The sequence below is a fragment of the Paraburkholderia sp. SECH2 genome (assembly GCF_030464795.1).
In the GTDB taxonomy this organism is placed as follows: Bacteria; Pseudomonadota; Gammaproteobacteria; order Burkholderiales; family Burkholderiaceae; genus Paraburkholderia; species Paraburkholderia aspalathi.
Genome location: NZ_JALPRH010000023.1, coordinates 57,672 through 115,342 on the forward strand (window position 1 = coordinate 57,672; position 57,671 = coordinate 115,342).

Consider the following 57,671-nt stretch of genomic DNA (forward strand, 5'->3'; position numbering starts at 1 on the left):
TACTTCTGCTTGATCGGCCACAGCAGGCGGCGAGCTTTATCGAGGCTGACGTTGTCCGGCCAGCTATTGAGCGGCGCGAAACGCTGCTGGCCACGCCCGGCGCCACCGCGGCCGTCGCCGATGCGGTACGTGCCGGCACTGTGCCAGGCCATGCGGATGAAGAATGGACCATAGTGGCCGAAGTCTGCCGGCCACCATTCCTGCGAGTCGGTCATCAGTGCCGCAAGATCCTTCTTCACCGCGGCGAGATCGAGGCTCTTGAACGCCTCGGCATAGTTGAAGCCGCTGTCCAGCGGGTCCGACTTGCTGGAGTGTTGGCTAAGCAGATCCACCCGCAGCTGCTTTGGCCACCAGTCACGGTTGGTCGTGCCACCTCCGGCAGCATGATTGAACGGGCACTTTGCATCGTTAGACATGCACTATCTCCTTGGGGAATATACCCACTACCAGTTCTTCCACGGCGTCTGGCTTCTACGGTGCATCGCCGAACCAGTGCCGTCGGGCGGTCGGGGAATCACATGATGGACTCTTTTTGATGTACTGGCACTGTCACCCGACGCGCATAGTCTTCGTCCGATGATGGACGTCGTGGCGTGTATTGGACCAGGATGGGTCCGCGTCGGCAGGCCTACTGCACATAAAAATATATGTGAGAGCGGCCATCAACAGAATGCGATTTTTGCAATGCTATTGATAGATCGTAACTATAACGTGACAGATGCCTTACATATTTGCCGTCATGTGCGCCGTCCCGCGCCGTAGGAAGTGCAGGCTTATTTGTGCGCCGACATCTATCGACCCCATAGCGAGTAGTGGCTTCAAGCATATCGTCAAATTCCGATATATGATTCGTCTTGTAGCGATGCAGATGCATGGCCGCTAGCGTGTGCCACGCCTGCCTGTTGTTGACGATCTGAAGTTGATGCCCTGAAACCGACCCACATGACGCTCGATATCGACGCGATTCACAAAGCGCTCGCCAACCCTGTACGGCGGGAGATTCTCGGCTGGCTGCGCGAGCCGTATGCGCATTTCTCCGACCAGGAGCTCCCGCTCGACCACGGCGTGTGCGCGGGCAAGATCGACGCGCACTGCGGCCTGTCGCAGTCCACCGTGTCGGCGCACCTTGCCGCGTTGCAGCGCGCCGGTCTCGTTACGTCGAAGCGGGTCGGTCAATGGGTGTTTTTCAAACGCAATGAGGCAGTCATTCAAGCCTTTCTCGAGCACATGAACAGCCAGCTCTGAGCGCTTCATCCGCATCGCCGCGTTTTTTCGCTTATTTCATCATGCAGTTTTTTTAAGGCCGGGGCCACGCGCCCGCCACCTAAGGTGAACTCATATGCCGACTCTTTTTGACCCGCTCCAGATTGGCGACATCACGTTGTCGAACCGCATCATCATGGCGCCGCTCACGCGCCAACGCGCTGAAGAAATCCGCGTACCGAACGCGCTGATGGCGAAGTACTACTCCGAACGCGCCACGGCAGGCCTGATCATCAGCGAAGCCACGTCCGTTACGCCGCAAGGCGTCGGTTACGCCGACACCCCGGGTATCTGGTCGCAGGAGCAGGTGGAAGGCTGGAAGATCGTCACGAACGCCGTGCATGCAGCCGGCGGCAAGATTTTCCTGCAGTTGTGGCACGTCGGCCGTATTTCGGACCCGCTGTTCCTCAATGGCGAACTGCCGGTTGCGCCTAGCGCCATCCCGGCTCAAGGCCACGTGAGCCTGGTGCGTCCGGAGCGTCCGTATGTGACGCCGCGCGCACTCGAACTCGACGAAATCGCGGGTGTGGTCGAAGCGTTCCGCAAGGGCGCCGAAAACGCGAAGGCAGCAGGTTTCGACGGTGTGGAAGTGCACGGCGCGAACGGCTATCTGCTCGACCAGTTCCTGCAGGACAGCACCAACAAGCGTACCGACACCTACGGCGGCCCGGTCGAAAACCGCGCCCGCCTGCTGCTCGAAATCACTGACGCCTGTATCGACGTCTGGGGTGCGAACCGTGTCGGCGTGCACCTCGCACCGCGTCGCGACTCGCACAACATGGGCGATTCGGATCCGGCAGCCACATTCGGTTACGTGGCACGCGAACTCGGCAAGCGCAAGATCGCGTTCATCGCCGCCCGCGAAGCACTCGGCGACGACCGCCTCGGCCCGCAACTGAAGAAGGCATTCGGCGGCCCGTACGTCGCGAACGAAAAGTTCACCAAGGAAACCGCGCAGCACGTACTCGACGCGGGTGAAGCGGACGCGGTGGCGTGGGGTCAACTGTTCATCGCGAATCCGGATCTGGTGCGCCGCTTCGAGACGAATGCGCCGCTGAACAAGCCGAATCCGGCAACGTACTATGCACGTGGCGAAACTGGCTACGTGGATTATCCGACGCTGGAAGCAGTGGAATAAGGCGTTCGGTTCATGCGGCGTTACGCAAGGTCACGCCGCATGAACACGCGTTTCGATTCGTCGAGTCCGCGCGCGATGTGCGCATCGCGCCGCGCGATCAGTGCCGCATCCAGATCGGCCTCCTCGATATCGCGAAAGCCGAGCCGCCGATAGTACGGTGCGTTCCACGGCACCTCGCGAAACGTCGACAAAATGAGTTGCGTTATCTGTTGCGCACGCGCGAGTTGTGCGACCTGCTCGATCAGCGCCGCGCCGATGCGTTGCCCGGCATGCGAACTCAGCACATCAAGTTCCTGAACATAGAAGCGCGCGGGCTGCGGCTCGAACATCACAAACCCCACACACGTCTCATCAGCTTCCACGGCAACGATGATCTGCTGCGCGTCGATCTTGCGGCGAACAAGTTCCAGCTCCATCGGCGGTGCATCGGCGATACCCGTCATGCCGACGCTGACAAAGCGCTGGCCGGCCTCGAATTCGATCATACGGATAGCATCCGCATCGTGCGGCGCGGCAAAGCGGAACGTGAGGCTGGAAGTGTGTTGCATAGGGGTTTCTTAAATTTATTCGGGCGCGATTCTGGAAATCACACCCCGATATTGACATCCGCACCGAGAAATAAACAAGTGCCCATGCCGCGACGGGACTAAAATCCCGAACACCCAAATCCCTTTCTAACCACGATGGATCTCATGCATGTGCTGCAGGTCGCCCTGCACTTCGACCAGCACCTGAGCGGTTTGATCGTGCAATACGGCACAGCCGTCTACGCGATGCTGTTCCTCGTCGTGTTCGTCGAAATCGGTTTCCTGCCGCTATTCTTTTTGCCTGGCGATCCGCTGATCTTCATCTGCGGCGGTCTCGCCGCGACAGGCGCGCTGAACGTCTGGCTCGTGATCCCCGTGCTGTTCGCCGCAACGGTGGCCGGCAGCATCGTCGACTATGCGATCGGCCGCGCCATCGGCGAAAAAGTCTATACCGCCGACTACCGTTGGCTTGACAAGAACGCACTGCGTAAAGCGCACGCGTTTTACGAAGCACGCGGCGGCCTGACCTTTCTGCTGTCGCCGTTCATTGCCGTCGTGCGCACGTTCGCGCCGTTCGTCGCCGGTGTTTCGCGCATGACGTTTGCACGTTTCGTGTCGTTCGTCACCGCCGGCGCGGCGCTGTGGATCGTGTCGCTGGTGGCGGCCGGTTATCTGTTCGGCAACGTGCCACTGGTACGCGATCATATGAGTTCGATCGTGCTGCTGGGCGTCTCGCTCGGTGTCGGATCGCTGCTGGTGAGCGCCGTGTGGCGCTTCGTCAACCGAAGGTTGCGCGCTCATTAAACCGAAGGTTGCGCGCACACTGAGCCGATGGTTGCGCGCGCACTGAATTTCGTGGAGGGACACTATGTCGCTATCTGCTTTGCTCGTCTTCGCACTGGCGCTGATCATCGCGGCCGGCACGCCCGGTCCTAGCATCGCCGCGCTGGTCGCGCGCGTGCTGACCAACGGCTTTCGCGACGTCTTGCCGTTTCTCGCCGCGATGTGGCTCGGCGAAGCATTGTGGCTCACCTGCGCGGTGGCCGGCCTGGCCGTGATCGCGCGCAGCTTCGGCATGGTGTTTATCGTGCTGAAATTTGTCGGCGTCGCCTATCTGCTGTTCCTTGCCTGGAAGATGTGGCGCGCACCGGCCGACGTGCAAGGCAGCGACCTGCCGAGCGGCCAGTCGCCGTGGCGCATGTTCATCGCCGGCCTGCTGGTGACGCTCGGCAATCCGAAGATCATGATGTTCTACCTCGCGTTGCTGCCGACCATCATCGATCTGTCGCGCATCGGCACCGTCGCCTGGTTCGAACTCACGCTCACCATGCTGATCGTACTGATGGCCGTCGACTTCGGCTGGGCGCTGCTCGCCACACGTGCGCGCAAATTGCTGAACACGCGCCGCGCGGTGAAGTTCACCAACCGCGCCAGCGCTACGGTCATGGCCGGTGTTGCCGCCGCGATCGCCACGCGCTGACGAGAACGTACGACGCACGCGCAGCCATTCAGCCCGGCGGCGCAGCCGATTGCACTTCAGTCCGTAGCGAAGCCAGCAACACCTGCCACCATTCGCCATGCCGCAACAGAAACACGCGCTCGGGGAAATGGTGGCGTGCGACATGCTCCTGCGGCACCGTATCCCAGCCGCGATGCTCCACCGTCACGCGTGTTTCGTCGCCCACCGCTTCGAAACGCACTTCGACCTGAGTGTGCTGCGCGTCGGTGAAACTGGCCTGACGCCAGCCGAATGCCAAACGCTCGCCCGGCTCCCAGGCCGTCACGCGGCCGATCTCGAACACGCTGCCGTCCGGCTGCGTTTCGATCAGACGGCCGTGCTCTCCGGGCGTGTGAGGCGCCGCAGCCTGCTCGAACGACAACACACCCGCGCCTTGCGGCGTGAACTGAAACAGGCCATTCGGACGCCACCATCTGCCGATCTCACGCGTAAACACTTCGAACGCGCGCTTCGGCGTTGCCGCGACCCGTAGCGACACCTGCACGCGAGAACTCATTCCTGCTGCTCCAGATGCGCCTTGAACGACAGCAATTGCTCGGACCATAAGGCTTCGGTCTGTTCGAGCCATGCCTTCAACTCGTTCATTGGCGCCGACCTCAGCACGTAGAGACGCACGCGCGCATCGACGCCGTCGTGCGATTCCTCGATCAGTTCGCTCGAGCGCAGCACACGCAAATGCCGGCTCATTGCCTGCGGCGAGAGACCGGTTGCTTGCGCGAGTTCACCCGCGCGCATCGGTTGCTGGCTGAGCAGTTCGACCACCTGACGCCGATTCGGGTCGGCCAGTGCAGCCAGAGTGCGGTCGAGCGAGACGCTGGCAGGCAGTCCCATCGCTTATACCCACCCTTCGATTTTCAGGCCGCTCACACGCTCTGCTTCCTCGCGCGACACCTCGCGAACCGTCTGGCCGAAGCTCCAGACATGCCCTTCCGGATCGCGCGCTGCATAGACGCGGTCGCCATAGAACTGATCCGCCGGTTCGCGCGTGATCACAGCGCCTGCAGCACGCGCACGAGCGCAATGTTCATCGATCCCTTCGCGCAGTTGCACGTGTACCGACTGTGTATTCTTGCCGCCGATCGAAGCCGGGCTCGCAGCGTCTTCCGACCATTCGCGGCAGATCATCACGTAGCTGTCGCCGAAACGCATTTCCGAGTGGCCCAACTGGCCGTCGCTATCCGTGACCACCAGTTGACGCTCGAAGCCGAACGCATTCTCGAGCCAGTCGAGCGCGGCAAACGGGTCCTTGTAGTACACCGACGCACCCAGCGAAGGACGATGAAACGGTTCGTTCATGATTGCCTCCTTTTATAAACCTTTTGGTTGATATTTAACACTATAGTTAAACAAATCGAAAAGGCAAGGATGGCGTATTCGTACTGGTGACTCTTCCCAAATGAAATCTGGATCGCGGTGCCGCACGCAGCCTCTAACCCTTCGGCGTCGTGTCGTGAATCCTCGCCGCGCGCAAGAAATCGAAATCGACGCCTTGATCGGCCTGCAGCACCGTATCGAGGAACAGTTTCCGATACCCGCGTTCGGCCGTCGGTACCTCTACGGGTGCAGCGGCCGCACGGCGCGCCAGTTCGGAGTCCGACACCAGCAGAATGATTTCGCGCGCGGCTACGCTGAGCCGGATACGATCGCCGTTCTGAACATAGGCCAACGGCCCACCAACGGCCGCCTCAGGCGTCACGTGCAACACGATAGTGCCGAAAGCGGTGCCGCTCATACGCCCGTCGGAAATGCGCACCATGTCCTTGACGCCGGTACGCGCCAGTTTTTTCGGAATCGGAATATAACCGGCCTCGGGCATGCCCGGCGCGCCTTTCGGGCCGATATTCTTCAGCACCAGAATATCGTCGGCTGTAACGTCGAGATCGTCCGAGTCGATGCGTTCGGCCATGTCCTGGCCGTTCTCGAACACCACTGCGCGTCCCTCGTGCTCCATCAGTCTGGCATCGGCAGCGGATTGCTTGATGATCGCGCCGCCTGGCGCGAGGTTGCCATACAGGACGGCAATACCGCCTTGCGGATAGATCGGATCGGCGATTGTGCGTACCACGTCCTGTTCGAAGCCGGGACCGGCCAGTTCGATCTCTTCCCCCAAGCTACGCCCGGTGACAGTCATCGCGTCGAGCTTGAGCAGCGGCTTGAGTTCGCGCAGCAACGTCGCCATGCCGCCGGCGTGGTGGAAGTCTTCCATGTAATGCTGGCCGGACGGTTTCAGGTCCAGCAACACCGGCGTTTCTCGACCCATGCGATCCAGCGCCTTCAGATCGACATCCAGTCCCATGCGTCCCGCAATCGCGGTCAGATGCACGATGCCATTGGTCGAGCCACCAATCGCCAGCAACACGCGCATGGCATTCTCGAATGCATCGGCGGTCAGTATCTTGTCGATCGTCAGGCCACTGCGTGCCATTCGCACGGCCTGGGCGCCGGTCTCCTCCGCGATACGGATACGATCGGCCGTCACGGCCGGCGGCGACGCGCCGCCGGGCACGGTCATCCCCAGTGCTTCTGCCACACACGCCATGGTGCTGGCCGTGCCCATCACCGAACAGGTGCCGACGCTGGCCACCAGCTGGTTGTTCACAGCGGCAATTTCCGCGCTATCGATCTCGTCGGCGCGGAATTTGCCCCAGTAGCGGCGACAATCGGTGCACGCACCCACGCGCTCGCCGCGGTGCGAACCGGTCAGCATGGAGCCTGTGATCAACTGGATGGCGGGAATATTCGCCGATGCCGCGCCCATCAACTGCGCCGGCACAGTCTTGTCGCAGCCCCCGATCAGCACAACCGCGTCCATCGGCTGGGCGCGGATCATCTCCTCGGTATCCATCGACATCAGATTACGCAGGTACATGCTGGTCGGCTGCGAAAAACTCTCGTGGATGGAAATGGTCGGAAAGTCCATCGGCAAGCCGCCGGCCAGCATCACGCCGCGCTTGACTGCCTCGATCAGTTGCGGCGCGTTGCCGTGGCACGGGTTGTAAGCGCTGCCGGTGTTGCAGATGCCGACTACCGGTCGATCCAGTGCTTCGTCGGTATAGCCCGCCCCTTTGATGAAGGCTTTGCGCAAGAACAGGGAGAAGTCGCTGTCACCATAGTTGGTGAGACCTTTGCGGATCCCGGTGGCCGGTGCGTCGAGCGAGTCTTCTGGTTTGGTCTTGGACATTGAGAAACCCGGCGTAGGTTCAATGAAAAAGGAGCATGGCAAGTGCGGGAAGCGGTGCCGGGACGCTCAAGCAGATGCGCCCTTTGCGTTTTCCCTCGCCTCGGTGCGCGCTTCGATCGCACGCACAACGGCCGCCATATCGGCTTGACCATGACCCAACTCAACGGTCTCGGTGTACAGATCAAAGCAGACATCCAGCAGCGGCGACGCAAGATTCGCATGGCGCGCCGCCTCAGCCGCAAGCCGGTTGTTCTTCAGCACGTCGACAATCGAGGCCTGCACCGTGAAATCCTCGTTCACGAGCTTGTCGACCTTCACGCGCGAAACGTTGCTTGCCATCGGGCCGGCGTCGAGCACGGCCTGAAATTGCTTCATGTCGAGCCCGTAGCTTCGCGCAAGATGCGCCGCCTCGGCAAGCGCGGTCACCATCGGAATCAGGAACGTGTTGATCGACAGTTTCATCAGAATCCCCGCGGGCACCGCGCCGCAGATCACCGTCTCGTGGCACATCGGTTTGAGAAGTGGACGCACTTCTTCGACGGCCGCCAGTTCGCCCGCCAGCATCGCCACCAGTTGACCCGCTTCGGCCGGCTTGCGCGAGCCCGAGACGGGCGCCTCGACATACTGTCCGCCTGCCGCGCGGATGTCGGTTTCGAGACCACGCGAATAGTCGGCCGATGTCGTGCCCATGTGCACGATGATGTGCTGTGCGACGTTCGTTGCGAAATCCGCAGTGTGGCGGCCGAGCACCGCGTCGAGCGCCGTATCCGTCGCCATCATCAGGATGACGATGTGGGCTTGCCGGAAGACGTCGGCGGCGCTGTCCGCAATCTGCGCGCCTGCGTCGCGCAACGCGGCGCAACGGTCCGGTGTACGGTTCCACACGACCAGTGGGGTGCCAGCGCGCGCGAGGTTGAGCGCCATTGGCTGCCCCATCACGCCGAGACCGATGAATCCTGTTTTCATGGGAGTCTCCATTTCTTATCCGTTGCTTGTGGCCACGGTTCGGTGGATCGATCGAGCCGGGCGACGCCGCCCAGTCTATCCAAATTGCCGCGATCACGCCCGCACACCGAGGGGGGCGATTTTCATAAGAAAAACGCAGCAACGCCGCAACTATTTTCATTTTACTGTTTGCGGCGCGGCGCTCAGGATGAGGGCACAGCAAGGAGACGGAGCCGCCTATTTATGCGCGAACCGCGGCATGCCATGGGCGGAGCCGTCTGCCGTCCGCCCATTCACCTGAACACCCTATCTCCACCAGCGCAGCGGACGGCGCAGATGATGCCGCTCCAACCGCACCGCGGCGCCCGCCTGGAGAAACGCGGGCATGCTGTCCAGCGGCCGGCCTTCGAGCCGCTCGCGCTCCTCGTCGGCCTCGACGGTCCTCGCCGGATCGATGAAAAACGCCGCCACGATCCCCACCCCGAGCAAGCATGCCGAAATCGTGAACGGCACGTTATAACTGCCCGTCGTCTCAATCAGATAGCCGAACACGACGGGCGAGATCATGCCGGCGACGCCGAAGCCCGTATTCATCATTCCGCCCGCCGTGCCCGCGTAGCGACCGCCGATGTCAAGCGGCAAAGTCCACAACACCGGATTCGTGATCTCAAGAAAGAAGAACGACGCCGACAGGTACAGCACCGCCATCAGCGGATTGGTCGCAGACACCATCGGCAGCAGAAACACGAGCGAGCCGCCCATGCCCACCACCAGCACGGCGCAGCGCGCAAAGCGCAGCCGGCCGGTGCGCTTGTAAAGCCGGTCCGAAACGACGCCGCCCAGCGTATCGCCGATCACGCCCGCGAGCAGCGGCAGCGCCGTGAACAGCGCCAGTTGCTTGAGATCGAAGCCGCGGGCTTCCTTCAAATACGAAGGCAACCAGGTCAGATACACCCACAGCAGCCAGCCGTAGCAGAAGTCGACGAACGTGACGAGCCACATACGACGGATCAGCTTGCGCCACGGCGTGGCCGCACGCTTGGCGCGTTCGCAGTCGCCCGCGCGATAGCCGATCTCGGCCGTTTCCTCAGGCGTCACACGCCGGTTCTGCTCCGGTGAGTTCGTAAAGACGCAGAGGTACAGCACCGTCCACGCGAGACTCGCCACGCCGAGCAGAATGAATGCGTCGCGCCAGCCGCCCGCCACGACCACCGCGAGCACGAGCGGCGGCGTGACCGCGCCGCCGAGGCGGGCAAAGCTATGGGTAATACCTTGAGCGAAACCCCGCTCCGCCACCGGCATCCAGTAGGTAAAGGCACGCGTCGCCGTCGGAAACGCGCCGCCCTCGCCGATGCCCAACGCGAAGCGCAACGCGACGAGCATTGCCACACTGCCGGCGAAGCCGGTAGCGAGCGTCGCCGCCCCCCAGATCAGCGACAGCACCGTCAACACCAGCTTCGGCCCGTACTTGTCCGACAGCCAGCCGCCGATGACCTGCATGAACGCGTATGGATAAGCGAAAGCGGAAAACACGAGGCCGAGTTGGACCGTCGTCAGACCCATTTCATGCCGGATGATAGGACCGGCCACGGCAATATTCACACGGTCGATGTACGAGATGAAATACATCAGGCACATGACGGCCAGGATGATGTGGCGCGTCTTCACACGCCGCTTGTGCGTTTGCATGCTGTCTCCTGTGTCTCTTATGTGACGCCGGGGGCGTCTGTGATCGCTCGATCTGTACGTCGTACTGCGTCGCGTCGCGTGCGCCTCGACTCGCGCCCTCCTCTGCTTGCTGGCGCGCTCCGGGCATGCCGCTGCGCATGCCGATACATGCGCCGTCAGGTGGGCACGAGCTTCAGGCGCTGCACCTTGCCCGACGGTCCACGAGGCAGTTCCGCGATGAAGCGAAACTCCTTCGGTGTCTTGTAGCGGCCCAGTTCGCGCAGACAGTGCTCACGCAGATCCGCGATATCGAGCGCGCCCGGCCCCTCTGAAATGCGAGGCACGATGAAGGCGACGATCTCCTGGCCGTAAGCGGAATCCGGCACGCCCACCACCGCCGCATCCAGCACACCGGGGTGTTTGAGCAACGCTTCATCGATCTCGCGCGGGGCGATGTTTTCGCCGCCCTTGATGATCAATTCCTTTGCACGGCCGTTGATGTAGAAATAACCGTCGCTGTCGCGATAGCCGAGGTCGCCGGTGCGCAGCCAGCCATCGGCGGTAAAGGCCGCACGCGTCTCTCCCGCGCGCTTGTAATAGCCGCGCATGACCTGTTCGCCACGCAGCACCAGTTCGCCGCATTCGTCGGCTGCGCATTCGCGGCCGTCACGGTCGATCACCTTCGCCTCGCCGCCTGACGGCAGGCCGATGCTGCCGATTCTCCGGCTTGCCGGGTCGTATGGATTGCTGAACATGGGGGCAGCGGTTTCGGTCATGCCCATCGTTTCGATGATGCCGATTCCGAAACGCGCCTCGAACGCGCGGTGATGCTCGACCGGCAGCGCCGCCGACGCACTGCGGCAAAATCTCAGCGCGGACAGATCGGCCGTGCACGGTTCGTCGTTGTTGAGCAGATAGGCGACGATCGTCGGCACCACGTTGATCCATGTGCAACCGTGGCGCGCGACATCGCGCCAGTAAGTGCGCGCGGAAAATCGCGGCGCCATGACCACCGACCCGCCATGAAAAAGCGGCGCAAGCAGCGTCACGACGAGACCATTGATGTGATAAAGCGGCAACGCGGCGAACACCCGGTCGCCGGTGCCGAGCCGATGCTCGCGCGAGATATTGCGCGCATTGGCCAGCAGGTTTCGCTGGTCCAGCAGAACACCCTTTGGGGCGCCTGTAGTGCCGGACGTGTACATCAGCAGCGCTACATCACTTGCGGCCGGGTCACCGCTTGACGGCGCTTCGGTATCCCAGGCGTCTGTATGTTTCGCGTGCGCCTCGTATGTCACACGTGACACGCGCTGGGCTGGTTTTGCGTGCACATCCAAAGACACTGCCGTTTCCGCCAGCACGGGTTCGACGGAGGTCGGCACCGGTGCACCATCGGCATCGGGCGACGTCCGCAACAACGCGATGTCGCGGGTCAATCCCTGCTCGCGCAACTCCGCGATCGCGCCCGACATCGCCGCGTGCGTCTCGCCGGAAACGAAAACCATGCGCGTGTCCGAATGCTCCACGATGTAGCGCAACTGCGACGGCTGACACAAGAGATTGAGCGGATTGGCGACGAGCCCGCTGTACATCGCCGCGAGCAGCAGCCTTGCCGTATGGATGCCGTTGCCCATGAAGACCGACACGACATCGCCGGCCTGCAAGCCTGCTTCCTGGAAAACCGTCTCGAGCGCACGGCAGTCGTCGCGCAGTTCCGCGAAGGTCAGCACGTCGGGCCGCAGCACAGCGCCGCCGTCTTCAGCACATTCAGGCGCGGCCAGCAGGAATGGCTTGTCGGGACACTGCGCAGCACGCGCGTCGATCAGCGCACGGATAGTGTGAGGCGTCGTCATTTGCCATACCTCACGAAGAAATCCCCGAGTACGTCGTCCAGTTCCGGGACGCGCTCTTCGATCGGGTACGCCACGCGCGTGATGTTCAGGTAATGCTGAAAGTTGAGGTTGCTCGAGAAATTGTTGCGGCCCCACGTTCCGCATCCCATCGAAAGCGAGAATGGCAAGCCGTTATCGAAGTTGCCGCCGGTCGCAAGGCAATGCGCCTGATTCACGATCACGCGCGCAACCGGCAGCGTCGAACCGAGCTGCTCCGCCTGACCCGAGTCGCTGGAATGCAGGCCGACCGAGTGTCCTGCGCCCATGTAGGCGTAAATGCCGCGTACGATGTCGGCAGCGGCGTCGAAAGTCTGCGCGCGATAAACGGTCAGCACCGGCGCGAGCTTCTCGCCCGAGAAGGGGTAATCGGCGCCGAAGCCGGTTTCCTCCACCATCAGGAAAGCAGGCTCAAGTGCGGCAATGTCGTCGAGGCCCGCCGCGCGTGCAATCGCCGTGGCCGAGCGCGCGGTGCAGTGTGCCGCCAGCTTGCCGTTCGACCACAGGGCGCCCTGCAATTGCGCCTTTTGCGCGGCATCGAGCATCACTCCACCGCAGGCAGTCAGTTCGGCCAGCATGTCCGCGTACACCGCGTCTTCGATCACAACACTGTTTTCGGATGAACAGCTCGTGGCGTTGTCGAACGTTTTCGAGCGCGCGATCTTGTGCGCTGCATCGTGCAAATCGGCGGATGCCGAGACGATCGACGCAACGTTCCCTGCGCCCACGCCGAACGCGGGCGTTCCGCTGGCGTAGGCCATCCGCACATTCGCCTGCGAGCCGGTCGCCACGACCAGGTCGCACTGCCGCATCAGTTCGGCGGTGGCCGCCTTGCTGATCGGCGCGGGCAACATCTGGACGAGGTCAGCCGCGAGCCCGACTCTGGCGAATTGCGCATGAATGAATTCGATCAGCAGCGCGCACGACGAATAGCCCTTCGGAGAAGGCGCCACGATGACTGCATTGCCGCATTTGAGCGCGTTGACGATCTTGTTGATTGGCGTGGCCGCCGGATTGGTGGACGGCGTGATCGCCGCCACCACGCCGACCGCCCGCGCGATCTCGACGATGCCGGTGGCCTCATGACGCGCGATCACCCCCGTGGTCTTCTGCCCGCGCAAATCGCGCAACAGACCGAGCGTCTTGCGATAGTTCTTGCGGAACTTGTCGTCCGCGTTGCCGAGACCGGTGTCGCGCACCGCCAGCTCGGCAAGCTGGCGGTTGCGGGCGGGCTCCATGATCGCCCACGCGGCGGCGTCGGCTGCGGCATCGAGCACCTCCTGCCCCGCGACCTCGAATTCGCGCTGTGCGGCGCGCGCACGCGCAACCAGTGATGCAACAACGCGTTCGACTTCGTTATGTGTAGCAGCGTGCGCAGCTTCCGCTTCTGTGGCCCTAACGTTCATACGGTTCACTCCGGACTGAAAAAATTGGCGTTGGTACCAATCTAGTGAGCCGTACCTGCTTCGGAGTCCCGTTTTTTGAACTATCCCTTGCGCTAAGCGGGCCAGAATCGAAAAGTGCGAAATTCGGGACTTTCCATAGTCCCGAAAACTAAACAGACCGATGCACAATCCAACTTATAACTACGACATCGAGGAGACAGCGTGACGACTTCGAATCAATCGAATGCGGCGGCCGTACGCGCATTTCGCGTACTCGAAACTCTGGCTGAGGCAAGCGGCCCGCTTTCCATGACGGATCTCGTCCATGCCCTCGAACTGCCCAAGCAGACCGTGCATCGCATTCTGGTGCAGTTGATGGATGCGTGGCTGGTCACGCGCAGCGCCGGCGACCGGCTGTATGAGTGTTCGCCGCGCGTGCGTATGCTGGCGGTCAATGTGCTGATGCATGCGGGCCCGGCCGCTGCCCGCCATGTGCTGCTTGAACAGCTGGTGGCCAAAATCGGCGAGACCTGCAATCTGACGATGCTGGCCGGCAACGACGTGGTCTATGTGGACCGGGTCGAAACGGAGTGGCCACTGCGCATGCACCTTCAACCGGGCTCGCACGTGCCGCTGCACTGTTCGGCAAGCGGCAAGCTGTTGCTCAGCTTTCTTCCCAAAGACCGGCGCGAACGGGTTATCGAAACCTTGCCGCTGCGCGCCTATTCCGAGCGGACGATTACGGATCGCGGCGAGTTACGCAAGGAGTTGACCATCACGCGGCGACGCCAGCTCGCGATCAACAATCAGGAACATTTGCAGGGACTCATCGCAATCGCGGTGCCGGTCATGCTGGATCGCAATCGCGCGTGCGCGGCCATCGCCGTCCAGGCGCCCGTCGGGCGGGTGGTACTCGACGATCTGCTGGCCTTCCTGCCCGATCTGCGGCTGGCCGCGGAGGAAACCGCCAAGACATTCCGGCAGTAGCGCATTCCGAAAAACGGGATGATCTGCGCTGGAATTACACGCCGGATCTGCCCCAATCCTGCGAAAACCTTGGCCGACAAAGGCACACGGTACAATGACGCCGATCCATTTTCCGGAACGGCACCATGACTAAAGCGGATACTCCCACCCTGCGCGCGTTCGCCCTGCTTGAACATCTCGTCCGCGCCGAAGGTCCGGTGTCGCTAGCCGACATTGCTCAGGACGTCGATCTGCCCAAGGCTTCGCTGCATCGCATGCTGGCTTCGCTTGAAGCCGGCGGTCTCGTGATCCGCGAACCCGGTCAGAAGAATGCCTACGTGATCGGGCCACGTCTCGCGCAACTCGGTCTTGGCGTCATGATGCACTCGGGTGCCCGCCGGTTGCGGCATGCGATCCTGTCGAATCTGGTGGCCGATCTCGGCGAGACCTGCAACCTCACGATGCTGCACGAAACCGAGGTGCTCTACCTCGACCGGCTCGAAGCGCCCTGGCCATTGCGGCTCGATCTCAAGCCCGGCTCGCACGTACCAGCGCATTGCAGCGCCAGCGGCAAGCTGCTGCTGGCCATGCTGCCGCGCGAACAACGCAGCGCCCTCGTCCGCACACTGAAGCTCGAACGCTTCACGCCGAATACCATCACGGACCCCGAACTGCTCGAAGCGGAACTCGACCGCACCGCGCACAAGCGCATCGCCATCGACAATGAGGAATTTGTCGCCGGTATCGCGTGTGTCGCCGCGCCGGTGATGGATGAGAACAATACCTGCATCGCGGCGATCGCCGTTCATGCGCCGGTTTCGCGGGCGCCGCTGTCACGCGCACTCGAGTTCGTGCCGCGCCTGCAGGAGGCCGCTCAGCAGCTCGCTAAAACGTTCTAGCGCGCCACCCGCCTACTCCTCGGGCTGCTGCGCGCGCACGAGCTCCGCGAGCAGGCGCACGCCCTCATCGATCTTTTCGAGCTTGATGGCCGAAAAGCCCATCCGGAAGCAGTGGTTCTGCTCGAGTCCCGTCATGAAGAAAACCCGCCCCAGCTCGATCAGGATGCCGTGTGCCTGCGCATCCGCGGCGAGCTGTGTCGCATCGAGCCACGGCGGCCCTTCGACCCAGCACGACGCGCCACCGCCGACCGGCAGATAACGCGCTTCGGGAAGGTGCGTGTCGAGCGCCGTCATCAGCGCCTGCGCGCGTTCCCGATAGGCGTGAGCGAGCCGCCGCAGCAGCGCATCGTGGTGCCCGAGCGCCAGAAAGGTGGCAAAGGCGCGTTGAATATAGGCCGCCGGGTGCCGCACCATCAGGCGCCGCAGCGCGCGCAATTCGCGGACCAGTTCACGCGGCCCGACGATATAACCCAGCCGCAACCCGGGCGCAAACGTCTTCGACAAACTGCCGATATAGATCACCCGGTCTGCGGTATCCAGGCTCTTCAACGCCGGATGCGGTGTGCCTGAGAAGTTGTTTTCACTCTCGTAGTCGTCCTCGATCAGGACGAAGTCATGGGCCTGCGCCTGTTCCAGCAGCGCATGACGCCGCTCGATGGGCATGGTGGCCGTGGTCGGGCACTGATGACTCGGCGTCACATAGACGTAATCGCATTGCGCGAGCAGATCGGCGTCCTCGGCCGGGCGCACGCCGCCGCTATCCACAGGCAGCGGCTGCAGCCGCGCATTGCGGTTCTCGAAGATATTGCGGGCATCCGGATAGCCGGGGTTTTCGAAACCAATCGTGGTCCGCTCGCTCGCGAGCAGATCCGCGATCAGATAGAGCGCCTGCTGGCAGCCGATCGTCACGACGATTTCGTCGGGCATCGCAAACACGCCGCGCCGCGGCAGCACTCGTGTGCGGATCTGCTGGATCAGCGACTCGTCATCGCGTTCGATCAGATCCGGCGCCCAGTTGCGAATCTCCATCACCGACAGCGCTTTCATGCAGCATTCGCGCCAGTCGTTGGTCGGAAACAGCGACTGGTCGAACTGCCCGTAGATAAAGGGGTATTCGTAGCTCAGCCAATTGCCCGGCTTGACGATATTGCGCTGCGAGGACGGCCGTCTTCTGACGCGCTGATCCCAATCCGGCCGCGCGAGCGCCTCATTGGCCGCCTGTCCGGGGACCGTCTGCAGCGGCGCAAATTCGTGCCGCCCCTCGAGGATGGCCGGGTTGACGAAATGCCCGCTGCGCTCACGCGAAAGCAGATAGCCCTCCTCAACCAGTTGCTGGTAAGCCAACACGACCGTATTGCGCGCAACGCTCAATTGGTCGGCCAGCTCCCGGCTGGACGGCAGCGCGTGATTCGGCAGCAGTTGGCCGTCCAGAATCGCGGCCACCAGCATCTGGCGAATCTGACCCTGGAGGCTCATGTTCGACTCGGGTGAGCGCTGGAACCGCTGGGTCCATAGGGCCACCGAGGTGCGACTTGCCATGCTTTCTCCTGATTTTTATAGGCGGAGCCCGCCCGCGCAAAGGCGGACACCGGCATTGTGAACGCGCAAAAAAGCGTGAGCCACCAGCCCGGGCGGCTGACGGCGAGATCGGCGCAACGGCCCACTCTGGTGCAAGGGTGTGGACTCAACGATCAGCTACGTCTGGCCCTAACCCGCAACATTTTTTACTGACGATACTCGCATCACCCCATTGTCGGCGATTGGGACAAGCCCCCGTCGGCGAAGGTTGGATTCACGTGTACTCGCGTGCCTGCACGGCCATTCTGGAGACCTACGATGAAAAGCGACAACCCCCAAAAGCTGTCCCGCTGGTTCGGCCATCTGACGCGCCGCATGACGGTAGCGGCATTCGCAGCACTCGCCTGCGTGGTGGCGCCAGCCAGTCACGCGCAGGACAAGGAGGTCACGATAGCCTATCAACAGATCGTCGACCCATGGGTCGTCGCGATCGCGAGCGGCTCCATCGAGAAGGACACGGGCTACAAGATCAACTGGCGCCAGTTCGAATCCGGCGCGAAGGTCGCGACCGCCATGGCGTCGGGCGACGTGAAGGTCGGCGTGATCGGTTCGAGCCCGCTCGCCGCCGCAGTCAGCCAGGGCCTCGACCTGCAGCTCTTCTGGATTCTGGACAACATCAACCAGGCCGAGGCGATGGTCGTACGCAACGGCTCCGGCATCACCAAACCAGCCGATCTGAAGGGCAAGACGATCGGCGTGCCGTTCGTATCGACGACGCACTATCACACCATGTTCGCGCTGCAGCATTGGGGCATCAATCCGTCCGAGGTGAAGATCCTCAACATGCAGCCGAATCAGCTGGTCGCAGCGTGGGAGCGCGGCGATATCGACGCCGCTTACGTGTGGGACCCCGCGCTCGCGCAATTGAAGAAGAACGGCAAGGTCCTGATTACGTCCGGCGATCTGTCGAAGCTCGGCAAACCGACCTTCGACGGCATTGCTGTCGACCGTCAATGGGGCGAGGCGCATAAGGACTTCATGGCAAAACTCGTGAAAGCCATCGCCGATGCCGACGATCAATACCGCAAGAACACGGCGCAATGGAATGCGACTTCGCCGCAGGCCACGGCCATCGCCAAGATGATCGGCGGCTCGCCGGCCGACGTGCCGGAATCCCTCTCGCTCTATGCGTTCCCGACGCTCCAGGAGCAGGCCTCATCGCAATGGCTGGGCGGCGGCAGTGCGGGCCGCGCCACCTTCGCGCTGAAGGACACGGCCAACTTCCTGAAGGATCAGAAGCAGATCAGCGCGGTGTTGCCCGATTACTCTAAGTTCGTGACCCCGGCTTACGCCGAAGCGGCAATGAAACTCAAATGACGTAGGCCGGTTCCGTCGAATCAGGAGGCAACATGGAAAGCATGAGAGTCAAGAATGTGAGCGTGGTCTTTCCGGGGCGCAAGGCCGGCCAGACGGTGCATGCGCTCGACAACATCAATCTGACGATCAACTCGGGCGACTTCGTCGTCGCGCTCGGTGCATCGGGTTGCGGCAAGACCACCCTGCTCTCGCTGATGGCGGGCTTCATCGCGCCGACCAGCGGCGAGTTGCTGCTCGGCGGTTCGCCGATCGCCGGACCGGGTGCCGACCGTGGCGTCGTGTTCCAGAAGCATGCCCTGTTGCCGTGGCTCAACGTGATCGACAACGCCGAGTTCGGTCTGAAGCTTCAGGGCGTGCCGAAAGCGCAGCGGCGCGACATCGCCGCGCGCAATCTCGCGCTGGTCGGCTTGCAGGACTTTCACAAGCACATGATCTATCAGCTCTCCGGCGGGATGCAGCAGCGTGTGGGCATCGCCCGCGCGCTGACCTGCGACCCCGCCATGCTGCTGATGGACGAGCCGATGGCCGCACTCGACGCGTTGACCCGCGAAACCATTCAGGAACTGCTGCTCGACGTCTGGACGAAAACGAACAAGATGTTCTTCTTCATCACGCACAGCGTGGAAGAAGCGCTCTTTCTGGCCAGCCACCTGATCGTGATGTCGCCGCGCCCCGGGCGCATCACGCATACCTACGAACTGGATTTCAATCGACGCTTTCTGGAGACGCGCGACGCGCGCGCCATCAAGTCGAGCCCCGATTTCATCGACATGCGCGAACGCGTGCTCAGCATCATTTACGGCGACGAGAAAATGCACGCCGCCGAAGCCGAGGTGACACATGTTTAGTTCAAAACGGGCTCATGCACTGGCGCACGGCCAGCAAGCCTCGCTCGGATCCGACACGCCGATGGAGCCTCCACGCACACCCGGTCGACGTCCACGACTGCTCGCCAAGAAACCCGCACGGCCTGGCGACACGTTCGGCGTGCCCGGCCAGGGCAGCAGCGTCGTCACAAGCCTCATCACGGTCTCTCTGTTCATCGGGCTGTGGTTTGTCGCGACTAACCTGCATTGGATCAAGCCGCTCTTTCTGCCGTCGCCGCAAGCGGTGTACGCAAAGTTCATCTACGTCGCGACAGAAGGCTTCGCCAACTCCACGCTCGCGCAACATACCGGCATCAGCTTGCTGCGCGTGTTCGGCGCCTTCGCGCTAGCCTGCGTGACCGCGATTCCCATCGGCGTGATGATGGGCGTCTCACGCTTTGCACGCGGCATCTTCGATCCGCCTATCGAGTTCTATCGGCCGCTGCCGCCGCTCGCCTATTTGCCGCTCATCATCATCTGGTTCGGCATTGGCGAATTCTCCAAGGTCTTTCTCATCTATCTGGCCATCTTCGCGCCGCTCGCAATTGCCGCGCGATCAGGCGTACGGTCCGTGTCGATCGAGCAGATTCATGCGGCCTATTCGATGGGCGCCTCGCGCACGCAGGTGGTCTTGTATGTGATTCTGAAGTCCGCGTTGCCGGAGATTTTCACGGGTATGCGGATCGGCATCGGTGTCGGCTGGACGACACTTGTCGCCGCGGAAATGGTGGCGTCGACCAGCGGTCTCGGCTTCATGGTGCTCAACGCCGCGGAGTTTCTCGCGAGCGACGTGGTGATCATGGGCATCATCGTGATCGGCTTCTTTGCACTGTGCTTCGACTTGCTGATGCGTCACCTCGAACGCGTGCTGGTGCCGTGGAAAGGCCGGGTGTGATCGTAGAAGACCGGCGTGGACTCAGCGATTGGCGGCGGCTGGCACTACTCCGATGACGGTGCCCTCCGCAATACTTCAGCTGTCTGTTATCGCTGGAGGGCAGTATGAATTCGATCGCGAAAGTCTGGCCGTCGCCGCAGGTTCGTCATGAAGCGCTGCGCATCGGCGGAGAACAAATCCGGCGCGCGGAGATCATCGAGGTTTTCAACCCCTACAACGGTGAACTGGTCGGCACGGTGCCCAAGGCGACGGTGGCCGACGTACGACGCGCCTTTGCCTGGGCACACCAATATCGGGCGCGGCTGACGCGCTACGAGCGCTCACAGATCCTGCTGCGCGCAGCGGATAGGGTCCGCCGGCGTACTGAAGAAATCGCCGATCTGATCACCGCTGAGTCCGGCCTGTGCAAGAAAGACTCCGTGTACGAAGCAGGCCGCGTCGCCGACGTGATGACCTTCGGCGCCAATGAGGCGCTCAAAGACGACGGCCAGGTGTTTTCCTGCGATCTCACGCCACACGGCAAGAAGCGCCGCGTCTACACCCAGCGCGATCCCCTGCTCGGCGTCATTTCCGCGATCACCCCGTTCAACCATCCGATGAATCAGGTTGCGCACAAAATCGTGCCCTCCATCGCGACCAACAATCGCATCGTCGTTAAACCCTCCGAGAAGGTGCCGCTGTCCACGTTCCTGCTCGCGGATATCTTTTACGCGGCCGGCCTGCCGCAAGAAATGCTGCAGGTCGTCACCGGCGACCCCAAAGAAATCGCCGACGAACTGATCACGAACGAGCACGTCGATCTGATCACCTTCACGGGCGGCGTGCAGATCGGTAAATACATCGCCAGCAAGATGGGCTATCGACGCGCGGTGCTCGAACTCGGCGGCAACGATCCGATCATCGTGATGGAAGACGCCGACCTGGAAGAAGCCAGCACGCTCGCCGTCTCCGGCTCCTACAAGAACTCCGGTCAGCGTTGTACTGCAGTCAAGCGCATTCTGGTGCACGAGGCGGTGGCCGACCGCTTCGTCGAACTGCTCGTGGAGAAAACCCGCGCCATACGTTATGGAGACCCCACCGATCCGGCGACCGATATGGGCACCGTCATCGACGAAGCCGCGGCGAAATTCTTCGAAGCTCAGGTGAACGATGCGATCAGCCGCGGCGCGAAGCTTCTGGTGGGCAATCGCCGCGAAGGCGCGCTGTATTCGCCCACCGTGGTCGATCACGTCACCCCTGACATGCCGCTCGTCAAATACGAAACCTTCGGACCCGTGTCGCCAGTGATCCGCTTTCGCGATATCGACGACGCGATCCGGATTTCCAATTCGACCGACTACGGGCTCTCGTCTTCGGTTTGCACGAATCGCCTCGATTACATCACGCGCTTTATCGCCGAGCTGCAGGTGGGCAGCGTGAACGTGCGCGAAGTGCCCGGCTACCGGCTCGAGTTGACGCCGTTCGGCGGCATCAAGGATTCGGGTCTTGGCTACAAGGAAGGCGTCCAGGAAGCGATGAAAAGCTTCACCAACGTGAAGACCTATTCGCTGCCGTGGGATTGAGCCGCCCCACGCATTCCGCCCTGCATCACATTCTTCAATTTTCGAGACAACTTGTACCGTTTATTTCTCATCACCTATTGACCATCACAGGTGCATGCTCTACATTTTAGATAAGCACTTTTCGGAACAAATTGTTCCGGTTTCATTAAACATCGGAGACAACCCTCATGAGCGATCACACCCCCGTTAGCGGCCCGCAGGCCATGACCCCGTCAGAAGCTTTTGTCGAAACCCTGGCCGCAAACGGCGTGACCGACATGTTCGGCATCATGGGTTCGGCCTTCATGGACGCCATGGACATCTTCGCGCCCGCCGGCATCCGTCTCATTCCCGTGGTGCACGAGCAAGGCGCCGGCCACATGGCCGACGGCTATGCCCGTGTGTCAGGCCGCCATGGCGTGGTGATCGGCCAGAATGGCCCGGGTATCAGCAATTGCGTGACAGCTATCGCCGCGGCCTATTGGGCGCACAGCCCCGTGGTCATGATCACGCCCGAGGCGGGCACCATGGGCATCGGCCTGGGCGGCTTCCAGGAAGCGAAGCAACTCCCCATGTTCCAGGAATTCACCAAGTATCAGGGCCACGTCACCCATCCCGCGCGCATGGCTGAATTCACCGGCCGCTGCTTCGATCGCGCGCTGGCCGAGATGGGCCCGACCCAGCTCAACATTCCGCGCGATTATTTCTACGGCCAGATCAAGGCCGAGATTCCGCAACCGCAGCGTCTCGACCGCGGCCCCGGCGGCGATCAGCGCCTGAACGAAGCGGCTGAACTGCTCGCCCAGGCCAAGTTCCCCGTCATCATCTCCGGCGGCGGCGTGGTGATGGCCGATGCGATCGAGGAATGCAAGGCGCTCGCCGAGCGTCTGGGCGCGCCCGTCGTCAACAGCTACCTGCACAACGACTCTTTCCCCGCCGACCATCCGCTGTGGTGCGGCCCGCTCGGCTATCAGGGCTCCAAGGCCGCGATGAAGCTGATCCAGCGCGCCGACGTGGTGATCGCGCTCGGTTCGCGTCTGGGACCGTTCGGCACGCTGCCGCAACACGGCATGGACTACTGGCCGCAGAACGCCAAGATCATCCAGATCGATGCCGACCACAAGATGCTCGGTCTCGTGAAGAAGATCTCCGTGGGCATCTGCGGCGACGCAAAGGCCGCCGCGGTTGCACTGACGCAGCGCCTCGAAGGCCGCACGCTCGTGTGCGACGCCTCGCGTGAAGAACGCGCCGGCGAGATCGCCGCGGAGAAGGCGGCATGGGAGAAGGAACTCGACGGTTGGACCCACGAGCGCGACCCCTACAGCATGGACATGATCGAAGAGCAGAAAGACGAGCGCACGCCCGGCGGCGGCAACTATCTGCACCCGCGCCAGGTTTTGCGCGAGCTCGAAAAGGCCATGCCGGACGACGTGATGGTCTCCACCGACATCGGCAACATCAACTCGGTGGCCAACAGCTACCTGCGCTTCAAAAAGCCGCGCAGCTTCTTCGCCGCGATGAGCTGGGGCAATTGCGGCTATGCGTTCCCTACCATCATCGGCGCCAAGGTTGCGGCACCGCATCGCCCCGCGGTCTCTTACGCCGGCGACGGCGCGTGGGGCATGAGCCTGATGGAAACCATGACCTGCGTGCGTCACAACATTCCGGTCACGGCGGTGGTCTTCCACAACCGGCAGTGGGGCGCTGAGAAGAAAAACCAGGTCGACTTCTACAACCGCCGCTTCGTCGCCGGTGAACTCGACAACCAGAGCTTCGCGGGCATTGCTCGCGCGATGGGCGCCGAGGGTGTGACGGTGGACCGGCTCGAGGACGTCGGCCCGGCGCTCAAGCGTGCGATCGATGCGCAGATGAACCACGGCAAGACCACCATCATCGAGATCATGTGCACCCGCGAACTCGGCGATCCGTTCCGCCGCGATGCGCTGGCCAAGCCGGTGCGCCTGCTCGACAAGTACAAGGACTATGTCTGATCCGTCCGTTGTCTGATGGTCCGGGCGGGGGAGCACATCACCTCGCGGCCGGCGGGCCGGAAACGGGATCTCCCCTGCCGTTTCCGGCTTCTTTGTTTCAGGCCTGATTTCTGGCCGCTTTGTTTTCGGCCGCATTCGTTGGCTGCCTGTTGCGTCTCCCGCCGCCTTCATTTGCTGCGCCCTCTGTTCAACCGTGACTGCCGCCCTGTGCCATGAAAGCCATCAACCGCATCATCGAACGCGCCCGCTCCTCGCCGAGACGCATCGTGCTCTGCGAAGCGGAGGATCCCCGTATGCTGGAGGCGGCGCAACGCGCCACGCGTGAAGGCATCGCCCGCATCGTGTTGGTAGGTCCGAGTGAGCGCATCCGCGCGGCCGCAGCAGAGCAAAACATCGAACTGTCCAGCATGGAGCTGGTGGATCCTGCGACCTCGCCGCTCGCGCCTTCGTTTGCCGAAGCGCTCTTCACACTGCGCAGCAAGAAAGGCATGACGCCGGACGAAGCCAGGCAGGAAATCCTCAATCCCCTCTGCTTTGCCAACCTGATGGTGCGGCTCGGTCACGCCGACGGCTCGGTGGCCGGCTCCGTGCACACCACCGCCGACGTGGTCCGCACAGCGATCCAGATCATTGGCATTCATCCGTCCTTCAAGCTCGTATCGAGTTTCTTTCTGATGATGCTGTGCGAGCCCTTCCACACGCTCAAAGGCGGCCTGATCTTCTCCGACTGCGGACTGGTGGTGGACCCGGACGCCGGCGAACTGGCCCAGATCGCGATGGCGGCGGCCGACAGTGCGCAAAGCCTGCTGATGGAGGAGCCGCGCGTGGCCATGCTGTCATTCTCGACCAGCGGCAGTGCCCGGCACGCGGCGGTCGACAAAGTCGTGGAAGCAACGCGCCAGGTGAGGGAACAGCGTCCGCATCTGGCGATCGACGGCGACGTGCAACTGGACGCGGCACTCGTCTCCGAGATCGCCATGCGCAAGATCGAGCATTCGCAGGTTCAAGGGCACGCTAACGTGCTGATTTTCCCGAGTCTCGAGGCCGGCAATATCGGCTACAAGCTGGCTGAGCGGATCGGCGATGCGAAGGCAATCGGCCCCTTGCTGCAAGGCCTGAAAAAACCGGCCAACGATCTTTCGCGCGGCTGCAGCGCGGACGATATCTACTACGTGATCGCGGTGACTGCCGTGCAGGCGCAAACGGCAGAGACACCGCTGGACGCACACACCACGCCGCTCGCGTCGTGACCCACGCGCGGTCAGGCTGCGGGAGCGGTTACCGCCTGCCGCCCTGCCCGCGTGCGCCGATCCAACCCACAATCTCCGCGAACAGCTTCATGTCGGGCGGCACGGAAAGATCCACCGCGAGACAACGGCGGTAATACGGACTGAGATCCAGCCCGACACCCAGGCCCAGCACCTCCACATCGCGCGTGGCCTCATGGCGCGCCACGACGGCCTTGAGATGGTTGTCGAGATAGAAGGCGTCGTTGGCCTGGCCCGTCGCGCTATCCATCGGGCTGCCATCCGAGATTACGATCAGAATCCGTCGCGCCTCAGGACGGGCGACGAGACGCGCACAGGCCCAGTCGACCGCTTCGCCATCCACGCCCTCGCGAAACAGGCCCGCCTTGAAGAGCGCGGCAATATCGGCGCGGGCGCGTCGCCAGCTCTGGTCGGCGTTCTTGAACACCAGATGCGACAGTTCATTGAGCCGGCCCGGATGAGACGGCCGGCCCTGCGCCAGCCAGTCGAGCCGGGCGCGGCCGCCGTTCCAGGCGCCAGTGGTGAAGCCAAGTACTTCGGTAGTGACACCGGCCTGGTCGAGCGCGCGCGTGAGGATGTCCACCATGATCGCCACCGGCTCGATATGCGCTTTCATCGAGCCCGAGCAATCGATCAGGAAACCGACTACGCAGTCGGCCACGAGCGTGTTTCGTTCCAGCCGGAACAGACGCCGCTCAGCGGGAGAACTAACCAGTTGGGCGAGACGCCGTCCGTCGATACGGCCATGCTCTTCACCGAACGACCAGCCATCGCGTTGCGGAATCGCCAGCGCCGCCTTCAACGCGTGCGCAAGCCGCGCCACGTTGATGCCCTGGGCAGCGACGCGTTCGTCGAGCCGCTCGCGAAACTCGCCAAGCAAGGCTTTGCGGACCAGCGTGCCTGGCGAGATCTCGCGGTCGTAGCGCGTGGTATAGGCCCGATAACCCTGCTCGGAGGCCTCGAGCACGCGGCTTCTGCCGGTGAGCGCAACGGCCATGTCCTTGTACTCGTCGTCCTCGACGTCGAACCAGAGCGAGAACGCTGTGCGCGGGGCTTTGTCGTCGCTCTCCTGCGGGTCATCTTGCGCATCGTCCAGCGCCTCGGCGCGGGCGGTTCGGATCATGTCGCCCACCAGCCTCGCCAGTTCGAGCGCATGGACAGCGAACGCGCCCTGCTCCTGTCGATGCCGGCGCAAACCGGCCAGCGAGACACCGACCACCGGCGCGATCGCCGCGCGCGTGGCTTCGATCAGGCCTTCGGTTTGTTCGAGCACAGGCCAGCCCGTCAGGCGCGACCATGCAATCTGGGCCACGGTATACAGGAGGATACCGAGGTGGTCTTCAGCGAGCCCGGAGCGATAGAAAGCCAGCGACCAGGCTTCGAAACGATCGCGCAGATTCTGCACCAGACCCGGCATGCCAGGCGGCGTCTGTGTCTCGCACCGTAGTTGCTCGAGCAGTTCGAATACCAGTCGCTCGACACGGTCCGTCGGGCATAGCCGGCTATGCAGCGCCGCATCGGAGTGCATGAGTCGCAAGGCAGCGCCGTCGGCGGCGCCACGCAGGGATGCGAAATCGTCCTGCTGCGGATCGGTGCGCAGATGCGGCGCGTGCAAGGGCAAAGGCCGCAGGTCGCGGCACAAACGGCCTTCGCGGTAATGCAACGTGGCGTCGCCTGTGAGCGCACGCACGGTCGCGGCGCATAGGGCCTCGCGTTGCTCCGCGCGCAACGTCGCTTGCCTGTCAGACGTCATCAGCGGATGCCTGCTGTGTGGTCTTCAACCTTGGCCGCGGCCTCGAGTTCAGTACCGAAGCAGCGCTGAAAATACTCGGCCACGATCGAGCGCTCGGCTTCATCGCACTTGTTCAGGAAGGTCAGGCGAAACGCCATCGCGGGATCATGGAAAATCTGGCAGTTCTCCGCCCAGTTGATCACCGTGCGCGGCGACATCAGTGTCGACAGGTCGCCGCTCGCAAAGCCCTTGCGGGTGAGTTCCGCCACGCTCACCATCGACTCGATCAGCGCACGTCCCGCCTCGTCAGCAAGCTCCGGTACCCGTGCAAGCACGATGCCGGCCTCTTCCGCGCGCGGCAGATAGTTGAGCGTGGCCACCACGTTCCAGCGATCCATCTGCGCGTGATTCAGCACCTGCGTGCCGTGATACAAACCGTTCAGATTGCCCAGTCCTACCGTATTGGTGGTGGCGAACATGCGGAAATACGGATGCGGATGAATCACGCGATTCTGGTCGAGCAACGTGAACTTGCCGTCGCGCTCGAGAATGCGCTGGATCACGAACATCACGTCCGGGCGCCCCGCATCGTATTCGTCGAAGATCAGGGCGACCGGGCGCTGCAAGGCCCATGGCACGATCCCCTCCTGAAACTCGGTGACCTGAAGATCGTCGCGCACCACGATCGCGTCTTTACCGACCAGATCGAGGCGGCTGATATGGCCATCGAGATTGACACGCACGCACGGCCAGTTGAGACGGGCCGCAACCTGTTCGACGTGCGTCGACTTCCCGGTGCCGTGCAAGCCCTGCACCATCACCCGGCGATCGCGGCTGAAGCCGGCCAGAATCGCCAGCGTCACTTCCGGATTGAAGCGGTAGACCTCGTCGATCTCCGGCACGTGGTCGTCGCGTTCGCTGAAAGCGGGCACCATCAGGCTCGAATCGATGCCGAAAACGGTTCGTACCGCGACCATTCTGTCGGGTTTGCCAGTCACGAAATCAGTCACTTCTTTCTCCTCCCGCTGTGGGGACGTTTGCTCGGCGCCGCCGGATTAATTCAGTTTTCGGTACATTTCGTTCCGTTTTATTATAAACAGAATCCCACGCCGTAGGCGGCGCTTTCTCCGCATCGACCCGGCAGGCCGCGCCATCAGCGCACGGTCGCCATCTCATCGAAGGGTTTCGTGCGCCGCTCCATCGCTCGCGCCGCCCACGCTGAGAGCAGCGCGGACAGAATCACGTAGCCGCACACATACCAGGGCTTGCCGCCGTCGAGACGCAGCAGCGCCGTCGCGATGATCGGCGTGAGGCCGCTCGCGAAGATGCCCGAGAACTGATACACGAACGAGATGCCGGTATAGCGCACCTCCGGATCGAACAGCTCGGCAAAGAGCGCGGCTTCCGGACCGTAGACCATCGCGTAGAAGATGCCGAACGGAATCACCACGCCGAGCCACACGGCCAACGTATTGCCGGACTGTGTCTCCATCAGCCAGAACGCCGGCAGCACCGAGGCGCCGCAGATCAGCGAACCCCAGCGATACACGCGCGCACGTCCCATCAGGTCCGACATCCTGCCGAAGAAGGGGATGAAGAAGCACATCACCATCGCCGCGATCATCACGCCGGTGAGCGCTTCCGTGCGGCTCATCGAAAGACGCTGCGTGAGGTAGCCGATCATGAACACCGCGAAGATGTTGAAGAACACCCCGTCGATCCAGCGCGCGCCCATGCCGAGCAGCACCGAACTACGGTAGCGCGTAATCATGTCGACGAACGGGATTTTCACGTCGCGGCGGTTGCGCTTGAGCGCGAGAAACTCGGGCGTCTCCATCACCTTGAGACGGATGTAGAGGCCGAGCACCACAAGCAGCAACGAAGCGCCGAACGCGACCCGCCAGCCCCACGAAAGAAACGCCGCTTCCGGCAGCAGCCGGGAAATGCCCGCGACAATGCCCGACGCGAGGCACAAGCCGATCGACAAACCGATCTGCGGCAAGCTCGCGTACAGACCACGCCGGTTCGGCGGCGCATATTCATAGGCCATCAGCACCGCGCCGCCCCACTCGCCCCCGAGCCCGATGCCCTGCAACACGCGCAGGAAGAGCAAAAGAATGGGCGCCCAGATGCCGATCTGATCGAAGGTCGGTACGAAGGCAACCCCTGCCGTCGAAACCCCCATGATGATCAACGTGCAGATCAATGCCGACTTGCGTCCGACCTTGTCGCCGAAGTGACCGAAGATCACGCCGCCGAGCGGCCGCGTGATGAAGCCGACGGCGAATGTGCCGTAGGCCAGCATGGTCGAGACGAGCGGATCGTGAGCGGGAAAGTAAAGCTTGTTGAACACAATGCCCGCGACGACGCCGTACAGAAAAAAGTCATACCATTCGACCGTCGCGCCGATCACGCTCGCGAATGCAACGCGGCGGATAACCCGCTTATCGATTGCCATAGCGCCTCCTCCAATGGATGGCCGCGTGCCGTCCCGGCAACGCAGCACATTTGGGCCCCTGTCTGTCTCCTCCTGGGGCACGAATTCCGCCGCCTGCACGCTGCTTTTATCGACTTCGGATGCAGCGAGTCAGGTAGCGATCGTTTTACTTCTTGTGGCCACTTCGCTTCGTTGTTTCTGCTGTTGCTTCAGTATTGCGCTTCCATGCTCCGCGATTGCACTTGCCCAGCCGGAAGATCGCCGGCGCGGGCATCCTCGAGAATCATGCTGGACGCCTTCTCAGCGACCATCACGATCGGTACGTTGGTATTGCCGGAGACGAGCGTCGGCATGATCGAACAATCGACCACCCGCAAGCCTTGCGTGCCATACACGCGCAATCGTTCGTCGACCACCGCGCCCGGATCGCTCGCGACGCCCATCTTCGCGGTACCGGACGGATGAAAAATCGTCTGACCGTATTCACGGCAAAAGTGCAGCAACTCGTCGTCGCTTTGTACTTCCCGGCCCGGCCGCACTTCGCGTTTCATCAGCGATGCCATGGGCTCCGTGGCGGCGACGCGGCGCGCGAAACGCACACCCGCGACCGTCGTGCGCCGGTCGAGATCGGTTGCCAGATAATTCGGCTGGATCGACGGAGCGTCGCGCATGTCGCTCGTGCGGATCCGCACGCTTCCGCGCGACTCCGGCCGCAACTGGCAAATCGAATAGGTGCAGCCGGGAAATGCGTGGACGTCGCCGCCTGCGGTATCGGCTGAGAGCGTTGAGAAGTGGAACTGGATGTCGGGCGTTTTCGCCTCGTCCGGCAACGCGCGGCAGAACATGCCGCCCTGATTGATGCCGACAGACAATGGCCCTTCGCGAAATAACGCCCATTGCAGCCCCATCTTCGCGCGGCCCGTCCAGGAGTGCAGCAGGTCGTTTGTTGTAATCGGCCGGGTCACTTCATAGGTCAGACGAACTTGCAGGTGGTCCTGCAGGTTTTCGCCGACACCGGCTCGATTGGCGACCACCGGAATACCGAGCTCATTGAGCAATTTTGCCGGCCCAACGCCCGACACCTGCAGCAATTGCGGCGACTGCAGCGCGCCTGCGGTCAGCACCACCTCGCGGTGCGCACGCACTTCGTGAACCTTGCCGTGCTGCACATAGCGAACACCCGTAGCACGGGTGCCTTCGAAGAGGATCTTCGACGCCAGCGCGTTGGTCTCGATCAGCAGATTCGGACGGCTACGCGCGGGCTTGAGGTAAGCGACGGCCGTCGAACACCGCCAGCCACGTCGAGTGGTCAGCTGATAGTAGCCGACGCCTTCCTGATCACCCTGATTGAAGTCGTCGACCGTTGGGACGCCCAGGCGATTTGACGCCGCGATGAACGCGTCCACGAGTTCGTGGCGCTGCTTGATCGTGGAGGCCCACAACGGGCCGTTCACGCCACGTGTCGGCGACTCACCCAGTTCGTTGTGTTCGAGCCGCCGGAAGTATGGCAGGCAATCCTTCCAGCTCCAGCCGCGATTGCCGAGCGCGGCCCAGTGGTCGTAATCCTCTTTCTGACCGCGAATGTAGATCAGCCCGTTGATGGAACTTGAGCCGCCCAGCGTGCGCCCGCGCGGCCAGTACAGCTTGCGGTCGTGCATGTTCGGATCCGGGTCGGTGTAGAAGCCCCAGTTGTAGACCGGATGAAACATCGTTTTGCCGTAGCCGATCGGGATATGGATCCACAGAAAACGGTCGGGCGGCCCGGCTTCGAGCAGGCACACCGAGTAGCGGCCATTCTCGGAGAGGCGGTTGGCCAGTACACAGCCGGCCGATCCCGCGCCGACGACCACGTAGTCGAAACTCCGTACCATTGATGTCTCCGTGCTGCTGGCTTTGTTTTTAAAACCGGATCATTTCGTACCAATTTATTGGATGGCAGTTTCGACTTCAAGCAAATCCGGTTACGATTGAATAATCCGGTACGAAAACCGACTTTTTCGTTTCACTTTTCAATCTGTCCGCGCGCGTTCATCCGGGTTGTCACTGATCCGTTCGGGCTGCATTTATCGTCATCTGCTTCGGGAAGGACAATGAGAGACACCACGCATCTCCCCTCACCCGCTCACGAACCCGCCGACGACACCCGCGTCCTGCGCGCGCTCAGCGTGCTGGAGCAACTTGCGTCCGCCGGACAACCGTCCTCGCTCTCCCAGTTGTCCTCACGTCTGCAGATTCCGAAGGCGACCCTGATGCGCCTGATCGAGTCGCTCGAAGCACGCGGTTACGTCACGCACATGCCGGATTCGCGCGGCGCCGATCGCGCGATTGCACTCGGGCCACGCGCCGCGCAGCTCGCCCTGACCACGCTCGCTAACAGCACGTTTACGCGTGCGTGCCGCTCGTTGCTGCGCACGCTCGTGGAGTCGCTCGGCGAGACCTGCAATCTCACCGTACTCGACGGCGATACCGTGCTGTACGTCGAGCGTGTCGAGACGAGTGAACCCTTGCGTCTGCATATGCAACCGGGCACGCGCGTCCCGTTGCATTGCACCGCCAGCGGCAAGCTGTTTCTTTCGCAGATGAGCTCGGCCGAGCGCGGACTCGTCATCCGGCGTTTGCCGCTCAAATCGATGACGTATCGCACCCTGACCGATATCGATCTGCTGGAAGCGGAACTCGACCGCCTCGCCATGCGCGGCATCGGCGTCGACAACGAGGAGTTCGTGCGCGGGATGGTGGCGGTCGCGGTGCCGGTGCGCAATGTCGAAGATGGCCGCGTGCTCGCGGCGCTGGCCGTTCATTCGCCCACGGCGCGTTCCAGTCTGGAGGATCTGTTGAAAGCAGTGCCGAAGCTCAAGGAGATCGCCGTGCGCATCGGACCGCTGCTTCAGCCTGCGACGTCAGCGACGGTGGCCGCGACGAAGTAGCAACGCCGCGCCGCCCACCTCTCATTAGCAGAGCGCGGCGGCGATCGCAAACGACCCACTACCGCACATCAAACATCCCCCTCCAGGACAAGCCTCAATGAGTACGCGGCCGATAGTCCACGAATTCCGGTTCAGTTGACGCTACACCGCTTTTTCGGGCCCGCCACACATATGCCACGAGCAGCACGCCGAGACTCACCACCCCGAACCACAGCGGCGTGCGCTGGTCCGGTATGAACGCCATGGCCACCAGAATGCCGATCATGCCGACGATCGCGAAACAGGTCAGATACGGATAGCACCACATCCTCACGCGCAGCATCTCCGGCGCTTCACGCTCGAGCCGGGCGCGCAGCTTCAGTTGCGACACGGCGATCAGCACGTAGACGAAAATGGCCACCGTGCCGTATGAATTGACAAGAAACGCGAACACCGTGTCGGGCGATACGTAAGACATGACGACCGACACATAGCCGAACAAGGTGCCGATCAGAATCGCGCGAACGGGAACGCCGCGGCGATTGACCTTGGCAAGCGCAGCCGGCGCATCGCCGTGGCGAGTCAACGCAAACATCATCCGCGATGCAGCGTAAAGACCGGAATTGAGTGCGGACAGCACCGCAGTCAGCACGATCGCATTCATGACGTTCGCGGCGGCCGGAATACCCATCGCATCGAGCGCGCTTACATACGGTGTCGCCATCTTCGGCGAGTCCCACGGCACCAGCGCCACGACCAGCAGAATCGAGCCGACATAGAAAATCAGCACGCGGGTGATCACCGAATTGGTGGCTTTAGCGACGGCCTTAACCGGCTCATGTGCTTCGGCGGCAGCAATCGTGACGATCTCGGCGCCAAAGTAAAAACCGGTCGCGGCAACTGCGCCGCTCAGCACTGGCCCGATCCCCTTCGGCATCAACCCGCCGTGCGACAGCAGCGTCGGCATCACCGAGGTGGTATGCATCGACGCAGGCCACAGACCCAGAACGTAGAGCGCGCCGAGGAACAGGAACACGATGATCGCCGCCACCTTGATGGACGCGAACCAGAACTCGAACTCCCCGTAGCTGCCCACCGAGATCAGGTTGGTCGCGGTCAACACGACCAGCAGCACGAGACTGATCGCCCATGCCGGCGTATCCGGCAGCCAGAATTGAACCAGTTTCGCGCCGGCCACCGCCTCGACGGCCACGACGATGACCCAGAAATACCAGTACATCCAGCCGGTCAGAAAGCCGGCCAGTTTGCCCGGCCCGCGCTTGCCCGCAAAGGCGAGGCGCGCGTATTCATAAAACGAACCCACCGCCGGCATGGCGCACGCCATTTCTCCGAGCATGCGCATGACGAGCACGATCAGGCCGCCAGTAATCAGAAACGACAGAACGGCCGCCGGGCCGGCCTGCTGGACCACGACGCCACTGCCGACAAACAGCCCCGCGCCAATCACGCCGCCCAGCGCGATCATGGTCATGTGGCGCTCCTTGAGGCCGGTCTTCAGTTCACTCTTGTTCGATACCTGCATGTCACCTCCACATCCTGTTGATGGCGGCGCCGGTCGTGCGGGATGCGAAGCTGCGCGTATTCCCGGAACCTGAGCGCCGTCAATTCGGATCGAGCGAGGACGCTTGCGCGTTCCGCTGCATCGTGTCTTTTCTTATGATTTAACGCGCAGACCTGTCTGGCTGCGCAACGCCGCGCAAGTGACGCGCGACGGCTGGCGAACAACGTGCCGCGGATAACGCGGCACGCAGGCCGCGCTCAAGGTTTCTCGTCGCGCCGGAAATACAACTGGTAGAGCATCCGTTGTCCAATGCGACGGAACGGCGCGAACGGATGGCCGGGCAACGGAGACGTGAAGATCGGCAACGTCTGCTTCGACCCTTTACCTGCAATCCGTTCGGCAAGGCGTCGCCCCGCCTGCTGGGAATATGACACACCGTTGCCACCATAGCCCAGTGCGTAAAACACCGACTGTTTCGGATCCGGCTGGCACACGCGCGGCATCATGTCGTGGCTCACATCCACCCAGCCCCACCATGAATAGTCGATCTGTACGCCGCGCAACGCCGGAAACTTGCGGCCCATCCCTTCGATGAGCAACTCGTAGTGGCGCGGATTCGGCGCATCCGCACCGGTGATCGCGCTACGGCTGCCGATCTGCAGCCGGTTGTCGGGCAGGAAGCGATAGTAGAAACGCAGCGTACGCGTATCGGTGAGCACCTGGGTCGTTCGAAAATTGCAGGCGGCGATTTCCTGCTGCGTGAGTGGACGCGTCACCATCGAATTCGACAGGATCGGCATCACCCGGCTCGTCAGGGAAGGATGAAGGTCCGGCGCCGTGTACGCGCCGGTTGCAATACCCACGGAGCGGGCCCGCACGACGCCGCCCGGCGTGCGCAGATGATGAATGCCGTTGATGGTTTCCCAGCCGATCACCGGGCTCGCCGGATGAACGCGTGCGCCTGCTTCGCGTGCGAGCCGCAGATAGCCATACGCGAGCTTCAACGCATGGATGCCGATACCTTCGGGTTCATGGAGCGCGCCGGCCGCCTCGCAATCGTTGACGTATTCGCGGCGCAACGTGGCCTGATCGATAAGCTCGGATGGATAACCGAAAACGTCTTTCCAGACTTTGGCTTCGGCGGCGAGTTTGTCCATCATGCGCGGCCGGTGCGCAATCAGAAAGTGGCCACCCGGCTGCGGATCGCAATCTATTTCGGCCACCAGCGACTTGAAGTTGTCGAAGCCTTCCTGGATCTCGTCGTGCATTTTCAACGCGACGTCTTTGCCCCAACGCTCGATCCATTGGGAACGCGACAGGCGTCCCGACGCATTCTGCCCTTGTCCGCCATTGCGGCTGCTGCAGCCCCAACTGGTTTTGTTGGCTTCGAGCACCACAGCCTTGATGCCATGCTCGCGCGCGAGACACAGCGCCGTCGCTAGCCCCGTATACCCTGCGCCGATGATCGCCACGTCCACGTCGATATCTTTCGTGATCGGACCATCGTCCGGCGGCGGCGTGCCGGCTGTCGCGGCCCAATAGGTCGGCGCGTATTGCTTGCCGTGCCCCGGTCCCGGCGAGACCAGCGGGTCGTATCTCGGGTCATACTGTGTTGCGCTGTCCCGCCCTGCAGACAAACCTTCGCCGACCCGTGTGATGACACTTTGCTCCATGAGAAGCTCCTCGTCGGCGTCAAACGTTCTGCTTGGGACGTTCCTTGCGGAACGCGCGCTTGACTGCGATCAGACCATCGCGGAACTCGAAGAGATCGCACCCTTCTGCTTCGATGCGCCAGCCTTCCGCATGCGTCCCCGTGAATACCCATTCGGACACACCGCGTTCCCCGATGACGTAGTGACGGCCCTTTCCCCAATGCGCATCCGGGAAGGTCTTGAACACCGTTTCGAAGGCTGCGCGCACCGCGTCGCGACCGACGAAGCGCGCGCCGTAGACTTCGTTTCCGCCGGCGGCGTCGAACACACAGTCTTCGGTCATGAAGTCCATCAGCGCATTCGCATCGTGACGATTGAACGCGGCAGAAAATGCGGCGAGCGTGTCCGCGGTGACTTTCGATGCGGACGTTTCTGTTGTGGCCATGCAATGTCTCCTGCTTGGTGAATTGGGTGCGACTCGTGAGCTTGCCTAAGCGGCGATCTCTTATGGAAAAGTGTAAGTTTGGTGACCACTCGACGGTAGGGCCAGTGCGCTGGTTTCGCCTGGTGCAGCGTGTGTCGGGGAGACGCGGGTTGACTGGCCTCGAACCGGGTTTTCGGAATCGGGCCGTTGGGGGCTTGGGGGCCTTACTGTGCCTGACGTGCCGGGCGCGATGATCGCGGCACGCTCGCGCGAGGCTGACGCTAGTTCAGCACTTGCGTGCTTTCGAGGCAGCGCTTCACGGTACGCTCGTCTTCGTCGCTAAAGCGACCGATCAGAACGATCGTCGATTCGCCCGCTGCGTGACCCGCGAACGGCGTGATCAGAATGCGACCACCGACCACATGAAGCTCCTGGGGAGAAGCATCCTGGTCGAGCCATACGATGCCCTTCGCCCGCAATAGCGGGACCGTCAACGCGCGAAACACGTCCTTGAGTTTCTTCCTGTCGAGGCGAAAGTCCGAGCGGAAGGAAAAGCTGCAGATGCCCTGATGGCTATTGAGGTGCCCGCTCGGCGCGAGAGCGGGCCCACCGGTGCGATGACGAGGCGCGACACTCGCGTCGAAAATCAACTCCAGCGGGATGGACCCGTTTGCGGATTCGAGCAGGATAGACGTGGTCGCGAGCGCCAACACCGCTTCCGTCGCTGCAACCTTTTCCTTCTCGGTTACAAGGTCGGTCTTGGTGAGCACAAGGGCCGTCGCACCCGCAATCTGCCGGCGCACAATATCGCCGACATACGGATCAAGCAAGGTCGCACCGATCCGCTCTGCATCCACAGCAACGATGATCCCGACCAACCTGAATGCCCGGTCGAGCAGACCGATCTGCGCGATCTTCACGGGATCGGAAACACCGCTGGCTTCGATGATCAACAACTCAGGACGCTCGGGACGCGCGCTGATTTTCACGAGCGCATCGACGAGGCGACCGCCAATCGAGCAGCAAACGCAACCATTCTCCAGATTGATGACGTCGTCCGTGCGTTCGCGAATCAATGCGGCGTCGATATTGATATCGCCGAAATCGTTGACCAGCACCGCCACCCTGCGCTGCCCCGCATTCGAGAGCACATGATTAAGCAGAGTCGTCTTTCCCGCACCGAGATAGCCGCCGAGCACCACCAGCGGAATGGGTGGCCGAACGCCAGACTGCGTCACGTCGTTCATTTTGCCGGCGACTGAAACACACGGCCGCCCAGCACCGTGCCCCACACTTCGACGTCCTTCAACTGCTCGGGCGCGACCTCGGTCGGGTCGCCCTCAAGCACGGCGAAGTCCGCGAATTTGCCCACCTCAATGCTGCCGATCAGATGCTCCATCTTCAGCGTATAGGCGGCTCCCAGCGTAACCGCGCGTAATGCGTCCGCCACGGGGATACATTCGCTCTCACCCAGCACGCGACCGCTGGCCGTCTTGCGCTGCACTGCGCACCACGCTGTGAATAGCGGACTCAACTGCGTAATCGGCGCATCCGAATGAAAGGCATAGGGAATGCCCAGACGCCGCGCCGTTCCCGCGGCGTTCATGCGGTTCGCGCGATCGGGGCCCATGGTCTGTGCGTAGTGGGCATCGCCCCAGTAGTAGATATGGTTGGAGAAAAAGTTGATGCACATGCCGAGTTTCGCCGCGCGGGCCAACTGGCTCGCGTCGGCCATCTGACAGTGCTGCAGCGTGTGGCGGTGGTCGCTGCGTGGACAGGCGTCGAGCATCTTCTCGATCGCGTTCAATACGACCTCGGTGGCTTCGTCGCCGTTGGTATGAATATGAAGCTGCAGCCCCGCGCGGTGAAACGGCGTAAACACTTCTTCCAACTGGCTCGGCGGAATCAGCCACAAGCCGTTCGGCTGGCCGCCAACATAGCCCGGCCATTTGAGCCGCGCCGTAAAGCCCTGAATCGACCCGTCGACGATAAATTTAACCGGGCCAAACCGCAATTTCTCCGTGCTGCCGTGAACGGCCGACAGTACTTTTTCGACGCCGTTATCGGGGCTTCGCTGCGGGGCAAACGCGGGCACGATTCTGACCGGATACTGCGGGTCGGCTGTGACTTCGCGCAGGTTGCGATTGCCCAGCGCCGACAGATCGTTGACCAGATCCGTCGCGGTGGTCACGCCCGCGAGTTGCGCGACCTTGCCGAAGTTCCAGATGGCCTCGGTCTTTTCGCTCGCCGCAATGGAAAGCTGGCTGCCTATCACCTGATACACCGGGAACATGGCGGCGAATTCCTGCAGTTCGCCGGTCGGCCGGCCTTCGTTATCCTTGTCGATCCCGTCGATGTCCGTGTCTTCGTCAATACCGGCGAGCGCGAGCATCGCGGAGTTGACGTTCATCAGGTGCACACTCGCGTGCAGCACGACAATGGGCCGGCTCGCGGAAACGGTATCGAGTTCTCTAACCGACAGACGGCTCGCGCCGAAGAAAATCGGATCGAAGCCCCACGCGAGCAGCGGCGCCTCAGCATCCGTCATGACGCGTTGCGCTTCGGCGAGCCGTTCGATCACCTCGTCCAGCGTTCTCAGTCCTCGCCACAGTTTGCCGTCCGGACCGCGCCGGTCGTAGTAGCCGAGATACACGGCATCCCACATGGCGCCTTCCATCAGATGGCAATGCCCTTCGACGAGACCGGGCATCAGCACCTTGTCCTGGAACGTGTCGACGATCTCAGCCTCGCCCCAGCGGCTCACGTCCTCCAGATTACCGACGGAGAGAATTCTGCCGTCTCGCACGGCAACATGCGTGGCCTGCGGCTGGGCCGGATTCATCGTCAGAATTTTTCTGGCAACGAAGACAGTGATGGGACTTCGTTCAATCGGATTCATGGATAGCTGTTCTTTGGTTTAGGACACAGGCCGAATGATCAGGACAGCGCATGCACCGGCTTACGCTTCCAACCATGGTTCAGCACCGCAGTCACCGCGATATTGATCACGAGGCACAGCAGGCCCAGGTTGAATCCGCCGAGATCGACATGAAGGATGTAAAGGATGATCGCGAGGATCTGGCCAGTCAGAATACCCGTTGCAACAGCGGCTGGTTTGACTCGAAGCGAAAACAGAATGGCCATCACGCCCGGGAAAAACTGGGTCACGCCGTAGTACGCGGTATTGATTAGGGTGAGCATCAGATTCGGCGTCAGCAAAGTCATCACGATAGAGACCAGCAGATAGACCACGATCACCGTTTTCGCGGTGGCTTTCTGCCTGCTCTCGGGCATCTTCGGCAACAGATTGCGCGTTACGAGCGGGCCGATGGCGAGGCAGATACCCGTCAGTACCAGCAGACCCGAAAGCGCGGCGCCGGCCGCGACCAGACCCAGCAACCAGCCCGGCAGCAGCCGGATCGCTGCCGCAAAGAACGCTTCATTCGGCGACGCGAGATGCAGGTTCTGACTGATCGCGTAGTACGAAGCGATAACCAGAAACGGATACATCAGCATGTACAGCGGCATGGCGACCTGCGTGCGCCGGATCGTGTTCGGGCTGGTGGCCGTGAAGAAGACCTGCACGGCGAACGGCATCACATAGAACCCCAACGACTGGAACAGCATGGTGCTCATCGAAAACGTCAGTTGACTGGCGTTCATGCTGTTGCTGACGTGAAGGCTCGCCGCATGAAAAACTTCCGTGACACCGGCTTGCCACGAAACCGCGAGTCCGGTGATCACGATCGCCACGACCATCAGCACGTCTTTCAGGATCGCAATGTACGCCGAAGCCCGCACACCGGAAATGGCGATGTAGGTAAATGCCAGCATCGCTGAAATCAGAATCAGATAGAGCGGCTGAAAATTCCAGCCGAGGCCCTTGAACGCGGCAACGAGCCCCGTGAACTGCAACTCGCCCCAGGGCAGCAGGAACAGAATCGCCGATCCGGCGACGATCACCTCAAGCGCACGGTTGCTGAAATAGCCTTTGAACAGATCGGGCAGCGTAATCGCGTTATAGCGTTTGCCGGCCTCCCAGATTTTCGGCCCGATGAAATAGCCGACGGGATACGCCAGCAGGATGTATCCCAGGAACCAGACTCCATACGTGGGGCCCTTCGCATAGATGCCGCCAGGAAAGCCGACCATCGTACCGATACTGTAGATTTCGCCCGCAGCGAGAAAGAACACCAGATACGCGCCAAACTGCCGGGACGCGACAAAGAAGTCATGCACGCTTTGCGCGCCATGTCCTTTTTTGGACCGTATCGCCAGATACAGCGAAAAGAGAATCAAACCGAGAAAGACAACGGTGGACATCCTGGCTCTCCTGCTGCTTCAGTGGGTTTGCGGATCGGCTTCGTCCGCGCGACGATCGAACAGACGCCAGCACACCTGCAGGCAGATGGACGTCAGGACAAACCACGCGAAAATCCACGCATAGATGAACGGCACGCCCAGGACAAATCGATCGACCGAAGCGACCCAAGGCAGCAGGCCTATCACGCCGATGTAGGGGATGCCGATCCCGATCAGGAACTTGAGCATGAAGTCTCCGTCTGCTTTTCGTAAGCGATGAAATCGTCTCTGCTGAATCCGCCTGCCAATGCAGGACTGGCCCGGCGTAGCGGCGCTCCGCGGCGAGCGGATGTGGCACAGCGGCCATAGCAGATGAGTTCAGTATCGGTGGCCGAAAATGCACCTGACTAGTACCAGCGATAATAAATCGCCTGGTCCACATGAGGGGCCATGAGCGGGCATTGCACCCGCTTCTACGAATATGGCCAGGTCGTTTTTACGTGACTAACGCGATCAACCGGCAACGCAGCAGCCAAGCTGCTCACGAGATGTTCGAGCCGGCGAAGCGCCGATACTGCCCAGCGCGCCGCTCTTTTTACGGTTCGTCCCGCTTACCAGGCATCGCTGCCCGCATAACGCGTCGCCACGGCCAAAGCGACACTCCAAACCAGCGCGCCCAGCAGCGACAGGCCGATCGCCAGATAGACCGCCACGCGAATCCCAACGTCGACTGGCTGGATCGCGCTCATCAGCGCGCCGAAGATCGCGACGCCAAAAGCGGCCCCTGTCTGCCGGCTCGCGTTGAGCACACCCGCCCCGACGCCGGCACGCGCCTTGTCCACCGCGGTCATCAACGCGGCGGTCGCCGCCGGCGAAATCACCCCCGCCGCGAAGCCGACGGCGGGAAAGCAAAGCGCAATACGCCAGTACGGCGCATCGTCCGCGAGCGCAACGAGCCCGGCGAAACCCAGTGCATACAGCAGGAAGCCGGCACAAACGAGCCGGTGCGCGCCATACGTCCGGTTCAACGCACCGGATGCGAAGCTGCCGATAGCCACCATTACGGTCAATGGCAGGAATGCGAGGCCGGTCTGCAATGGCGACCATCCGCGGGCAGACTGGAAGTACAAGCTCAACAGGAAAAACAGGCCATAGAAAATCAGACCGGAAATCAGCGAAACGAATGCCGACGCTGAAAATACTGGACTACGAAAGAAGCCCAACGGCAGCATCGGTTGTTTGCGCCTGCCCTCGACCAGCACGAATGCAACCCAGGCGGCAAGCGCAATCACCGCACCCGCACGTATCGCGGCCGCCTGCCATCCGAGCTTCGCCCCCTCGATCAGCACGGCTACCGACGCGCCAAGCGCAACAACGGCAAGCAGTTGCCCGGCGACATCCATCGACCTGTCCGAGCTGGCCGGCCGCACCGCACCGATGCGCGTGGTCAGCCACGCGCCGATCAGCGCGATCGGCACGTTCACCAGAAAAATACTGCGCCAGCCGAGCAGATGAGTTAGCAGACCACCGGCGAGAGGCCCCGCCGCCATCGCGATACCGCCGCATCCGGCCAATACGCCGATCGCGCTCGCGCGCTGCCGGGCAACCGGAAAGGCATGATTGATCAGGGTCAGCGAACACGGCACCAATAATGCCGCGCCGACACCTTGCAATACCCGCGCAACCACCAGAATCTGCAAATCCGGCGCCAATCCACATAACGCCGATGCGCAAGCGAAGACCAGCAGTCCGGCGAGATAGACCGTTTTCGCGCCGATCCGGTCGCCTAGCGCGCCGCCGCTCAACAGCAGGCTGGCAAACGTCAGCGTGTAAGCGTTGACCACCCACTGCAGCCCGGCAATATCCGAGCCCAGACTGGCCGCAACCGGCTCAAGCGCGACGTTTACGATCGACGTATCCAGGATGACAATGACGTAGCTGAGGCTCGTCGCGATCAATACCCGCTTCTGATATTCACGTTCATCGTTCAAGAGTTTCAGCCCCTATTTTCTGCTTCGCCGTTGACTATACGGCGGCCCGCACAGAGAATGCTTCGGGCTGTATCGAAGTGTGCGTGCGGACAACTTTTCGCCTGCGGGCAGGCGCCGCTCACGCATCAATGACGGACATTGCACATACATGGGCCAGCACAATATTTCGAGCGTTGCACACCTGATCGCCGAACCGGTTCGCTCGGTGATGCTGATCACGCTTGCCGACGGCAGCACCATGTCGGCCGGTGCGCTTGCAGCCGCGGCGGGCGTGACCGCTCAGACCGCCAGCTCGCACCTCGCCAAGCTGCTCGACGGCGGCTTGCTGAGCGTGGAAAGCAAGGGCCGGCATCGCTATTACCGGCTCGCCGGCGCGCACGTTTCGCACGTGCTTGAAAGCCTAGCGTCGGTTGGCCCGGTCACCCCGGCCTGGCGCAATACGCCGAATCGCTCGGCGCGGGCGCTGCGTTTCGCGCGCTGCTGCTATGACCATCTGGCGGGTCAGATCAGCATCGCGGTGACGCAAAGCATGCTCACGCGGGGTTTCATCGTCGAGGGGAGCGAGCGCCGCTACGCGCTCACCACATCCGGCCACGCGTGGCTGCAGCAGCTCGGCATCGATATCGGCGAGCTGCCGATCGGCCAAACGGAACTGGCCCGCCAATGTCTCGATTGGACCGAGCGGCAGTTTCACGTCGCGGGGCCGTTAGGCGCCCGGCTGATGGATGCCTTTCTTGCATGGGGCTGGGTGCGCAAATCTTCCGCCACGCGATCGGTGGCCGTCACGGCGCTCGGCTGGGATGGACTCAAGACGCACTTCGGCATCGTGCGTGAGACAGTCGAACCTGATTAAAAGCGTCAGGTCACGTAGACCGCTCAATTGTTAAATCCTCGCCTCGCAGCTTCGTTTTGTTGAAGCCGGCTCACCGAGGGGAGGCAACATGCACGCACCGAGACATCATCGCGGAGCTGATCGGCCGCCGCATCTGAGAGCGGTCAAGCCAACCCATCAGTCGCACCCGGGATCCGGACCCGAGCCGGAACAGAAACCCAGGCAGAAGCCAGGGCCGACGCCCAAGGAAACGGGCACCCCGCACGAAGACCGTCTTGCGAAGCTCGCAACCTTCACGTCCAACCTGCGCATGGTTTCACTGAACCTGCTGCTTCTGATCGGCGCATGTCTTGCTGGCGCCGTGCTATGGAAACTGCTATCCGCACGCGAGACCGTCATCGAAAATATCTCTGTTCCCGAGGATATCGCCAAAATCGGCTACTCCAGCGAAGTGGTCCAGTCACTCGTCGCGGGCCAACTGATCGCCCTCGAAGAGCGCGCAGCAGACGTGATACCCGCCTCCGCCAAAGAAGAAATCAGGCTCGATTCCGACATGCCGGACTTCTCGGTGCCCGGCACCTCCATTTCCGCAAAGACGATCCTGCAATACGTGCGCGAGGCGCTGCCGCTTCCGGTTTCGACCATCTCAGGCAGCGTAACCTGCGCCAAAGACCTCTGCACTCTGCACCTGGTCCTGGTGGAACGCGGCCACGTTTATAATTTCGACACGGACGAAAGCGCAATCGCCGATCTGAAGAAAAAACTCCCCAAAGTCGCCATTGATGTGCTGAAGAAGCACAGTCCTTATATCTACGCCTCGTACCAGTCGGCCGAAGCCCAGACGCGCTGCTACGATGACAAGAAAGCCTGCGATTTTTCCGAGCCTGAGCGGATATTTTCGAGCATCGTCAACGCCGGAGACGAACAGCCGAACTACAAATGGGCCCTCCTCGGACTCTCGAAGATCAACGAGGCGAACCACGATTACAAGGGCGAAGTCAACGCGGTCAGCCGACTATCCACCGAATACCCGTCGTCCTGGAGCTTCTATAACTGGGGCGTCGCACTCAGCGAGCTCGGTTGCCACAAACAGGCGATCGGCGCGTTCGAACGATCCATTGCCTTGCATTCGTCACGGGAGGCGGCGTTCAATGCAATTGGCCGCGCCTGGCTGGCACTGGCGAGGCAAGCACCTGACCGCCATTCCGCCGAAGCGGAGTCCGACCTGCAAAATGCGCGCGACGATTTCCATATCGCCGTTTATCTGAAACCGGACTATCAGGAAGCGCACGTCAATCTGGCGGAGTCGCTCAAGCTGCTCAACGATGACAGCGGCGCGCGCCGCGAATACTTGAGCGCCATCAAGATGGATCCGACACGCGCGGGGCTCGCCTATGCCAGGTACGCCGAACTGGTCCGGAATCCGAAAGAGCGGAGTGAGCTCCTCGGCCTTGCAAGCTGGGCCGACAGCTTGCACAAGGAATGCCGCGCGAGTAACTCGACCTCACTGCTCGAGTCGCAAGGTTGCAGCGTCGCCATGCAGGCGGAAACAACTCACTTCGCTGACACAGGAATTTATGCTGGAATCGAGACCGTTGCAGCAACGGCGGCTTCGGCACCCGACTGCCAAAGCCTCGCGGTCGATGACATACTCGGGCCCAAAGATGGCTTGCCCGACATTCCGGAGATTGCACCGTAAAATCGGGCGCAGCACCCCGCGCATACAAGCACTGTATCAATGGCTGACTGCGCCGCGATCCGAGCGGCGCTCGACAAAACGCCTCACGTAGTCATCCGCGGGGCGCGTCAGGATCTCGTTGGGCGTCCCTTCCTGCACGAGTTTGCCGTCGCGCAGAATCGCGATGCGATTGCCGATCCGCAGCGCTTCGTCGAGATCGTGCGTGATAAATACGATGGTCTTCTTTAGCGTCGCCTGCAGTTGCAGCAACTGGTCCTGCATTTCCGTGCGAATCAGCGGGTCGAGCGCGGAGAATGCTTCGTCCATCAGCAGGACGTCCGTATCCGCGGCAAGCGCACGGGCCAAGCCGACCCGCTGACGCATGCCACCGGATAACTCGTCCGGATAGTGTTCGTCGTAGCCGTTCAGGCCCACCTTGCCGAGCCAGACACGGGCTTTCTCATTGGCTTCGGTCTTGCGTTCGCCACGCACACGCAATGCATACGCCGTATTGTCGAGCACGGTCTGATGCGGCAACAGTCCGAAATTCTGGAACACCATGCTGACCTTATAGCGGCGCAGGTCACGCAGGCCCTGCGCGCCGAGCTTGATGACGTCTGAACCGTCGATCACGATCTCGCCCGCGGTCGGCTCGATCAGCCGGTTGAAATGGCGCACCAGGGTCGACTTCCCGGAACCGGACAGCCCCATGATCACGAAGATTTCGCCCGCGCCGATATTCAGGCTGACGTCGTTCAAGCCGACATTGCATCCGGTCTGTGCCAGCACATCGGCTTTGCCCTTGCCGCTTCGCAACAGGTCGAGCACGCGCGCATGACTGGCCGGCGGACCGAAAAGCTTGTACACGTGGTTGACTTCAATCGCTGCCATGTCGCTCTCCTCGCTTTTTCCAGTCATTTGGCCGTGCGGGTTTCGAGCCCGCCATCAGCCGCCGATGTTTCGTCCGTATTCGCGCTGCCCACACGATAAGGAATGCGCGAAGCCGCCCGGGCCTTTCTGCGCTGCGCTAATACCCGTCGCGCACGGCGGTCCTGTCCATAGCCCTGGCTGATGCGGTCGATCACGATTGCGAGGATCACGATGGCAACACCCGCCTGCGTCCCCTTGCCCACGTCGAGGGTCTGAATGCCGGCGAGCACATCTTCGCCGAGGCCGCGCGAACCGATCATCGAGGCGATCACCACCATGGAGAGCGCCATCATCGTCGTCTGGTTGATGCCGGCCATGATGCTGGGCCGCGCCAGCGGCATCTGCACGTTCACCAGCAATTGCCAGCGCGTCGTGCCGAAGGCGCGCGCCGCCTCCACCACCTCGCTGTCCACATGGCGGATGCCGAGATCGGTCAGGCGAATCAGCGGTGGCAGCGCATAGATGATGGTGGCAAGGATCGCCGGCACCTTGCCGAGGCCGAACAGCATCAGCACCGGAATCAGATAGACGAAGCTGGGCAGCGTTTGCATGACGTCGAGCGTGGGCAACAGCACGCGCCGCAGCCATGCGCTGCGCGAGGTGAGAATGCCGAGCGGCACACCTAGCGAGACCGACAGCACCGTCGCCACCAGCATCAACGCGAGGGTCTGCATCAGCTTTTCCCAGAGGCCGAAACAACCGATCGCATAGAGCAGCAGCATGAAGAAGCCGGCAACGCTCAGGCGCCGCGTTGCATTCCACGTCACCGCGCCGACTGCCAGCAGAATTAGCCACGGCGGTAACGCGCGCAATGCGCCTTCGAGCGGGACGAGCACGTAGCGCAGGAGTGCAATGCTGAACTGGTGAAAGCTGTCACCGTAGCGGGTAACGAACGATTGCACGGCGTCGTTCACCCAGTCGGCAATCGAAAGATGCAGAAAAAACGAATGCATGACCCCTCCTCCACAACACGTACACCACAGGCCGTACAACACCTGCAGTCCGGCACGAAGCCGCAAGACCTCGTGCCGTCGAAATCCGCCTGACGTTACCGCCTGTCAGGCGCCAGCGAGTCCGGCCTGCACTTTCGAGGCGACGTCGGCAGGCACCCATTGCTTCCACATCTCCGGATGCTCGCGCAGGAATTGCGTGGCCATGACCGAGCCGTCGAGTTTCTTCGTGCTCATCTCGAGGATCGTGCTGTTCAGGAAGTCCATCGGAAACTTGACCTTGCCGAGCATCGACACGAGCTGCGGGTCAGCGTCGTAGAACGGCGTGGATACGCCTACCGTGACATGCGAGACCATGTACGAGGAAGCGCATTGCGAGGTACTGCTTTCGTCGCGCAAGGTCTTCCAGCACGCGTCGTTATAGGCAGGCATCTTCAATTCGACGAACTTATACTTCGCCATCAACGCGGCTGGGCCCCAGTAATAGAACACGATCGGCGCGCCACGCTGGTACGCGGAAGCGATCGCGGCATCGAGCGCCGCGCCTGTGCCTGGGTGGAAGTTGGTGTAGCTCGCATCGAGATTCAGCACCTTCAGCAAGCGCGTGTTGACCCGTTCGCAATCCCAGCCCGTCGGGCAGTTTAGAAAGCGGCCCTTGTCCGGTTCCTCGTCGTCGGCGAATACGCTTTTGTACTTCGGCAGGTCAGTCACTGAAACAAGACCTGCTGCGAGCGGCTTGATGCCACGTTTGGGATCGCCCTTCACCACGTATTCCGGCACGAACCAGCCTTCCTTCGTACCGCCCGGCAAGGTGTCGCCCACCAGCTTGACGCTGCCCGATGCCACAGCCTTCGCGGTGATCTCGCTGCGCCCGGTCCATTGTTCGGCCCATACCTGCACGTCGTTGTGCGCGAGCGCAGTTTCGGTGGCTGCCGTGCTGCCGGGCACGACATCGGTCTTGCAGCCGTAACCCTTCTCCAGAATCTGCCGCAGCACTTCGGTCGCAAAGGAGCCGCTTTCCCACGTAATGCCGGCGAAATGCACCGTCTTGCCCTGCGCGCACCAGCTATCCGCAGCGTGCGCGGTGACGCCGGTCAAAGCCATGGCGGCGGCGCACAGCACCGTCCGAAGTTGTCTGAATTGCATCGTCGATCACCCTTGGAACGTTGAATTGCAATGAGCCGGCATGTGCGAGGGCCTTGACCCTTGCCTCACATGCCGATGAGGACACGCCATGCGCTCAGGCGAGCAGGCGCTTCTCGAACGGATAGTCGGACAGCAGTTCCACGCGGCCGTCATCGCGCACATACACCTGCTCTTCCAGCTTGACGCCTTCGCCGCCATCTTCATGGCCGATATAGCTTTCGATGCACAGCGTCATGCCGGGCTCGATCACGCCGTCATAGCCCTTGGCGTCGTTGTCCTCGCGATGGACGATGTACGGATACTCACCGGTCATGCCGACGCCATGCGCAAGCGCGAAATAGCGGCGCGCCTGATAAGGGCCGGGAATCTTCCAGGCCTTCGCAATGAACTCCTGAAACGTCGTGCCGGCGCGCACGTTCTCCATATTCGAATGCACCTGTTCGTAGGCGAGTCTGTAGAGCGTTTTCTGTGCTGTCGTAGCGGGAGCGTCGCCGCACAGGAAGGTGCGCGAGAAGTCCGCGTAATAGCCGAAGCGCCCCACGACATCCGTATCGAGGCCAACGAGCTCGCCTGTCTGGATCTTGCGCGGGCTGCTTTCCTGGAACCACGGATTGGTGCGCGGACCCGAGCTGATCAAACGTGTTTCCACGTAGTCGCCGTCCGTTTCGATGATGTGCTTGTGCAGATGCGACCAGAGTTCGTTTTCGCTGATGCCTGGCACGAGAGCGGCCTCCAGCTTACGCACGCCCTCTTCGGCGGCGCGCAAAGATGAGCGGATCATCTTGATCTCGTTCGGCACTTTGATCGAGCGGGCCCGTTCGAGCGGTTCCTGCGCGTCGCTGATCTGATAGCCGCGCGCTTGCAACGCAAAAGCCGCCGCCGACGTCGCGCTCTCGATGGCGATGCGTTTGCCGCCGCCGCTCTGCTTGACCAGTTCGTCGATTTCGTCGGCCCAGCGTTCGGTGACGCGGCCCAGCATGTCGTCGCAGAAGTAATAGGAAATCGCGGTAGCGGGTCGTACTTCATCGACCGTGTCGAGTCCGTCCGCGAGAAAATCGCAGCCGGCGTATTCGAACAGCACGACCTTGCCTTCGGCCGGTACGAACAGATAGCGCGCCGGATTGCGCATCGAATAGACCTGCATGTTGCGCGAGCCGGTCGCGTAGCGCATATGCGTGGGGTCGAACAGGATCGCGGCGGTCAAATCGCGCTTTTTCAGTTCACGGCGCACGGCGGCAAGCCGGTCACGCTGGATCTGCGCGATTTCCTCCGCAGTGGGTTCGCAATCTTCCGGGCGGTGAGTCGGGCGAATAATCGTCATGTTTTTGAAGGGGATGTGGGGTAGTTTTATAAAAACAGCTTCAATCGACGAGGTCGTCCGCGCGCACAAGCCGCTGTTCAGCTTCCAGATGCATTTCGGAAACTCGTCCATACAGTTGACGCGTGCGTTCGAGCCTGCCGATCACACCGGGCTTCTGCGAGTACGCGAAGATCGCGGTATGCCGGTCGATGCCGCCCTGCACCTTGGTGACGCGGTGCAATGAAAAACGTCCTTTGAACAGTTGCAGATCGCCGGGCTGCAACGTGATCACATTGATCGGCGCACGAGTCTCGCCGCGCACCACGCTGCCGACGTCGCCATAGTTCTCGCCTTGGGGAGAACGGATATTCGGGCAATACTCGAAATCGCCACCCGCTTCCGGCTGTTGCGTCATCATCGAGACGATGAATTCGTTGGTATCGTAGTGCCACGGCTGTTCGGTGCCCGGCGGCATGACGTTCTGAACCAGCCCGGCATAAGGGTCCGCGTATTCCCAGACACGCGTTTCGCCGAGGCAGGCCGCGACGAAACGCTTCATCGCCTGGGCCACATAGATGCGATGCACGATCGCGTCGGCGGGAATCACATCGCGGGTGACGAAGCCGCTGGTGCGGTCCATGAAGACGCGGCGCGGATCGTCGGCGGGCAGCGACGGGTCGTCCGCCGTGAAGTAGGCGTTGACCTTACGAGTCGAAAAGTAGGTCTTGGCCGCCAGCGCGACACCTTCGGCCCGCGCCTGGACGAGCGCCTCGGGCCGCAGAAAACCGTGCAGCACCGCGCTGCCGTTGCCCGCCAGGTGGGCGCGGCAGCTTGCGATCAGCTCGCGCATACGGGGATGGTCCGGATCGTGCAACGGATAGCGCCCGGTATCGACGATGTCGCTCAAATCGTTGCATTCGGCATCGGCAAGAGGAAGGACTGACACGGCGGGACTCCAGATTAGGGGTTCAGACTGATTTGTGACGCGAATTGTTTTCGACAACAATCACCTCACTGACGCCCCCATGTTTTGATCGCCAAATTTCTTTGGAAAGCGAGTAATTCCGATGGCTTCCATCAGCGGACCCGATTGGTCGAAACTGAGTTCTCTGGACCCCGAACTGGTGCGGGCGTTCGTTGCCGTGGTCGATAGCGGCGGGTTTACCGCGGCGGCCAAATTGCTGCACCGCACACAGTCGACCATCAGTCTGCGAATCCGCACGCTGGAGGACCGGTTGGAAACGCACATGTTTCTGCGTAACAGCCGGCGGTTGGCTTTGTCGCGCGATGGCGAGAATTTTTTGATTCACGCCCGACGGATTATTCAGGTGCAGAACGAGGCGATTGCCGCGCTGAACCGGAGTAATAGTGATGGGGTGATCCGGTTTGGGCTGCCCGAGGACTATGCGGAGTTATGGCTGCCTGAGTTGCTCAAGAAGTTTTATGCGCTGAGGCCGGGCGCGCGGCCGCATATTCATTGCCGGATGTCGTTGGAGTTGCTGGAACGGTTGCAGGCCGGGGAGCTGGATCTGGCGCTAGTGGTGCGGCATGGGTCGCAGACCAGTGGGCGGCATCTCGGGCGTGAAGAGGTGGTGTGGGCGGCGCATCGGGATTTTGTTCTGGAGCCTGAGGTTCCTGTGCCGTTGGCTTTGTTTCCTGAGACTTGTTGTTATCGGCAGCGGGGGCTTGAAGCGCTTGCCGCGCTTGAGCGGCAGTATCAGGTCGTTTATACCAGTCAGAGTCCTACTGGGATTAAGGTTGCTGTTAATCATGGGGCGGCTGTTACGATTATTGATCGGTGTACTTTGCCGGATAACTGGCGGGTTTTGGGGGCTCAGGATGGGTTGCCTGCTTTGCCTCCGGCTGATCTGGAGTTGCATCGGGCTTCTGTTAATCGGGATCCGGCGGTGGATGTGCTCGCCGGGTTGATTGAGGAGATGGTGGAGGAGAGGCGCAATGTTGTTGTGGGGGTTGCTGCCTAGCTTTTGCTGGTTTGTTGCCTGCGCGGCGCTTGCTGTCAGTGTTCTTAGGGTTTTGGCCTTTCCTTGTTCTGGCTTTGGTGCCTTTCCTTGCATTGTTAGTGGTCTATTAGCGTTGCCCCTGTGCGGGGCGGCACTTACTTTCTTTGCCGCCGCAAAGAAAGTAAGCAAAGAAAGCGGCTAGATGCCCCTGCTAAGCGGGTCCCGCAGCTCGCTCACGGTAGTGGTGCGACTGGAATCTGTGTTCGTGCCACTACATGCTCTTGTGACAAGGGCGTCATTCTTCCGGCGGCGCTGCGCGCGCCGAAGCGTTGTTCTTAACACCGTCTGGTTTGTCACCCTTCTCGCTTCGTCCTTGGTCCTTGGTCCTTGGTCCTTGGTCCTTGGTCCTTCGCCCTGCGTCTCGTTCGGTCGTGCCTATCTCGTCTTGCTCTGGCTTCCCTCGCGTGTTGTTCGCGCGCTCTTCAACCGATTAATTCGGATCGCAAAGGGTTTGCGGTTGGGTTGTCATCTCTCCTGTGATTGCTCCATCGGGGTTTCCGATTGGTGCCATCAGAATTCCTCGCTTTGCAAAAAGTATTGTCCGGAAAATCATGCGTCGGCCACTTGCCAAACCATTCCGGAGATCTTATGAAAAAGAATGTCCTCGCCGTCGCCCTGGTCGGCGTCGTCACCTCCCCCGCCTTCGCGCAGAGCAGCGTGACGCTGTATGGGGTCATCGATGAAGGGATCGACTATACGAATAACGTCGGGCACGGTAGCGTCGTGGAACTCGCCAGCGGTTACGCTCAAGGCAGTCGCTGGGGCCTGAAAGGCTCGGAAGATCTCGGTGGTGGCCTCAAAGCAATCTTTCAACTCGAAAATGGCTTCGATCTGAATTCCGGGCGGCTCAATCAGGGCGGTCGGATGTTCGGGCGGCAAGCCTATGTGGGGCTGAGCAGCGATCGCTTCGGCTCCGTTACGCTTGGCCGTCAATACGATTCGGTCGTCGATTACCTCGCGCAAACTACCGCCAACGGCAATTGGGCCGGCTATCTGTTTGCGCACCCGTACGACAACGACAATACCGATAACTCGTTTCGTGTCGATAACACCATCAAGTACGCCAGCCCGGATTTCTCGGGGTTCCAGTTCGGTGGCACGTATAGCTTCAGCAACGATACGAATTTCGCCAACAATCGTCAGTACAGCTTCGGCGCTCAATACGCAAATGGCGGGCTGCTGGTCGCGGCGGCCTATTTGCAGGCGAATAATCCCGGCGTGGGTTCGAACGGGGCAATTACCGCCAACGATGCAAGCTTCATCGCCGGACGCATGCGCGTGTTCGGCGGCGGGATCAATTACACGTTCGGCTCTGCGACGGTCGGCTTCGCGTATACCAACTCGAACTACAAGGACCCCACCGGTAACGGGTATATCGGCATCCCGCTTGCCGCGAACGGCGTCCTGCTGAACACGCTCAAATACCAGAACTTCGAAGTGAACGGCAAATACCAGATCACACCCGCGTTCTTTGTCGGCGCGCAGTATGTCTACACGATGGAGACATACGACGCATCCACTGGCAGCGTGAAGCCCAAAATCCACTCCGTTGGACTGATGGCGGATTACAACCTGTCCAAACGCACGGACGTCTACGTTCAAGGCGAGTATCAGAAGGTCGCAGGCAGTTCGACCAACTCGATTCTCGACGACGCATTCGTCCCAGGCACGCAGTCTCCCTCGTCGACGCAGAATCAGGTCGTGGCCCGCGTGGCGCTTCGCCATAAGTTCTAAACGGCGCGTCGCCGCGCGCCAACCCGATTACTCAAGCCCAACACGGAATGCGTGGCTCACCTTGCATTCCGCTGTCAATCCAGTCAACTTGACTCCCGGCAGATACGAAGGTAACCTTCGTAGGTAACCTTCACATCTGCCGGTATGTCCAGCAACGACACTCAGCCCACACGGCCCCTCTCCGATCCCGACGCGTTGCATGCAACGGCGGAAGATCTGCGCGTACTGGTCGGTAAGTTACGCCGCCGGTTGCGCGAAGAAGCACATGTGGGCGATTTCACGCCGTCGCAGGTGCAGGTTCTCAGTCTGCTCGAACGCGAAGGTCCGGCAACGGTCACCGCGCTCGCGCGCATCCAGGGGATGCGGCCGCAATCCATGGGCGAGACGCTTTCAGTTCTGAAAGCAGCCGGACTCGTGAGCGGCGCACCCGACCCGAACGACGGGCGGCAAACCGTCCTCTCCCTCACGCCCGCCTTCCGCAAGAAAATCAAGGCAAGCCGCGCGGCGCGCGAAGACTGGCTATTCCGTACGATCCAGACCCGCTTCTCCGCCGCCGAACAGAAACAACTCGCGATTGGCGTCGACTTGCTCAAACGCCTCATCGATTCGTAACTCTCAGGAAAACACCATGGCCCTCACTACGCTCGACGCAATGACCGCATTGGTCGTCATCGATTTGCAGCAAGGTATCGTCGCGCTGCCTACTGCCCATCCCACCGCAGAGGTTGTCAAGCGCTCCGTTGGTCTGATCGATGCATTTCGCCGCCACGGTCTGCCGGTGGTGCTCGTCAACGTGGCAGGTGGCGCGCCCGGCCGCGCGGAACAGTCGCGTCCTGCCGGCGACTTCCCCGCCGGCTTTGCGGACCTCGTTCCCGAACTGAATCAGCAGCCGTCGGATCATCTGGTGACCAAGCGCACCTGGGGCGCGTTCACGAACACCGACCTCGAAGCGTATCTGCGCAAACAAGGCGTCACGCAGGTGGTATTGGTCGGCGTTGCCACCAGCATCGGCGTCGAGTCAACCGCGCGTTTCGCCCAGGAACTCGGCTTCAACGTCACGTTCGCGGTAGACGCGATGACGGACATGAACCCGGACGTGCACACCAACAGCATCACGCGAATCTTCCCGCGCCTCGGCGAAACCGGTACGACGCAGGACGTCCTCGATCTTCTTGAGACATCGCGCGCATGATCATGCGTCTGAACCGCCGTGCGGCGCGGCGAATCGTCCACTCGGGGATGTCCCGGTGAGCGGCACATTTCGTTCGCTGCGTACGTTCAACTACCGGGTCTGGGCCAGCGGTGCGATCGTCTCCAACGTCGGGACATGGATGCAGCGCACGGCACAGGACTGGCTCGTGCTCACTGAACTCACGCATCACAATGCCACCTCCGTGGGCATTGTGATGTCGCTGCAGTTCGGGCCGCAAATGCTCCTACTGCCCCTAACCGGCTATGCGGCCGATCATTTCGATCGGCGCAAGCTGCTGTTCGCCACCCAGGGGGCGATGGGCACGTTGGCGTTATGCCTCGGGATTCTCACCGTGACCGGCCTCGTGCAGTTATGGCAGGTCTATGTGTTTGCGGGCTTGCTCGGCTGTGTCACCGCGTTCGATTCGCCGGCGCGTCAAACCTTTGTCTCCGATCTGGTGGGAGAAGCCGATCTGTCGAACGCGGTCGCGCTGAACTCCACCTCGTTCAACGCAGCGCGAATGATCGGGCCTGCCGTCGCAGGGCTATTGATCGCCTCAGTGGGCACGGGCTGGGTGTTTCTGATCAACGGGCTCTCCTTCGTCGCCGTGCTCGGTTCGCTGCGCATGCTGCGCATCAGCGAACTGAATGTGAAACCACGCGCAACACGCACGCGCGGCAGCTTCGTGGAAGGCTTCAAGTATGTGTGGCGCCGTCCCGATCTGAAAGCCGCGCTGTTGATGATGTTTCTGATCGGGACGTTCGGGCTGAACTTCCCGATCTTCATCTCGACCATGTCGGTCACCGCTTTTCATGCGGGCGCGAGTCAATACGGCGTGCTGAGCTCGACCATGGCGATCGGTTCGGTAACCGGTGCGCTGCTCTCCGCACGCAGAGCGAAGCCTCGCATGGCTCTTCTGCTCGGCGCAGCGGCCGTTTTCGGCGTGGGCTGCACGATCGCCTCGCTCATGCCGAACTACGTCTTGTTCGGCCTGGCGCTCGTCGTGGTTGGCGTGGCGACACAGACGTTCAACACGTCGACGAACAGCCTCGTGCAAATCTCCACCGAGCCGGCCATGCGTGGCCGGGTCATCGCGATCCTGCTGGCCATCGCCCTGGGCGGCACGCCGCTCGGCGCGCCGGTGGTGGGTTGGGTCGCGGATCGCTTCGGTCCGCGTTGGGCGCTCGGCGTCGGCGCTGCATCGGGCTTCGCCGCGGCGGTCGTCGGCTTGATGTATCTGGTCAAGTATCGTCAGTTGCGCGTGTATGTCGAGGCTGGGCGTTTGCGCTACAGCATCGATGATCCGCGCCAGGCGCCGCCTTATGTCAGTCCCGTCACGGCAGTACAGAATGCCGTGTTGCATGAAGCCGAAGAGGATACGTCGGCTGGGGTTTGAGGGGTGCTGCGCGGAACGCGTCGAAGCAGCGGAGCGCCCCGTTATTTCGTCGAGCAACGCGCCCTGCCCACAGCTATACTCGTGTGCATCATGAAGCCCGCCGCATGGTCATCCAGCCGCAGTTGCCACGCCGATCCGGCGTGCGCGCACGCGCGCCTCGCCACGACGCGCCTCAATCCCCTGCTGAACGTGATTCTCGCTTTCTGGGCAATCTGGCATTGCCGTCACGCACGTCCCCCGTTGTTCTCTCTGCATCCGCTCGTCTGAGCTGAATCCGACGCCGCCATCCGCGGCTCTTCCGATTTTTTCGTCGCTCCGCGCGCCTGATGCGGAGGACGAGGCACGCGCCAATGCGCAGAGAGAACCGACATGCAATTCGCCCACGAACAGGAAGCGCTGAGTTTCCTCGAACAGAATCCCGATATCGATCTGATCGAACTCTTTATCGTCGACGCCGCCGGCGTGCCGCGCGGCAAGCTGCTTCATCGTGAAGAACTACTCGCCGTGTATCGCAGCGGACGGCCGCTGCCGAGCGCGATCATGAATCTGACCATCAACGGCGACGACACCGAGGACAGCGGCCTCGTCTGGGACGTGGGCGATATCGACTGCCGCGCCTATCCGCTGCCGGGCAGCCTCGTGCGCCTGCCGTGGCGCAAGATGCCGACCGCCGCCGTGCAGGTTCAGATGCATCCCGAAGAAGGCCTGCCCGCCGGCGTCGCCGATCCGCGGCAACTGCTTGCGCGCATCGTCGATGATCTACAAGCGGAGGGTTTCTTTCCGGTGATGGCGTGCGAACTCGAGTTCTATCTGCTGGATGCAAAACTCGATGCACAGGGTCGTCCGCAGCCCGCGCTCGATACCGACGGCCGCCGTCCGCGAACAACCCAGGTGTATGGCCTGCGCGAACTCGAACAGATCGAGCCGTTCCTGAGGGATCTCTACGATGCCTGCCGCGAACAGAACATACCGGTACGCACCGCGATTTCCGAATACGCACCGGGCCAGGTGGAGATCACACTCGAACACGGCCCCGCGCTCGAAGCGATGGATCATGCCGTGCGCTACAAGCGCATCGTCAAGGGAGTCGCGAACGCGCACGGCATGAGCGCATGTTTCATGGCCAAGCCGTTCGCCGACATCGCCGGTTCGGGCATGCACATGCACGTGAGCCTCGCCAATGAAGCCGGCGACAACCTCTTCGCCTCCGAAGACAAAGCCGGCACGCCACTGCTGCGCCAGGCGGTGGGAGGCATGTTGCACGGCCTGCTCGATTCGATGCTGATGTTCTGCCCGAACGCGAACTCGTATCGCCGCTTCCAGGCAAACAGCTATGCGCCGTGCACGCCGACATGGGGCGTCGATAACCGCACAGTCAGCCTGCGCGTGCCGGGCGGACCGGCGCCGAGCCGGCACGTCGAGCATCGCGTGTGCGGCGCCGATGCGAATCCGTATCTCGCTGCCGCGGCCATTCTTGCGGCCTCTCACCACGGCATTCGTGAATGCCTCGACCCGGGCGCGCCAATCGAAGGCAACGGTTATGCGCAAGCCACCACGCTGCTGCCGACCGACTGGTTGAGCGCCTTGAACGCGCTAGAACAGTCAGACTGGGCGAAGGACGTATTCGGCGCAAAATTCCTTAAGGTGTTCCTCGCGATCAAGCGCGCCGAGTATCGGCAGTTCATGGGCGAAGTCGGTGAACAGGACTGGCGCTGGTATTTGAACCAGGCTTGATTGCTTGTCACTGCGTGCTGCGTGCATGTTGCTGATTCATTAAAAAAGCCGCGCCTGAAATCAGGCGCGGCTTTTTTGACTACGGCAATACAGTTCTATTGCTTACTTCGCCACCGGCATCGTGAACTCAGCACCCTTCGCGATGCTATCCGGCCAGCGCTGCATGATGCTCTTGTAGCGTGTGTAGAAACGCACGCCTTCTTCGCCATACGCGTGGTGATCGCCGAACAGCGAACGCTTCCAGCCGCCGAACGAGTGCCATGCCATCGGCACCGGAATCGGCACATTGATGCCGACCATGCCCACCTGAATCTGCCGGCCGAACGCACGCGCCACGCCGCCATCCGACGTGAAGAGCGACACGCCGTTGCCGAATTCATGTGCATTGATCAACTCGACCGCGCTCGCGAAATCGGGCACGCGCACCACCGCCAGCACCGGGCCGAAGATTTCTTCCTTGTAGATTTTCATCTCGGTACCGACCTGGTCGAACAGCGTACCGCCGATGAAGAAGCCGTCCGCATTCGTGACCGGATGCGCGCGGCCATCGACGATAAGCTTCGCGCCTTCCGCCACGCCCGAGTCGATATAGCCGGCCACCTTGGCCTTATGTTCAGCGGTAACCAGCGGACCCATTTCGGCGTCGAGGTTCTCGCCGTTCTTGATCACCAGAGACTTCACGCGCGGCACGAGACGCTCGATCAGTTCATCGGCGACATTGCCCACCGCCACCGCGACCGAGATCGCCATGCAGCGCTCGCCTGCCGAACCGTAGGCAGCACCGATCAGGGCGTCCACCGCCTGGTCCAGATCGGCGTCCGGCATCACCACCAGATGATTCTTCGCGCCGCCGAGCGCCTGCACGCGCTTGCCGCGCTTCGATGCTTCCGTATAGATATATTCGGCGATCGGCGTGGACCCGACAAACGACAGCGCCGCGACGTCCGGGTGTTCAA

51 protein-coding genes (2 of these 51 cut by a window edge) are annotated in these 57,671 nt (G+C 61.8%); 22 read left to right on the forward strand and 29 right to left on the reverse strand.

Features of this window, described 5'->3' with window-relative positions; all coding sequences use genetic code 11:
* Positions 1–416 carry the beginning of a catalase/peroxidase HPI gene (gene katG / locus M0D66_RS29240; RefSeq protein ID WP_093632832.1) on the reverse strand. The gene continues 1,834 nt to the left of window position 1, outside the view, so only the first 416 of its 2,250 coding nucleotides appear in the window; it begins with the start codon at positions 414–416; its stop codon lies off the left edge, out of view.
* 526 nt (positions 417–942) lie between these two features.
* Between katG and M0D66_RS29245 the strand changes: the two genes are divergently transcribed.
* Positions 943–1,245, forward strand: coding sequence for a helix-turn-helix transcriptional regulator (locus M0D66_RS29245; protein ID WP_093632833.1), 303 nt, complete (start codon positions 943–945; stop codon positions 1,243–1,245).
* Between the two features lie 94 nt (positions 1,246–1,339).
* Positions 1,340–2,401, forward strand: a complete 1,062-nt coding sequence (locus tag M0D66_RS29250) for an alkene reductase (RefSeq protein ID WP_266212355.1) — start codon at positions 1,340–1,342, stop codon at positions 2,399–2,401.
* Positions 2,402–2,421: 20 nt separating this feature from the next.
* Here M0D66_RS29250 and M0D66_RS29255 read toward each other — a convergent pair whose 3' ends face one another.
* On the reverse strand, positions 2,422–2,949 hold the full coding sequence (locus M0D66_RS29255) for a GNAT family N-acetyltransferase (RefSeq protein WP_200619648.1): 528 nt from the start codon (positions 2,947–2,949) through the stop codon (positions 2,422–2,424).
* 135 nt (positions 2,950–3,084) lie between these two features.
* Here M0D66_RS29255 and M0D66_RS29260 point away from each other — a divergent pair, with 135 nt between their 5' ends.
* Both M0D66_RS29260 and M0D66_RS29265 read left to right on the forward strand, forming a co-directional pair.
* Positions 3,085–3,732 (forward strand): VTT domain-containing protein, encoded by a 648-nt coding sequence (locus M0D66_RS29260; protein ID WP_054039163.1) that lies wholly within the window; start codon positions 3,085–3,087, stop codon positions 3,730–3,732.
* Between the two features lie 64 nt (positions 3,733–3,796).
* Positions 3,797–4,408 (forward strand): LysE family translocator, encoded by a 612-nt coding sequence (locus M0D66_RS29265; protein WP_093632837.1) that lies wholly within the window; start codon positions 3,797–3,799, stop codon positions 4,406–4,408.
* Between the two features lie 28 nt (positions 4,409–4,436).
* Here the strand turns inward: M0D66_RS29265 and M0D66_RS29270 are convergent, their stop codons facing one another.
* The 8 genes from M0D66_RS29270 to M0D66_RS29305 all read right to left on the reverse strand — a co-directional run bounded on the left by M0D66_RS29270 (position 4,437) and on the right by M0D66_RS29305 (position 13,536).
* The gene (locus M0D66_RS29270; protein WP_211702783.1) at positions 4,437–4,943 is read right to left on the reverse strand and encodes an SRPBCC family protein; all 507 of its coding nucleotides are present in this window, start codon (positions 4,941–4,943) and stop codon (positions 4,437–4,439) included.
* Complete coding sequence (locus M0D66_RS29275; RefSeq protein WP_093632839.1) at positions 4,940–5,278, reverse strand: helix-turn-helix transcriptional regulator; 339 nt, start codon at positions 5,276–5,278, stop codon at positions 4,940–4,942. Before M0D66_RS29275 ends, M0D66_RS29270 begins: the two co-directional genes overlap by 4 nt.
* A 3-nt stretch (positions 5,279–5,281) precedes the next feature.
* Positions 5,282–5,743 carry a VOC family protein gene (locus M0D66_RS29280; protein ID WP_093632840.1) on the reverse strand — a complete coding sequence of 154 codons (462 nt, stop codon included), beginning with the start codon at positions 5,741–5,743 and terminating at the stop codon, positions 5,282–5,284.
* A 133-nt stretch (positions 5,744–5,876) separates the two neighbouring features.
* Entirely contained in the window at positions 5,877–7,628 is a 1,752-nt protein-coding gene (locus tag M0D66_RS29285; protein WP_266212356.1) for an IlvD/Edd family dehydratase, read from the reverse strand.
* Positions 7,629–7,694: 66 nt separating this feature from the next.
* Positions 7,695–8,606, reverse strand: a complete 912-nt coding sequence (locus M0D66_RS29290) for an NAD(P)-dependent oxidoreductase (protein ID WP_266212357.1) — start codon at positions 8,604–8,606, stop codon at positions 7,695–7,697.
* A gap of 273 nt (positions 8,607–8,879) precedes the next feature.
* Positions 8,880–10,262, reverse strand: a complete 1,383-nt coding sequence (locus tag M0D66_RS29295; protein ID WP_200619655.1) for an MFS transporter — start codon at positions 10,260–10,262, stop codon at positions 8,880–8,882.
* Between the two features lie 155 nt (positions 10,263–10,417).
* Positions 10,418–12,094 carry an AMP-binding protein gene (locus tag M0D66_RS29300; RefSeq protein WP_266212358.1) on the reverse strand — a complete coding sequence of 559 codons (1,677 nt, stop codon included), beginning with the start codon at positions 12,092–12,094 and terminating at the stop codon, positions 10,418–10,420.
* On the reverse strand, positions 12,091–13,536 hold the full coding sequence (locus M0D66_RS29305; protein WP_266212359.1) for an aldehyde dehydrogenase family protein: 1,446 nt from the start codon (positions 13,534–13,536) through the stop codon (positions 12,091–12,093). Before M0D66_RS29305 ends, M0D66_RS29300 begins: the two co-directional genes overlap by 4 nt.
* Before the next feature lie 201 nt (positions 13,537–13,737).
* Between M0D66_RS29305 and M0D66_RS29310 the strand changes: the two genes are divergently transcribed.
* Positions 13,738–14,502 (forward strand): IclR family transcriptional regulator, encoded by a 765-nt coding sequence (locus M0D66_RS29310; protein ID WP_093632848.1) that lies wholly within the window; start codon positions 13,738–13,740, stop codon positions 14,500–14,502.
* A 125-nt stretch (positions 14,503–14,627) separates the two neighbouring features.
* Complete coding sequence (locus M0D66_RS29315; protein ID WP_074288001.1) at positions 14,628–15,380, forward strand: IclR family transcriptional regulator; 753 nt, start codon at positions 14,628–14,630, stop codon at positions 15,378–15,380.
* Between the two features lie 12 nt (positions 15,381–15,392).
* Here the strand turns inward: M0D66_RS29315 and M0D66_RS29320 are convergent, their stop codons facing one another.
* Positions 15,393–16,919, reverse strand: a complete 1,527-nt coding sequence (locus M0D66_RS29320) for a PLP-dependent aminotransferase family protein (protein ID WP_266212360.1) — start codon at positions 16,917–16,919, stop codon at positions 15,393–15,395.
* A 354-nt stretch (positions 16,920–17,273) separates the two neighbouring features.
* On the opposite strand from M0D66_RS29320, the gene tauA reads away from it, so the two are divergent.
* The 6 genes from tauA to pta all read left to right on the forward strand — a co-directional run bounded on the left by tauA (position 17,274) and on the right by pta (position 24,818).
* On the forward strand, positions 17,274–18,275 hold the full coding sequence (gene tauA / locus M0D66_RS29325) for a taurine ABC transporter substrate-binding protein (RefSeq protein ID WP_093633233.1): 1,002 nt from the start codon (positions 17,274–17,276) through the stop codon (positions 18,273–18,275).
* Between the two features lie 32 nt (positions 18,276–18,307).
* Entirely contained in the window at positions 18,308–19,123 is an 816-nt protein-coding gene (locus M0D66_RS29330) for a taurine ABC transporter ATP-binding protein (protein WP_266212361.1), read from the forward strand.
* Entirely contained in the window at positions 19,116–20,036 is a 921-nt protein-coding gene (locus M0D66_RS29335) for an ABC transporter permease subunit (protein WP_200619660.1), read from the forward strand. The genes M0D66_RS29330 and M0D66_RS29335 overlap by 8 nt, the downstream gene beginning before the upstream one ends.
* Before the next feature lie 104 nt (positions 20,037–20,140).
* Complete coding sequence (gene phnY / locus M0D66_RS29340) at positions 20,141–21,598, forward strand: phosphonoacetaldehyde dehydrogenase (protein WP_266212362.1); 1,458 nt, start codon at positions 20,141–20,143, stop codon at positions 21,596–21,598.
* Between the two features lie 167 nt (positions 21,599–21,765).
* Positions 21,766–23,568, forward strand: coding sequence for a sulfoacetaldehyde acetyltransferase (xsc, locus tag M0D66_RS29345; protein ID WP_200651297.1), 1,803 nt, complete (start codon positions 21,766–21,768; stop codon positions 23,566–23,568).
* Positions 23,569–23,780: 212 nt separating this feature from the next.
* On the forward strand, positions 23,781–24,818 hold the full coding sequence (gene pta / locus M0D66_RS29350) for a phosphate acetyltransferase (protein ID WP_200620300.1): 1,038 nt from the start codon (positions 23,781–23,783) through the stop codon (positions 24,816–24,818).
* A 28-nt stretch (positions 24,819–24,846) separates the two neighbouring features.
* Here the strand turns inward: pta and M0D66_RS29355 are convergent, their stop codons facing one another.
* The 4 genes from M0D66_RS29355 to M0D66_RS29370 form a co-directional block, all read right to left on the reverse strand.
* Positions 24,847–26,589 (reverse strand): cobalt chelatase, encoded by a 1,743-nt coding sequence (locus M0D66_RS29355; RefSeq protein WP_266212363.1) that lies wholly within the window; start codon positions 26,587–26,589, stop codon positions 24,847–24,849.
* The gene (locus tag M0D66_RS29360; protein WP_266212364.1) at positions 26,589–27,578 is read right to left on the reverse strand and encodes an AAA family ATPase; all 990 of its coding nucleotides are present in this window, start codon (positions 27,576–27,578) and stop codon (positions 26,589–26,591) included. Before M0D66_RS29360 ends, M0D66_RS29355 begins: the two co-directional genes overlap by 1 nt.
* Positions 27,579–27,721: 143 nt before the next feature.
* Positions 27,722–29,026, reverse strand: a complete 1,305-nt coding sequence (locus M0D66_RS29365; RefSeq protein WP_211702769.1) for an MFS transporter — start codon at positions 29,024–29,026, stop codon at positions 27,722–27,724.
* Between the two features lie 188 nt (positions 29,027–29,214).
* Entirely contained in the window at positions 29,215–30,876 is a 1,662-nt protein-coding gene (locus M0D66_RS29370; protein WP_266212365.1) for a GMC family oxidoreductase, read from the reverse strand.
* A 219-nt stretch (positions 30,877–31,095) separates the two neighbouring features.
* On the opposite strand from M0D66_RS29370, the gene M0D66_RS29375 reads away from it, so the two are divergent.
* Positions 31,096–31,932, forward strand: a complete 837-nt coding sequence (locus M0D66_RS29375; protein ID WP_200620295.1) for an IclR family transcriptional regulator — start codon at positions 31,096–31,098, stop codon at positions 31,930–31,932.
* A 94-nt stretch (positions 31,933–32,026) separates the two neighbouring features.
* Here the strand turns inward: M0D66_RS29375 and M0D66_RS29380 are convergent, their stop codons facing one another.
* The 8 genes from M0D66_RS29380 to M0D66_RS29415 all read right to left on the reverse strand — a co-directional run bounded on the left by M0D66_RS29380 (position 32,027) and on the right by M0D66_RS29415 (position 41,802).
* Positions 32,027–33,454, reverse strand: coding sequence for an amino acid permease (locus M0D66_RS29380; RefSeq protein WP_266212366.1), 1,428 nt, complete (start codon positions 33,452–33,454; stop codon positions 32,027–32,029).
* Positions 33,455–33,690: 236 nt separating this feature from the next.
* Positions 33,691–35,106: an FAD-binding oxidoreductase gene (locus M0D66_RS29385; RefSeq protein WP_211706422.1), complete on the reverse strand. Its 1,416-nt coding sequence runs from the start codon at positions 35,104–35,106 to the stop codon at positions 33,691–33,693.
* 19 nt (positions 35,107–35,125) lie between these two features.
* On the reverse strand, positions 35,126–35,530 hold the full coding sequence (locus M0D66_RS29390) for a nuclear transport factor 2 family protein (RefSeq protein ID WP_211706423.1): 405 nt from the start codon (positions 35,528–35,530) through the stop codon (positions 35,126–35,128).
* Between the two features lie 260 nt (positions 35,531–35,790).
* The gene (locus M0D66_RS29395) at positions 35,791–36,756 is read right to left on the reverse strand and encodes a GTP-binding protein (protein WP_266212367.1); all 966 of its coding nucleotides are present in this window, start codon (positions 36,754–36,756) and stop codon (positions 35,791–35,793) included.
* Entirely contained in the window at positions 36,753–38,408 is a 1,656-nt protein-coding gene (locus M0D66_RS29400; protein ID WP_266212368.1) for an amidohydrolase, read from the reverse strand. The genes M0D66_RS29395 and M0D66_RS29400 overlap by 4 nt, the downstream gene beginning before the upstream one ends.
* 38 nt (positions 38,409–38,446) lie before the next feature.
* Positions 38,447–39,832, reverse strand: a complete 1,386-nt coding sequence (locus M0D66_RS29405) for a sodium:solute symporter (protein ID WP_256457804.1) — start codon at positions 39,830–39,832, stop codon at positions 38,447–38,449.
* 18 nt (positions 39,833–39,850) lie between these two features.
* Positions 39,851–40,060 carry a DUF3311 domain-containing protein gene (locus M0D66_RS29410; protein WP_097393771.1) on the reverse strand — a complete coding sequence of 70 codons (210 nt, stop codon included), beginning with the start codon at positions 40,058–40,060 and terminating at the stop codon, positions 39,851–39,853.
* 362 nt (positions 40,061–40,422) lie between these two features.
* Positions 40,423–41,802 (reverse strand): MFS transporter, encoded by a 1,380-nt coding sequence (locus M0D66_RS29415; protein ID WP_256457803.1) that lies wholly within the window; start codon positions 41,800–41,802, stop codon positions 40,423–40,425.
* A gap of 148 nt (positions 41,803–41,950) precedes the next feature.
* On the opposite strand from M0D66_RS29415, the gene M0D66_RS29420 reads away from it, so the two are divergent.
* A complete protein-coding gene (locus tag M0D66_RS29420) occupies positions 41,951–42,655 on the forward strand; it encodes a helix-turn-helix transcriptional regulator (protein ID WP_266212369.1) in 705 nt (234 codons plus the stop codon).
* Between the two features lie 289 nt (positions 42,656–42,944).
* Positions 42,945–44,333: a tetratricopeptide repeat protein gene (locus M0D66_RS29425; RefSeq protein ID WP_266212370.1), complete on the forward strand. Its 1,389-nt coding sequence runs from the start codon at positions 42,945–42,947 to the stop codon at positions 44,331–44,333.
* Positions 44,334–44,369: 36 nt separating this feature from the next.
* Here the strand turns inward: M0D66_RS29425 and M0D66_RS29430 are convergent, their stop codons facing one another.
* From M0D66_RS29430 to M0D66_RS29450, 5 genes are all read right to left on the reverse strand, one after another.
* Complete coding sequence (locus M0D66_RS29430) at positions 44,370–45,203, reverse strand: glycine betaine/L-proline ABC transporter ATP-binding protein (RefSeq protein ID WP_266212371.1); 834 nt, start codon at positions 45,201–45,203, stop codon at positions 44,370–44,372.
* Positions 45,204–45,226: 23 nt separating this feature from the next.
* A complete protein-coding gene (locus M0D66_RS29435; RefSeq protein WP_211702758.1) occupies positions 45,227–46,195 on the reverse strand; it encodes a proline/glycine betaine ABC transporter permease in 969 nt (322 codons plus the stop codon).
* A gap of 105 nt (positions 46,196–46,300) precedes the next feature.
* The gene (locus tag M0D66_RS29440; RefSeq protein WP_266212372.1) at positions 46,301–47,338 is read right to left on the reverse strand and encodes an ABC transporter substrate-binding protein; all 1,038 of its coding nucleotides are present in this window, start codon (positions 47,336–47,338) and stop codon (positions 46,301–46,303) included.
* A gap of 94 nt (positions 47,339–47,432) precedes the next feature.
* The gene (locus tag M0D66_RS29445) at positions 47,433–48,659 is read right to left on the reverse strand and encodes a Xaa-Pro peptidase family protein (RefSeq protein WP_200651281.1); all 1,227 of its coding nucleotides are present in this window, start codon (positions 48,657–48,659) and stop codon (positions 47,433–47,435) included.
* Positions 48,660–48,699: 40 nt separating this feature from the next.
* Positions 48,700–49,584 (reverse strand): hypothetical protein, encoded by an 885-nt coding sequence (locus M0D66_RS29450; protein WP_093632874.1) that lies wholly within the window; start codon positions 49,582–49,584, stop codon positions 48,700–48,702.
* A gap of 121 nt (positions 49,585–49,705) precedes the next feature.
* Between M0D66_RS29450 and M0D66_RS29455 the strand changes: the two genes are divergently transcribed.
* The 7 genes from M0D66_RS29455 (at position 49,706) to M0D66_RS29485 (ending at position 56,715) form a co-directional block, all read left to right on the forward strand.
* Entirely contained in the window at positions 49,706–50,620 is a 915-nt protein-coding gene (locus tag M0D66_RS29455) for a LysR substrate-binding domain-containing protein (RefSeq protein ID WP_266212373.1), read from the forward strand.
* Between the two features lie 627 nt (positions 50,621–51,247).
* Positions 51,248–52,393: a porin gene (locus M0D66_RS29460; protein ID WP_266212374.1), complete on the forward strand. Its 1,146-nt coding sequence runs from the start codon at positions 51,248–51,250 to the stop codon at positions 52,391–52,393.
* 144 nt (positions 52,394–52,537) lie between these two features.
* A complete protein-coding gene (locus M0D66_RS29465) occupies positions 52,538–53,005 on the forward strand; it encodes a MarR family winged helix-turn-helix transcriptional regulator (protein WP_093632877.1) in 468 nt (155 codons plus the stop codon).
* Positions 53,006–53,021: 16 nt separating this feature from the next.
* Positions 53,022–53,585, forward strand: coding sequence for an isochorismatase family protein (locus M0D66_RS29470; protein WP_266212375.1), 564 nt, complete (start codon positions 53,022–53,024; stop codon positions 53,583–53,585).
* Positions 53,586–53,640: 55 nt separating this feature from the next.
* Positions 53,641–54,981 (forward strand): MFS transporter, encoded by a 1,341-nt coding sequence (locus tag M0D66_RS29475; protein ID WP_266212376.1) that lies wholly within the window; start codon positions 53,641–53,643, stop codon positions 54,979–54,981.
* Positions 54,982–55,071: 90 nt separating this feature from the next.
* Complete coding sequence (locus M0D66_RS29480) at positions 55,072–55,248, forward strand: hypothetical protein (RefSeq protein ID WP_266212377.1); 177 nt, start codon at positions 55,072–55,074, stop codon at positions 55,246–55,248.
* Positions 55,249–55,350: 102 nt separating this feature from the next.
* Positions 55,351–56,715: a glutamine synthetase family protein gene (locus M0D66_RS29485; RefSeq protein ID WP_266212378.1), complete on the forward strand. Its 1,365-nt coding sequence runs from the start codon at positions 55,351–55,353 to the stop codon at positions 56,713–56,715.
* 102 nt (positions 56,716–56,817) lie between these two features.
* Here the strand turns inward: M0D66_RS29485 and M0D66_RS29490 are convergent, their stop codons facing one another.
* Positions 56,818–57,671: the 3' portion of a CoA-acylating methylmalonate-semialdehyde dehydrogenase gene (locus M0D66_RS29490; RefSeq protein ID WP_093632881.1), read on the reverse strand. It continues 670 nt past the right edge of the window; 854 of the gene's 1,524 nt are visible here — the last part of the coding sequence; its start codon lies beyond the right edge, outside the window; it ends in the stop codon at positions 56,818–56,820.

Bases quoted from the DNA above. Each gene is read 5' to 3' on its own strand.
- M0D66_RS29245 (WP_093632833.1), top strand. From the start codon at position 943: ATGACGCTCGATATCGACGCGATTCACAAAGCGCTCGCCAACCCTGTA.
- M0D66_RS29250 (WP_266212355.1), top strand. From the start codon at position 1,340: ATGCCGACTCTTTTTGACCCGCTCCAGATTGGCGACATCACGTTGTCG.
- M0D66_RS29255 (WP_200619648.1), bottom strand. From the start codon at position 2,949: ATGCAACACACTTCCAGCCTCACGTTCCGCTTTGCCGCGCCGCACGAT.
- M0D66_RS29260 (WP_054039163.1), top strand. From the start codon at position 3,085: ATGGATCTCATGCATGTGCTGCAGGTCGCCCTGCACTTCGACCAGCAC.
- M0D66_RS29265 (WP_093632837.1), top strand. From the start codon at position 3,797: ATGTCGCTATCTGCTTTGCTCGTCTTCGCACTGGCGCTGATCATCGCG.
- M0D66_RS29270 (WP_211702783.1), bottom strand. From the start codon at position 4,943: ATGAGTTCTCGCGTGCAGGTGTCGCTACGGGTCGCGGCAACGCCGAAG.
- M0D66_RS29275 (WP_093632839.1), bottom strand. From the start codon at position 5,278: ATGGGACTGCCTGCCAGCGTCTCGCTCGACCGCACTCTGGCTGCACTG.
- M0D66_RS29280 (WP_093632840.1), bottom strand. From the start codon at position 5,743: ATGAACGAACCGTTTCATCGTCCTTCGCTGGGTGCGTCGGTGTACTAC.
- M0D66_RS29285 (WP_266212356.1), bottom strand. From the start codon at position 7,628: ATGTCCAAGACCAAACCAGAAGACTCGCTCGACGCACCGGCCACCGGG.
- M0D66_RS29290 (WP_266212357.1), bottom strand. From the start codon at position 8,606: ATGGAGACTCCCATGAAAACAGGATTCATCGGTCTCGGCGTGATGGGG.
- M0D66_RS29295 (WP_200619655.1), bottom strand. From the start codon at position 10,262: ATGCAAACGCACAAGCGGCGTGTGAAGACGCGCCACATCATCCTGGCC.
- M0D66_RS29300 (WP_266212358.1), bottom strand. From the start codon at position 12,094: ATGACGACGCCTCACACTATCCGTGCGCTGATCGACGCGCGTGCTGCG.
- M0D66_RS29305 (WP_266212359.1), bottom strand. From the start codon at position 13,536: ATGAACGTTAGGGCCACAGAAGCGGAAGCTGCGCACGCTGCTACACAT.
- M0D66_RS29315 (WP_074288001.1), top strand. From the start codon at position 14,628: ATGACTAAAGCGGATACTCCCACCCTGCGCGCGTTCGCCCTGCTTGAA.
- M0D66_RS29320 (WP_266212360.1), bottom strand. From the start codon at position 16,919: ATGGCAAGTCGCACCTCGGTGGCCCTATGGACCCAGCGGTTCCAGCGC.
- tauA (WP_093633233.1), top strand. From the start codon at position 17,274: ATGACGGTAGCGGCATTCGCAGCACTCGCCTGCGTGGTGGCGCCAGCC.
- M0D66_RS29330 (WP_266212361.1), top strand. From the start codon at position 18,308: ATGGAAAGCATGAGAGTCAAGAATGTGAGCGTGGTCTTTCCGGGGCGC.
- M0D66_RS29335 (WP_200619660.1), top strand. From the start codon at position 19,116: ATGTTTAGTTCAAAACGGGCTCATGCACTGGCGCACGGCCAGCAAGCC.
- phnY (WP_266212362.1), top strand. From the start codon at position 20,141: ATGAATTCGATCGCGAAAGTCTGGCCGTCGCCGCAGGTTCGTCATGAA.
- xsc (WP_200651297.1), top strand. From the start codon at position 21,766: ATGAGCGATCACACCCCCGTTAGCGGCCCGCAGGCCATGACCCCGTCA.
- pta (WP_200620300.1), top strand. From the start codon at position 23,781: ATGAAAGCCATCAACCGCATCATCGAACGCGCCCGCTCCTCGCCGAGA.
- M0D66_RS29355 (WP_266212363.1), bottom strand. From the start codon at position 26,589: ATGACGTCTGACAGGCAAGCGACGTTGCGCGCGGAGCAACGCGAGGCC.
- M0D66_RS29365 (WP_211702769.1), bottom strand. From the start codon at position 29,026: ATGGCAATCGATAAGCGGGTTATCCGCCGCGTTGCATTCGCGAGCGTG.
- M0D66_RS29370 (WP_266212365.1), bottom strand. From the start codon at position 30,876: ATGGTACGGAGTTTCGACTACGTGGTCGTCGGCGCGGGATCGGCCGGC.
- M0D66_RS29375 (WP_200620295.1), top strand. From the start codon at position 31,096: ATGAGAGACACCACGCATCTCCCCTCACCCGCTCACGAACCCGCCGAC.
- M0D66_RS29380 (WP_266212366.1), bottom strand. From the start codon at position 33,454: ATGCAGGTATCGAACAAGAGTGAACTGAAGACCGGCCTCAAGGAGCGC.
- M0D66_RS29385 (WP_211706422.1), bottom strand. From the start codon at position 35,106: ATGGAGCAAAGTGTCATCACACGGGTCGGCGAAGGTTTGTCTGCAGGG.
- M0D66_RS29390 (WP_211706423.1), bottom strand. From the start codon at position 35,530: ATGGCCACAACAGAAACGTCCGCATCGAAAGTCACCGCGGACACGCTC.
- M0D66_RS29395 (WP_266212367.1), bottom strand. From the start codon at position 36,756: ATGAACGACGTGACGCAGTCTGGCGTTCGGCCACCCATTCCGCTGGTG.
- M0D66_RS29400 (WP_266212368.1), bottom strand. From the start codon at position 38,408: ATGAATCCGATTGAACGAAGTCCCATCACTGTCTTCGTTGCCAGAAAA.
- M0D66_RS29405 (WP_256457804.1), bottom strand. From the start codon at position 39,832: ATGTCCACCGTTGTCTTTCTCGGTTTGATTCTCTTTTCGCTGTATCTG.
- M0D66_RS29410 (WP_097393771.1), bottom strand. From the start codon at position 40,060: ATGCTCAAGTTCCTGATCGGGATCGGCATCCCCTACATCGGCGTGATA.
- M0D66_RS29420 (WP_266212369.1), top strand. From the start codon at position 41,951: ATGGGCCAGCACAATATTTCGAGCGTTGCACACCTGATCGCCGAACCG.
- M0D66_RS29425 (WP_266212370.1), top strand. From the start codon at position 42,945: ATGGTTTCACTGAACCTGCTGCTTCTGATCGGCGCATGTCTTGCTGGC.
- M0D66_RS29430 (WP_266212371.1), bottom strand. From the start codon at position 45,203: ATGGCAGCGATTGAAGTCAACCACGTGTACAAGCTTTTCGGTCCGCCG.
- M0D66_RS29435 (WP_211702758.1), bottom strand. From the start codon at position 46,195: ATGCATTCGTTTTTTCTGCATCTTTCGATTGCCGACTGGGTGAACGAC.
- M0D66_RS29440 (WP_266212372.1), bottom strand. From the start codon at position 47,338: ATGCAATTCAGACAACTTCGGACGGTGCTGTGCGCCGCCGCCATGGCT.
- M0D66_RS29445 (WP_200651281.1), bottom strand. From the start codon at position 48,659: ATGACGATTATTCGCCCGACTCACCGCCCGGAAGATTGCGAACCCACT.
- M0D66_RS29455 (WP_266212373.1), top strand. From the start codon at position 49,706: ATGGCTTCCATCAGCGGACCCGATTGGTCGAAACTGAGTTCTCTGGAC.
- M0D66_RS29460 (WP_266212374.1), top strand. From the start codon at position 51,248: ATGAAAAAGAATGTCCTCGCCGTCGCCCTGGTCGGCGTCGTCACCTCC.
- M0D66_RS29465 (WP_093632877.1), top strand. From the start codon at position 52,538: ATGTCCAGCAACGACACTCAGCCCACACGGCCCCTCTCCGATCCCGAC.
- M0D66_RS29470 (WP_266212375.1), top strand. From the start codon at position 53,022: ATGGCCCTCACTACGCTCGACGCAATGACCGCATTGGTCGTCATCGAT.
- M0D66_RS29480 (WP_266212377.1), top strand. From the start codon at position 55,072: ATGAAGCCCGCCGCATGGTCATCCAGCCGCAGTTGCCACGCCGATCCG.
- M0D66_RS29485 (WP_266212378.1), top strand. From the start codon at position 55,351: ATGCAATTCGCCCACGAACAGGAAGCGCTGAGTTTCCTCGAACAGAAT.